Below are 46,180 nucleotides of genomic sequence, written 5' to 3'. Positions count from 1 at the left end.
GCCATGTACGACGCGGATTCTACGACCTGGCCAAGAAGAACACGGCGCCGATCGCGGCCGAGGCACTGGCCCGCATTGCCGCTCTCTACGCCGTCGAGGCCGACATCCGCGGCCAGTCACCCGAGGCACGGCAGGTCGCCCGGCAGGCCCGGAGCCGACCTCTGGTCGAAGACCTGTTTGCCTGGCTCGAGCAGCAGCTGGTGCGCCTGCCCGGCGGCAGCCCGACGGCAGAGGCCATTCGCTATGCCCTGAACCACCGCGGCGGTCTCGAGCGGTTCCTGACCGACGGCCGGATCGAGGTCGATAACAACGCCGTCGAGCGCGCCATCCGCCCTCTCTGCCTCAGCCGCAAGAATGCGCTGTTCGCCAGCGGCAATGACGGGGGGCGCCGCTGGGCCGACCTCGCCTCCCTGGTCGAGACATGCAAGTTGAACGGCGTCGACCCGCAGCGCTACTTCACCGACCTGCTGACCCGCCTTGTCGATGGCTGGCCCAACAGCCGTATCGACGAACTCATGCCATGGCACTGGGCCGAAGCGAAACCAACCTGATCGTCAGCAAGCCTAACGGGTGTGAAAGCCTCGCTTACGATGCACCTGTTTAGTACGTGTCGGGCGCGGCCTCGCGCCGGGGACGCGGCTTGTTGCCGCATACCAGCAGCACCGATGCCGCGCCTCACGCTATAGCCTTCGAGAAGTTCTCAAACGGCGCCGATCTGCGCCGGAGGGTGGAGGCGCGGCAGGAACATTGCGTTCCGTGCCGCGCCTTCCCGTCTTCAGCCGCCGACGAGGCGCCCAAAGGCCAACGCCCGCACAATCGGCGTAAGGAACTTACCGATCTCATAGACAGGCGCATTGGTGACATAGATCGCATCGTCCGGCAGCAGGCCGACCCGTTGCGCCACGAACATGGACTCGGCCTTTGCCAGATCCAGCCGCAGCACGAGCGGCCGCGGGGTACCGTCAAGGCCCGGACGCAGGCGGAACAGGAAGACGTTGCCGGGGCTGGCCGAGTTGTCGTCCAACCCGCCCGCCACGCCCAGCCCGTCGAGCATGCTCATCCGGCCTGACACCATCTCGTGCAGGCCTGGTCTGCTCACGGCACCCGCCACGGTGAAGCGCTTCGCATTCGTCTCCACGATCACTGTGTCGCCACGGCTCAGATAGATTGGCGGCTGCTCAAGCAGGCGTGCATAGGGCATGCGCTGCGTCGAGCCGGCCGTGTACACCGTGACGTCCACGGACCGGGCCGGAGCTGTGGGTCCGCCGGACCGGGCGACGGCATCCACGACGCTGAGCGGCCCCTCCGCGGTCGTGACCCGGCCGGGCGTCTTGACCTCGCCGGAGACCAGCACCGACTGCCCGGGGCTGGAAACCAGCTCGACATGCACCTGGGGATCGACCACACGCCCCGCCAGCGCCCCACGGATCGCCTCAGAGGCGCGCTGCAAATCTCCACCAGCAACCCGCACACGGCCGGCATAGGGCAGCGTGACGGTGCCGCGGTCATCCACCCGCACAGCTTGGAACGCGGTGCCGCCAGTGGCGGTGGTGCCGAAGGTGCCGCCGTCGCTCCGCTCGAATATGACAACCCGCAAGGTGTCGCCCGGCCCGATAGAGAAGCCGCTGCTGGGTGCCCTTGCACGGCCGAAGCCGGCCCCAGTCCTGGGCGCCGTCGTATCGCTGACCAGGAAGGCCCCCAGCGTGGCGGGCGTCAGCTCCACCAGCTCGTAGGACGCCTCATCCGCCGAAGGCGACGTGATGGCAGATGCGGTCGGGCCGCTTCGGGGCGTGATGCTGCAGCCCCCGACCGACAGCAGAATGGCCGCAAGCATCGCGGACCGGGGGAAGGTCTCAAGCAACGTAGGTCTCCATCGTTTGCTCGACCATGCGAGCGAGTGAGAATCGATCCAAGACGAAGCGGCGCGCGCAATCCGAGCGCTCCCGCGGGTTCGCGTCATTGGCAAGGGCGACGAGCCGCGCGGCAGCCTCATCGAGGTCCGGTGCAACGGCGCTGCCCAATACCCATCCCGTCTGGCCCTGCAAAAGTGTCTCAGCTGCGCCACCAGCCGGAGTCGTGACCACTGGCACCCCTGCACCTTGCGCCTCGATGAGCACGTTGGGCAGTCCTTCAGAGCGCGAGAGCAACAAGAAGGCATCGAACTGTTGCATCCAGAACCCCACATTGCGCCTGCGACCTGTGAACAGGACGCGTTCGGCGATGCCGAGCGCCCTCGCCCGGGCCTCCGCCGCCTCCCGCAACTCCCCTTCGCCCACCAGGATAAATCGCGAATCGGGACGCAGCGCCAACACCTTCGCAGCGCAATCGATCCATGCCAGAGGACGCTTGTTGTCCACGAACCGCATCACGCCGCCCACGGTAAACCCTGGACCGTTGCGCGTCATAAAGCCGTCCAGCAAGGCAAGGCTGCTGTCCGATGCGTCCGCTGCAGGCATGGAAAGTCCGTTCGGCACCACCCGCACGCGCTCGCGCGGCAGGCCGATCCAATCCGCGTATCGCGCTGCAGCAAAGCGGGAATTCGAAACCAGCACCACGCCAGGCGCCCGCATCAGCAAAGGATAGAGCACCGCGTATTCGGGCCGGTCGCGTTCCGGCCGATCCGGGGGCGGCGCACCACGGACGGAAAGGACGATCCGCGGCACACCCGCGAGCAACGCTGCGAGCGCACCGTCGAGAATATTGCCGTCCTGCCACAGATGCACGACGGAAGGTGCGCGCGCGCGGATCGCATCGGCGAGCTTGGCCGTTCCTTCGAGCACCCGGGTTGGAAGCAGGTGCAGCAAATGGCGCCACTCGGCCAGCAGGGATCCGGCGGGATCGCCGCCGAAGGCCGGAAAGCGGTCGTAGCGCGCCACCGGCACCTCGTGTTCTCTCAAGATGGGCAGAAAGAAGTCGGCGCCGGGCCGGCCATCCAGGGAGCGGCAGACAACTTCGACGGGCCCTTCGATCCGGTGCCCCGCAACAGCGATCCCAGTGCGCCGCACGAGCTGCAGCCCAACAGCGGTGTTGACGAACTGCCGCTCCGCGCCGCCGGCCGACAGACAGGCATTGACCAACATCACCGGGCCCAGCGCGTCGCGGGGGGGCTGAGGCGTGCCACGCCGCCGGATCGCCTCCGTCAGCAGATGTGCAAGAAGCCGGCTACTGATATCGGCCGGCATGCCGGGAGCAGCCGGCGGAACGGCCTTGAGGTTCTCGATGTCCGCGTCCAGCCGCGCGATCTCGGGCAAAAGCCGCATCGCGGGCGCGCCACGCCGCAGCGCATCCGCCAAAACCTGTTGGGCGCCGACCCGATCGCCACGCCGCTCGAGCATCCGTGCCTGCAGCACAGGCGCCATTTCATGCGCAGGATCCAGCAGCGTCAGCCTGGCGAAATCGGCCGCAGCACCTTCGGCATCGCCCAGGGCCTCCCAGGCCCGCGCACGGAGCAGCAGGTCTTCAGCCGTCACGGATGCCGCAGGGAAGCGCGTCGCGATAACTTCACGCGCCGCCGCATCACCTTGCATGCGCAGAGTCCAGCGTAGCGTCAGCAGGAAGGCCTCGTGGCAACTCGGGAAGCGGTCACGCAAGGCGGCCCAGGCGGGGATCGCCTGCGCGCGTCCACATGCGCGGTCCAGCAGCCGTGCCGAGAGCAGTTGTAACCGCTCGCAGTCGGGGTGACGGCGTACCAGCTCCAGCATGGCCTCGAGCCCTGCCGCCGCCGTCCCGCCAGAAAGATGGCTGGCGCAGAGCGCCTCGGCAGCTTCCAGCGCTTCTGGCTCGGGCATCATGCCCGCGCCTGCCTGCGCCACGGCTTGCGAGATAGGATCTACATACCCTGCGGGAGCGCCAGCATGCAGATGAGCGTCGAGGGGCACGTCGTCAGACCTGGTGGTAGGAACGATACCAGTCGACGAAATGCGCGACTCCGACCGAGACCGGTGTGTTCGGGCGGAATCCGGTAATGGCCTCGAGCACGGTGGTATCAGCCCAGGTGGCCGGCACGTCGCCGGTCTGCATGTCGAGGTAATTGCGGATCGTCTCCCGACCCGTTGCGCGCTCGATAGCTTCGATGAAGGAGATAAGGTTTACCGGCTCGCTGTTGCCGATGTTGACGACCCGGTAAGGGCCGGCTGGGCTGGACCCGACGGCATCCTCATCCGCCTGCTTCGGCGGAAGGCCAGCAAGCCGCACGATAGCCTCCACCAGGTCGTCAACATAGGTGAAGTCACGCTGCATCTGCCCGTGGTTGTAGACGTCGATCGGCAGCCCCCGGAACGCGTTCTCCGTGAAGCGGAACAGAGCCATGTCGGGCCGGCCCCAGGGCCCATAGACGGTGAAGAAGCGGAAGGCCGTCGTCGGGATAGACCAGAGATGCGCGTAGCAATGCGCCATCCCCTCAGTTGCCTTCTTCGTGGCGGCGTAGAGAGTCAGCGGATGGTCGGCGCGATGCCCCTCGCTGAAGGGCATCGCGGCATTGGCGCCATAGACCGAGGAGGTGGAGGCCAGCATCAGATGGCCCACGCGGCACCGACGCGCCTGCTCCATCACGTTGAAGGTGCCGACAAGGTTGGAGTCAATGTAAGCGCGCGGGTTCTCGATGCTGTAGCGGACGCCGGCCTGCGCGGCGAGGTGGATCAACACCTCGGGCTCGCAGGCATCGACGACACGGGTCAGCGCCTCCGTATCCTCGAGCATGAACTCATGCCCGTGGAACCGCGGATACTCCCGCAGCATCGCATGACGGCGGCGCTTCAGCTCGACATCGTAGTAGCTCGTCATGCCATCGACGCCGGTGACGTCATGCCCGTCGGCAAGCAGGCGGCGTGCGACATGGAAGCCGATGAAGCCTGCTGTGCCTGTGACGAGATACTGCATGGGGTCTCCGAAAGTGTTGCGACAGACGTGGCGGGGCTCAGGCGTGGTCCCGCACCGCGTAGTAGAGGAGGACGGACATCGCCCAGGCGAGGACCGCGCAACCGGCGACGATCAGGGGCGACAGCCAAGGACGCGGATAGGCCGCCTCGACCGCCGTCACGGGCCGCACGAAGGGCAGCAGGTAAGTGCCCTGGCGCACCGCGTTATTACGGGCGATCTGCAGGTTCTCCGTCGCGGTGGTGTAGCGGCTCTCGGCCCGGCGCAACTCCGCCTGGAGCGCCTCGTGCCGGTCGATAACCGACGCCCAACCGGAGCCCTGCTGATCCAGAGCGTTGCGGCTCACCTGCCGCTCCAGCTGGGAAAGCTGCTGCCTCATGGCGCGGATGCGGGTGTTCAGGGCCGCGAAGGCAGGGCTGTTCTGGCCGCCAGAGGCGCGAAGGCTATCCGCCTGGCTCTCAGCCTGCATCAGATCCTGCCTCAGCCGGCCCTCCAGCTCGACATTGTTGGCAGTCGAACGGGTGGGATCGAGCACGCCGCTGGTCGTCCGCAGCGCCTGCAGCCTGGCACGTACCGAGGCCAGCTGCTGCTCGGCGTTCTGCACCTCGCCTTCGGCAAACTTCAGCGCATCCGTATGGGCCCGGGACGAGACCTGGTTGATCATGCCCTCGCTCGAGGCAAGGATCGCGCTGGTGAGAGCAAAGGAGTCCTCAGGCGTATAGGCGTAGGTCTTCAGCGTGACCACGCCGCTGGTGATCTCGAATTCTGCCCGCACCATCGAATGCCAGGCGCGCATGAGCCGCTCGAGCGGAGCATCTGGCGGAAGGCGGACAAGCGGGTCCGCAAGCGGATTGGACAGGATGCCGCGGACATCAACGCCCCTGCGGGTGATGTCCTCCACGGCGGGTGCCGAGGCGATGTAGCGTGCCAGGCCATAGGACTGCGTCACGGCCGCGCCGCTGGCGGGCCGAAGGCTCCGACCAGCGATCCCTCGCGGGCCGCCGTGTCGTCGCGTTCCTCGCCCACGCGCAGGGCGAAGATGGCCGTGGTCTCATACTGCTTCGCGGCGATGAAGTTGAAGTAGACGACGCTGAGCAGCGTCGGCACCACCACCATGAGGATGAAAACGAGCAGCCCGCTGCGCCGACGCCGGGGTGGCGGCGGCAGCTGCGGCAACGTGATCCCGGTTCGCGGAGCATGGTGCTCCGTGATCGCCGAGGACGCGTCGAGGCGTGCCCGAAGGGGTTTTTGGGTGGGCGTGATGACGTCAGACATGCAGCACCATCAGGTTGTTCTCATAGGCCTGGATTGCATCCGCCATGCTTTCGAAGACCCGCAGCTGGCCATCCTCAAGGACGGCGCCCTGCTGGCAGATGCGACCGATCGTGGTCACCGCCTGCGAAACCATGATGAGCTTCGCGGTCTTCCGGCGCTCGGCAAGGGCCTGGATGCATTTGCGTTTGAAGCCGACGTCGCCTACCGCCGTAACCTCGTCGACGAGATACACGTCGAACTCGATGGCCATGGACAAGGCAAAGGCCACGCGCGCCTTCATACTGTTGGAATAGGTCGTGACCGGGCGTTCAAAGTGATTGCCGATCTCCGAGAAGTCCCGGACGTAGCGGACCACCCCGGCTTCGTCGGCCCCGTAGAGGCGCGCGATGAAGCGGACATTCTCCCGGGCCGAAAGATTGGGATGGAAGGCGCCACCGTAGCTGATCGGAAAGGAGACACGGACACTGCGTCGAACATGCCCGTAATCCGGCTTGTCCATCCCCGCGATGATCCGCAGCAGCGTGGACTTGCCCGAGCCGTTGCCACCCAGGATGCCGACATCGGTCGAGCAGTCGAACAGAGCCGAGATGTCCGACAGCACCGTCTGCCGGCCCATGGGGCCACGATGGGCCTTGGTAACGCGATGAAGCTCGATCATGCCGACTGCACCTGACGCTGCGTCACCCGCTCCAGGCAGAGGCCGAGCAGGATGGACGCGATGGCCCATTTCAGCAGGTAATCGGGATCCAGCGTGACCGAGGCGTATTCGGTGATGTAGCCCTGCCGGAACCACTGCACCGAATGCATCATGGGGTTCCAGGAAAGCCAGTACCGCAAGTCGGCTGGAATCCGGTCGATAAAGAAAAAAATGGCCGAGAAGTGGTAAAGCGGCTTGGTGATCATCGGATAGATCATCACCCAGGACTTCCACATGGTCATGAGCACGGCGTTGACCAGTCCAATGCCAAAGCCCAGCCCAAAGGTGGCGACCGCCGCGGCGGCGCAGATCAGCGGGTGGTCCGGCATATGCGCCCGGCCGCTGACGACCATGAACCCGAGGATGATAAACGTGACACAAACCCAGGTCACGGCTTCCAAGAGCGCGCGCGCCATCACCAGGTCCATGCCGTTGACCAGCGGCAGCCGGAGCAGCGTCTGCCCGCCGCGCAACGCTCCACCAAGGTTTCGTGCAGTCTTCTGGAAAAGGAAGAAGGGCAGCACGCCGGTGATGAAGAACAGAATCACATTGTCGCCCACAGGTGCGCGACGATTGATCGCCCAATACACGATCGACATCACCATCACATGCGAGATCGGCTCGGCCAGCGCCCACAAGTAACCAAGGCGCGTACGGCCGAACCGCGTGCGGGATTCACGCAGCAGGACTGCGCCGACGATACGGCGCTGGTTGGCAATCGCCGTCCAGATCACAGCCGGAAACCACACGCGCCACGAGATCGGGCGGCGCTGCTGAACGTGTCCAGTGAGGTTGAAAGCCGCATGGGAGTAACCCGGTGTTGTTCCTGCTGATCCGTAGCCCCGACCGCGCATTCCTGCATGTGTTGTCTGGTTCAGAATGCGACCGGAATTGGCTCGCGGTTGTGAGATTTCGGCCATTTCCGAGCCCTTGGCCGGCGCTGGGCCATCGCCCTCCCTGGCTAGCCTGCGCCTTTTGCCGCGCCGGCGACGCTCGCGTTTTCGGCATCGGCGGGACCGACCTGCGGTTGTAGCGCGCGACTGGGGCGGCAGCTATTGCGTAGCCGATCAAGCCGAGAATCAACCTCCGTCGCTTAACTTGCCCGGAGAATACAGTTCAAGTTGCATTACTACGCAACACCGGTCTGAACCTGTCTTTTCTTGCCCCTGCAGATTCTTGCTTGTACCGAAGACGTGCGGATCAAATTCCGGGCGAAACTGTTGCGCATCCGGCTTGTCTGCTCCGATGGCAGGACAAACAATTCCCATGGACCCCTTCGTGGTTTCTGGTCGCACCTTTGTTGCGCTCCGAAAGGCAGGGCGCCCTCGGCACGGTCGCGCACCGGTCTTCCATGCCGTCACCCCGCATCTCCGCATGTCCCTCTGTGGTGATGAGCCCGGTCCCGGATCCGCCTGGGCTGAGCCACCTGCTGAACAGGTCACTTGCCCAGAATGCCTGAGGCGCCTCGCGCGACTTCGCAGTGTTTAGAAGGCATTATGCCGCAGGGGGCGAACGGAGCCAAGTAACCACAACCTAGCGATCCGGTCCAAAGGTGCTCGCGCGCCACAATCCGTCAGCCGTGCCGCTGCTCCGAGCTTCGCCGTCCAATGTAGTTACCGCGCGATGGACCACGGCGGCCCCGCATTCTGCGCCCGCTGACCCGCCGGTGCGCTGGAACACTGACCTGTGCACCCAACTGCGACCGGTGTGTCCACAGCCACACCCGCGGGGCGAACCTAAGACCGAAATCCTATATCTTTACGGATAATCGGTTAACGTTAGTGAATCAGCGCCAACCCTCACTGTTTCGTGCGATTCCGGGTTGCTGTGCAGCGGGGCAGGCTGATAGCCAAGAACCCGCCTAACCGACACCAACGGCGGAAGAATAGAACCGATTCACGCTGCGAATCTCTAGTTCCTCCCCCCCAAAGTCAAAGTATTGTTCCTCCGCAATACTATTGATTCATTTAATACATAGATGAACGCAGGCCGTCAGGGACCTGTCTTGGGAACCGCGCGGGCTCGCCCGTGCGAAACGGGGATTTCAGATCATGACCGATCGAGCTCATGGCTTCGCGTCCATGAAGGGCGGCACCACGGGGGGTGCCGGCGGAGCCACTGTTACGGTCACCACCGGCAAGGAATTGCTGGCCGCAATCGACAAGGCGGGGACCAAGCCGCTGACGATCAGCGTCAGGGGCGAGATTACCACCGGTAACACCGGCGCCGACGTCATTGATATCGCTGACGTACACAACCTTTCGATCATCGGTGCCGGCAAGGGTGCGGAGTTCGACGGTATCGGCTTCCGGGTGAAGGACGGCTCGTCCAACCTGATCTTCCGGAACCTCGAGATCCACGACGTGCGCAGCGGCCCGAAGGATGCCATTGGCATCGAGGGCGGATCCCACAACATCTGGATCGACCACAATGAGATGTACAGCAGCATGTCCGTCGGAAAGGACTATTACGACGGCCTGATCGATATGAAGCGCGGCGTGGAATATGTCACCGTCTCAAACAACTACTTTCACGACCATCACAAGGTGTCGCTGACCGGCTTCTCCGATGACGACAGCGGCGGCCGCTATATCACCTACGATCACAACATGTTCGAGAATATCGGCTCGCGTGCACCAAGCGTCCGCGACGGCTATGTCCATGTGTACGGGAACTACTACACGGATATCGAGACCTCCGCGATCAACATGCGCATGGGTGCGGTGGGGCTGATCGAGAACAATGTCTTCGAGAACGCACATAACCCGATCGTCAGTCTCGACAGCGACAAGATCGGCTTCTGGCAGCTGAGCGGCAACGAATTCGACAGTGTCACCTGGGCAAAGGTTGGCAAGGGCGAGGCGAGCGGGGCCGATGGAAAGTCCACCGGGCACTTCAGCGCTCCTTATGACTACACGCTCGATCCTGTCTCCAAAGTGAAAGCTTATGTCCTGAGCCATGCCGGCCTCGGTAAGTTCGACCTGTCGGGCGACACGGATGGTTCAACCAAGCCTGGCAAGGCCACCCAACCTTCGGATGCGAAGGGAACCGAATCGTCAGATCGGCTGGCGGGCACCTCCGGAAACGACACGATTGACGGCAAGGGTGGTAACGATACGCTGTCCGGGGGGAGAGGCGACGATAGGCTATCTGGCAGTAACGGCAACGACCAGCTCGATGGCGGCGTGGGCCGGGACACGCTCCTGGGCGGTGCAGGAAACGACGTCCTCCTTGGTGGCGCGGGCGATGATTCGCTCAACGGGGAAGCGGGCAATGACCGTCTCACCGGAGGTTCCGGTAAGGATACGCTGCGCGGCGGGACAGGCGAGGATCGCTTCATCTTCACCCAAATCCTCGACTCAAAGGGCGGCAGCCACCGCGATCTCATTCTCGACTTCGGCGACGGGGATGTGATCGACCTGTCGCAAATTGATGCGCGTAGCAACTCCGGTAGCGACCAGGGCTTCACCTGGATCGGCGACCGAGACTTCACCGGAAAGGCGGGGGAGCTGCGAGCGGTCAAGGTCTATGACGACACACGGATCGACGCCGATATTGATGGCGACCGAAGGGCTGATTTCCAGATCGAGATGGCCGGCTACCATTCGCTTTCGGCGAGCGACTTCATCCTCTGACCGCCGGCGGAGCCCGGTACGGCCCCCGGCCCAGATCCTGCCAGAATGAACTGGATTGGCTTGGCGGAGCTGCCCCGCCTGGAGCAGTTTGCGCCCCATGGCCATGACCGGCGACACGGCGGGAGGATTGGTGCGAGGCCCCTTCGAGGCCCCGCACCCCTTTGCGCGCCTGCTCGAGAGCCGGGTGACGGCTCAGCCGTCGCAGCCGGCGCCGTCCCTGGAGGAGATCGCGGAGCGGCACCGCGCCCTCTACGACCGCATCCCGGGCTTCGAATGCGAGCCGGGCTGCACCGCCTGCTGCGGGGCGATCGCAATGACGCGCTGGGAATGGGACCAGGTGGCGGAGAAGCGCCATGCCACAGCAAGCTGCCTCACCTGCCCGTATTCGCTGGATGGAAGCTGCGCGATCCATGAAGATCGCCCGCTCATCTGCCGCCTGTTCGGCGCGGTGGACCACCCGCGCCTGACCTGCCCGAAAGGGCGCGGCCCCGCCCGCAAGCTCACAGCGGGGGAGGCACAAACCATCATGGACGCGCATCAGCAACTGCTGCTGGACAGCGCGGCCGCACAGACCACTCCCGGCTAAGGCACCGTTCCGCCCGATCAAGAGCAAGGGCGCACATCGCAGGACCTGCGAAAGCGGCCATCTCGCGCGACGTGACGCTGCAGAAGACGATGGAAGGACGTCTGGCGCAGATTGTCGCGACGAACGGGCTGACGGGCCTCGCCAGCTGGCGTCGTTTCGACGAGGCGCTGACGGCGGAATGGTGCCGCGCGGCCCGGAAAGGCACCTGGCTTTCGCTGCGGCTGCGCAATCGCGACCGGTTCAGGAAGTTCAACAAACACTGCGGCCACGCGGCGGGAGACGCCGCCCTGCGCACCCTGCGCGATATGCTGGAGGCCACGATTCGCCGGCCGGCGACCCGGCCTGCCGCTATGGCGGGGACAAAATCGGCGTGATCCTGCCCGATACCGATCTGCGCGGCGCATGGGAGGTAGCGGAGTGCGTCCGGCTGACCATTGGCGCCACCGGCATCCAGCATGGGGCGAATCCGGCCCTCGGCGTCACAGTCAGCATCAGCCTCGTCGGCGTGCAGCCACGGGCCGTTGATCTGCCAGAGCTGCGCTTGCTGCTCGCGGCTGCCGATGCGGCAACGCCTGCGGCGGAGCAGGCCGGAGGGAAGCAGGTGGTTGCCGCACCACCAAGTTCTGGCGGTAGCGCTCCGGCAGCCTCCGGAAGGTCTCGAAGTTTTTCCCAGCACTGTGCGAGCTGATAGGCCCTCAGGCACTCCCGCGCCGGACCAGCTCAAAGCCGAGATCACGTTTCAGCGCCGCCTCAGCCTCGCCCGCCAGCCGCTGCAGCACCATCTCCGCCGCCACCCGGCCGATTCCGCAAGGATCGACCCGGATGGTCGTAATGCCCGGAGGAATCTCGGCAGCGATATCGAAGTTGCCAAAACCGGTAACGGCGATTCGGCCGGGTACGTCCCATCCGCGGGCCTGGCACTCGAGCACGGCGCCGGCCGCAAAGACGTCGGTCGCGCAGAATAGCGCGTCCATCGCCGCCTCCCGTGCCAGGAGTACCCGCACGGCCTCTCGCCCGCGCGCGAAGCCGGACGGCCCGTCATCCGGCTCGAAGACGAGATTCGCCGAGAGGCCGGACTGATCCATCACCTCGCGGAAGCCCAGCTGGCGATCGACGAAGCGATGCGTGGTCAGGCGCGGGAAGTCCACATAGCCGATCCTGCGCCGGCCGAGGCCGACCAGATGTTCCGCCATTCGCCGCGCCGCGCCGCGATTGGAGAAACCAGCCGCCATGTCCATTGGCGATTGGTCGAGATTCCAGGTCTCCACCACGGGAATGCCGGCACCCCGGATCATCGCACGTGACTTCGGTCCGTGATCGACGCCAATGACGACCAGCGCATCGGGACGATAGCCGAGAACGGTGGAAACGGCGCGCCGCTCCTCCTCCGGTGTCGGGCCGCATTCGGCAATGAGAAGCTGGTAGCCCGCCTGGCGCAGCGGCTCCGACAGGCCTTCGAGCGTGTTGCCGAATTGCACCTCTGAAAGGGACGGGATGGTCGCGGCGACCACGCGGCTTCGGCTGGAGGACAGCTGTGCCGCGGCACGGTTGGGAACGTAGCCCAGCGTCGATGCGGCTTCGGCGATGCGAAGGCGGGCATCGGCCGACACACGCCCCGCGTCCTGAAAGGCACGGGAGACTGTCATCATGGAGACACCGGCCAGCCGGGCTACGTCCGCCATGCGAACCCAGCCACTGCCACGTTTCGCCATCCGCTCCTTGACGATGGAGGCCTCCCTCGGCGCGGCCAGTGCCGCAACATCATGATGACGAAGTTTGCTCACCCGGCAACCGGATCCACAACAAGGCCGGCGCAGGCCTGCTAGTGCGGACCTGCGTTGTGCGACCACCCAGCCCTTCAGCCTGTCAGGCCAGGGCGCGCGCTGTGCCGGATGGAAGGTGGGGCGGCAAAGCTAAGGTCCCCTGCCCCGCCGCACGCCGCGCCACACTGCAGATGTAGTCGACCTGGGTCGCCGTCATGTCCCGCCAGAAGGGCAGACCGATGGCGCGTGATGCGATGGATTCCGTCACCGGCAGTGGATCGCGCGGACAATCAGCGTAGGCAGGCTGCCGATGGCACCCATCACCCCACCAGCGCAGCGTGCCGATCCCCTCGCGCGCGAGTTCGGCCATGGCATCCGGCCTGTCCTGCGGCAGGGTGACGGAAAGAGTGGCGCTGATCCAGTCCTCGGCAAAGCCGGGACTCGGCGCGAGGAGACGGTCGCCGGAAAGTGCCTCCGCGTAATGGCGCGTGAGCGCTTGCCAAGTTGCGCGGGTTTCTGGCCAGGCATCCAGCGTGGCGAGCCCGACCGCCGCAGCGTATTCTGACATCTTGGCATTGGTGCCGGCCAGAACCGCCTCACGCGAGCCGAGGAAGCCAAAGTTGGAGAGTCGCCGCAGCCGCTCCAGCCATGCCGGGTTGCGGCTGAGCACCGCGCCGCCCTCCCCGATCCCGAAGGCCTTGGTAGCATGCAGGCTGACGATCACAGGCGCATTGCCCAACGCCATGGGACCGCCGGAACGCAGCGCATCGAAGGCGGCCGCGGCGCCGATGATCACCGGAATGCCGGTTTGCGCCGAGAGAGCATCCCAGCGCGCTGTGTCGATCGGGCAACCGAAAGGCGCGACGACGAGGATGGCGCCCATCTCGCGCAGATCGGACCGCGCCTCCAAGGCATCGGGGTTCAGCGCCCAAGTGGCGGGATCGATATCGGCGAAATGCGGCACGAGCCCAGCCTCCCGCACCGCGCCCGCACCGGCGACAAAGGTCCAGGATGGCATGAGGCACTTCCGCCCAGGCGTCACGCCGCTGGCCCGCAAGGCGAGTGCGAGTGCGAGGGTGGCATTGGCGGTGAGCGCGACACCGTCCGGCTCAAGCCCCCAATGCGTTGCCAGGCGAGATTGCAGGCGCAGCCAAAGCAGGCCGTGATTTGCATACCAGTGGTTTGCGTCAATCTCCTGCAGATAAGGCAGGATCGCGCGCGCGTCCGGCAGGCGCGGCCGCGCCACCGGGATGGTAGGGGCGACGAAGCCACGCGCCAGGATCAGATTCGGCGCGGCGATGCCCATCCTGCGGGCGGCTTCGGACGGGTCGCGTCGAGAGGCATGCTGGCGCTCCTGATCGTCCTGATCGGGAGCCGTCCACGGGAGCGGACGGCCTGCACGAACGCTACTGCGGAAATCTTTCCAATCGGTTTGCGCCCCGCACCAGCGCCACGGCGACGCCACTAGCAGGCCGCAGCCCGTTCCCCGGCCCGAACGGCGGCAATCCGTTCAGAAGGTCGGGCGCGGCCTAGCCCGCCCAAGAAGGGCGGGAGCGCGGATTCGTCCTATCCGTTCAGCGCCAGGTCGGGCCAGGCGCCTTGCGCACGCGGCTCTGCACCTCCTCGGCCGAGACGATGCTGCCTTCCCAGAACTCATCGATCAGGTCGCGATTGGCCATCACCCAGGCGGAGACGCGATCAAAGTCGCCCTGGGGCAGGCCGCCGCTCACCTGCATGACGATGGGCTCCACCATCAGGATGGTCAGCCGGTCCGTATCCAGCCGCGTGCCCGGGGTGACGCCGACGAGGATGTTCTCGTCGCCATTGCCACGCCGCAGCCAGACCACCTGCGGCAGGCCGGTCAGGTGCGAGCGAATGCGGATCATGTCGTCCACGATCTGGTCCACCGGACCTTGGCCGGTCTCGCCAGGCTCGTCCCGGCGATGGCGACGGTCCTCGCGAGGCCGCTCATCCCGATAGCGCTCGTCCCGCTGCCGGGGCTCAGGCCCGCGCGGCCCGGCCTGCTGCGGCGCAGGACGCGACGCTGGGCGCGGCGGCTCCACCGGTTCCGGGGCGTCCCGGCGCGGCGCCTCCACCACGGGAAGTGCAGGCTGCACCGGGGCGGGCTGCGGCGCGGCCGTTACAGCCACGGGGGCAGGCGCAGGCTCTGCCAGCGGCGCAGCAGGCTCGGCCTGAGCATGGCGTACGCTCACCCCGTCATCATCAACCGCCAGCTCGATGGAGAGGTCGGCCTCGAAGACAAGACGCAGTGCGGATTCGAAGGCCTCGCGGAAGGTGACGGCATCGACACCGGGCGTGCCGAAACGCTCCGCCAACTCGGGCCAGGGGGCGGTGACGGTGGCCTTGTCGCCGGCGCGAGCCAGGACCTCCCGGGTCCAGGCATGGGCGTCCATCGCCTCGGCGGACGCGGACAGAGCCCGGAGGATGCTACGGTCGAGCGGCACCGCATGCTCGGCTAGGCTCGCAAGGAAGCGCGCATTCAGCTTCACCGAGCCGGGCCAGCCACCCCCACGCGGGCGGCTACGGGCATCGAGCACGCTCAACTCCGGACCGTCATCGACCGAAACAACAATGCGCGCGGCCAACAGCCGCTCCACCTGCTCGGCAAGCGGCGCCACGGCCCCCTCGCCCAGGCCAATTTTCGCGACCAGGGCGGCAGCGTCGGCGCCCATCGGCACGGTCGGGCTGCCGGCACGCAGCGCGGAGTCGCAAAGATAAGCCAGCAGCAGCCGCAGGCCGGGACCGTCCGGCAGGGCCTCGCCGGCCGTGCCGGGCGCGATGCGCAGCGCGGCATCCACGCCGTCGCGCCGCCAGGCTGACGTGCTCGGTGCGACCGGCAGGCCAAGGCGGCAGAATGCTGTGTGGTACCACAGCACGGACTCGGGTGCGGACGCCCGATCGGGCTCCGCCGTGACGGCTGGATCGGTGCTGGACGTCATGGACAGTTGGGATTCGAACTCGATCGGGATGGCGATGATGGCCGCGAGGCAGGCACCGGAAGCGGGGTGCTGGTAGCGGGGCGACCGGAATACCAGCCAGATAGATGTCGCGCTCGCCCGCGGCAAGCCCAGAGCAGCACCGGACATGGCTTTGCGTGCCATCGCAGCCTGCAAAAACTCAGGCTTGGCTCGTGCGGAACGGTTCTTGAAGAGCATCTTCCGGGCTCAGTTGCCCGGGGCAGCCAAGTCGGCCGCTGAACGATCCGTGAAGCGAATCTGTGAGATGGCCGCCGAGACAGCACGGAACGTGGCTGTCGGATCATGGTCCTCGGCCGTGGAACCAAAGCTCCTCGCCGGGTTGGCCCGGCGAGGAAGGCTGGCCCACCCCCAGATAGGGCGGACCGGGCGACGGCGCCCCGCGAAGCGCCGTCAGGGACCGTCAGACGGCCTCCTTCAGCTCCTTAGCGGGGCGGAAGGCGATCTTCTTGCTCGCCGCGATCTGGATCTGCTCGCCGGTGGCCGGGTTCCGGCCCATGCGGGCGGGGCGGGACTTCACTTCAAGGATGCCCAGACCGCTGATGCGAATCTTGGCGCCAGCCTTGAGGTGCTCCGTGAGAGAGGTGACGAACTCACCCACCAGGGCCTCGGCCTGACGCTTCGGCATCTCCTGGCTTTCCGCCAGGCTCGCCGCGAGTTGCTTGAGGCTCACCACCGCCGGGGCCGCGGCCTTCGCCGCGCCCTTCGCGGGGGCCTTTGCCGCCGGAGCCTTCGCCGCGGGCTTCGTGGGTGCCGCTGCCTTTGCCATGTGATCCGCCTGTCTGTTGCGCTTGGTCGCCGAAATCACCACGAAGCGCGGCCGTCAACAATAGGGATGGCGCTTTTGCCCAATGAAAACGGGCCCAATCGGCATCTGCGCCACAGTCGACCGACTCACGACTCGGGAACGTTACGCCGCAACTCGGTCAGCCAGGCAGTGGCGGTGCTGTCCGAAGGCGCGCGCCAGTCCCCGCGCGGCGAGAGGGAGCCCCCCGCCGACACCTTCGGCCCATTGGGCAGCGCCGAACGCTTGAATTGCGAAAAGCCGAAGAAGCGGGAGAGGAATACCTCCATCCAGCGGCGGATGGTCGGAAGATCATAGGCGGCACGCCGCGAATCGGGGAAATGCGGCGGCCAGTCCCCGCGCAACGCATCCGCCCAGGCCCGATGCGCCAGGAAGGCGATCTTCGAGGGGCGATAGCCATGGCGCAGCACATAGAAAAGGTTGAAATCTTGCAACCCATAGGGGCCGATCTTCGCCTCGGTGCTCTGGATGGCGCCGGAGGCATCCGCCGGCACCAGCTCGGGCGAGATTTCGGTGTTCAGGATGTCCACCAACACCGCTGAAACCTCCGCGTCGAACAGCCCTTCCTCGGCCACCCAGCGGATGAGGTGCTGGATCAGCGTCTTCGGCACGCCGCCATTCACGTTGTAGTGCGACATCTGGTCGCCGACGCCATAGGTGCACCAGCCGAGGGCCAGCTCCGACAGGTCGCCGGTGCCGAGCACGATGCCACCCTCGTTATTGGCCGCGCGGAACAGGTAGTCGGTCCGCAACCCCGCCTGCACATTCTCGAAGGTCACGTCATAGACCGGCTCGCCTTCCGCAAAGCGGTGGCCGAGATCGGCAAGCATTTGCCGCGCCGCAGGTCGGATATCGAGTTCCCGCGCCGTGATGCCCAGCGCCGCCATCAGCCTGTATGCGCTGGATTTGGTGCCTGCGCTCGTGCCGAAGCCGGGCATGGTGTAGCCGATGATGTCGGTGCGGGGCCGCCCCATCCGGTCCATGGCGCGCGCCGCCACGATCAGCGCCTGGGTCGAATCCAGCCCGCCCGACACGCCGATCACGATCTTCGGATCGCCGATCGCCTGCAGCCGCTGCATCAGCCCCGAGACCTGGATGGCATAGGCCTCGTAGCAATCCTGGTGCAGTCGCGCCGGATCCGCGGGCACGAAGGGGAAGCGCTCCACGCGCCGCTCGAAGCCGATATCGTCCATCGGCGGATCGAGTCGGAAGGAGATGCGGCGGAAGGGCCGTCCATGCAGGTGGCGGTTGTCGTCAAACGTGCCCTGGCGTGCGCGTTCCTGTCGCAGCAGGTCGAGATCCGTGTCGGCGAAGACGATCTGCTGCCCGTGTGGGAAACGCTCGCTCTCCGCGAGGGTCGCGCCATTCTCGAAGATTGAGACTTGGCCGTCCCAGGCGAGGTCCGTCGTAGATTCGCCCGCCCCCGCCGCGGCATAGACATAAGTAGCAAGGCAGCGCGCCGACTGCGACGCGCAGAGCAGCCGCCGCGTCTCCGCCTTTCCGATGGTGATGTTGCTGGCGGACAGATTCGCCAGCACCACCGCCCCCGCCAGCGCGCCATCATTGCTGGGCGGGCTGGGAACCCAGAGGTCTTCGCAGATCTCCGCATGGATCGTCAGCCCGCGCAGATCCTCCGAATCAAAGATGAGGTCGGGGCCGAAGGGCGCCTCCAGCACGCCGATGCGAATCGTCCCACCTTCCGTGCCAGTGCCGGAGGCGAAGTGGCGGCGTTCGTAGAACTCGCGGTAGTTCGGCAGATGGATCTTCGGCACCACACCGAGCAGCCGGCCGCGATGGATGGCAACCGCCGTGTTGTAGATCCGCCCGCCATGGCGCAGCGGTGCACCGATCAGCAGCACAGGCAGCAGGCCGGCGGAATCCGCGACGATGCGGGCGATCGCCGCCTCCACCGCATCCAGCAGCACATCCTGCAGCAAGAGGTCATCGATCGCATAGCCGGAGAGACCGAGCTCCGGAAAGACGGCCAGCGCCGCGCCGCGCACGTGGCAATCTCGGGCGGCGGCCATGATCGCCGAGGCATTCGCGTCCGGATCGGCCAGCGTGCAGCGGGTGGTGCAGGCGGCCAGCCTTGCGAAGCCGTGGCGGTAAAGGGAATGAAAGCTGTTCACGAGGGGATGAACGATCCAGGACGGGCTGCGTTGGGGGCCTTGAGCATCGCCGCCCCACCACCTGGGGCGCAAGCCGTCTCCTTGAAAGCGGCCCCCCCTCCGCAAGCTGTCCATACACCGCATGCCGCGTTACGGGACGGTCGCGCCTCCTGCCGCACGGACCACGCCGCATGACCCAGAGCAGCGCCCCTCAGAGGGCCGAGCTTCCGCCCACCCGCATTGCGCCGCGCCGGACCGCCCTTTCAGGGGCGATGCTCTGCATTCTTCTCGCCTCGCTCGATCAGAACATCGTCAATACGGCGCTGCCGCGCATGGTCTCGGATCTCGGGGGGATGGCGCATCTTTCCTGGGTGGTGACGGCCTTCATGCTCTCCTCCACCGTCACCACGCCCCTCTATGGCAAGCTTTCGGACACCTATGGCCGGAGGCGGCTCTTCCTGGTGGCCATCATCATCTTCCTGGCGGGTTCGCTGCTCTGCGGCACGGCGGGATCCATGACCCAGCTGATCCTGTTCCGGGCGCTGCAGGGGCTGGGCGCCGGCGGGCTGCTGGTGCTGGCCCAGTCCTCCATCGGCGATGTGGTGCCACCACGCGAGCGCCCCCGCTACCAGGGGCTTTTCACCGGCACCTTCGCCTTGGCTAGCGTGGCGGGTCCCCTGCTCGGGGGCATCATCACCTCGGCCCTCTCCTGGCGCTGGGTATTCTACGTAAACCTGCCGCTGGGAGCGGTGGCGCTGCTTCTCATCGGGCTGGGGTTGCGCACTCCGCCCTCCGGCCGAGCGCGTCCACTGGACGTGGCTGGCCTGCTGCTGATGGCGTCCGGCACGGCGGCATTGCTCCTGCTGCTGGCTTGGGGCGGGCAGGAATTTCCCTGGGCTTCAGCGGCGAGCGCCGGGATGGTGGCGCTGGTGCTGGCCCTCTTCCTGGCTTTCATCTGGCGGGAGAGGCGGGCGGCGGATCCGCTGATCCGGCTCGGCCTGTTCCGCAACCCGGTCTTCGCGCGCGGCGTCAGCGTCAGCGGGATGATGACCTTCGCCATGCTGGGCTCCACCGTCTTCCTGCCCCTCTATTTCCAGCTCGTCCTGGGGATGAGTCCGGCCTGGGCGGGGGCGATGATGCTGCCGCAGGTGGCGGGAATGGTGCTCACCTCCGTCCTCGGCGGGCGGGCGGCATCCCGCCTGGGCCGGAACAAGGTCTTCCTGCTCTGGGGGCTGGGGCTGGAGGCGGTGGCGCTGGTCGCACTGGCGGCGCTGGCTTGGTTCGCTGCGCCCCCCTCCGTGTTCCTGGTGGCGCTTGGAACGCTGGGGCTCGGCATGGGCATGGGCATGCCGAATCTGACCACCGCCGTGCAGAATGCAGTGGATTACAAGGAACTGGGGGCGGCAACCGGGGCTATGACCTTCGTGCGCTCGCTTGGCGGCGCCGTGGGGGTGGCTACCTCCGGTGCGCTGCTGGCCGCGCGGCTCGCCGGCCCCGTGGATGTTGAGGCCATGACGCGCGGCGGCGCCGCCGCGCTGGCGGCGCTGACGCCGGAACAGCACGCGCTGCTCTCCGAAGCCTACCGGACAGCCCTGACCGGCTGCTTCACCCTCAGCGGCCTGGTGATGAGCGCAGCCTTCCTGCTGGTGCTCGGCCTGCCCGAACAGAAGCTGCGCGGCACATTGGAGCAACGGGCGGAGGAGCGGCCCGCCTGAGGCCCGATACCTTCCCGACCTCCAGGCGTTGCCTGGAGAGGAGGACCCGGCGATGAGCGATCGGAGCGGCGAGGAATCGGAGGAGGAGCGCGCGCAGCGCCTGGAGCGCCAGCGCGTCGGGCCCGAGGATGAGGTGCGGAAGTCGCCGGAGGAGGCGGAATCCCGCATGGAGGAGGACCAGGAGCCTCCCCCGGGGCCGGGCCGGGCGCCCGGCCCAGGTCCGGCGGTAACGGAGCGCCCCGCCGGGCGCCATTAGCCTCGGCTGTCAATCGGGGGGCCTCGGCTTCTCCATCCTAGCCGGCGAGATCCACGCCCGGCGGCCCGCCGGCGCTAAACCTGATGCGCTTCGGCTGCTGCATGGCCGCGAAGCGCCCTTGCCCGTCGCCGCCCCGCGCGGCGCGTGGTAACGGCGGGCCATGGCCATCCCCTCCCTCGCCGCCGCGCGGCGCATCGTCGTGAAGATCGGCTCCGCCCTGGTCGTGGACCCGGAGACGGCGGCGCCGCGCGCGGAATGGCTGGCCTCGGTCGCGGCGGATGCGGCGCGGCTGCGGGCGGGTGGCGCGGAGGTGGTGATCGTCTCCTCCGGGGCCGTGGCCCTGGCCCGGCACGCGCTGGGACTGACCCGGCGGGCCCTGCGGCTGGAGGAGAAGCAGGCCGCCGCCGCTGTCGGGCAGATCCGGCTGGCCGGCGCCTGGCAGGCCGCGCTGGCCGGGCATGGCATGACCGCGGCGCAGGTCCTGCTCACCCTGGAGGACAGCGAGGACCGCCGCCGCTACCTCAATGCCCGGGAGACGCTGAAAACCCTTCTGCATCTCGGCTGCGTGCCGGTGATCAACGAGAACGACACCGTCGCCACCGCCGAAATCCGTTTTGGCGACAACGACCGCCTGGCTGCCCGCGTCGCGGAGATGATCGAGGCCGATGCGCTGGTGCTGCTGTCGGATATCGATGGCCTCTACACCGCCGATCCCCGCCGCGACCCGGAGGCCCGCCACCTGCCGGTGGTGGAACGGCTGACCGAGGAGGTGATGGCCATGGGGGGCGATCCACCGCCCGGCTATTCCTCCGGCGGCATGCGCACGAAGCTGATTGCGGCCCGGATTGCGACCGGCGCCGGCTGCGCCATGGCCATTGCCCTGGGCAAGGAGCAGAACCCGCTGGCCGCCATGCTCGATGGTGCCCGCTCCACTTGGTTCCTGCCGGCGCCTGAGGGACGCTCCGCTCGCAAGAGCTGGATCGCCGGATCGCTGGCGCCGCTCGGGCGGCTGGTGGTGGACGACGGCGCGGCGAAGGCCCTCGCCGAGGGGCGCTCCCTTCTGCCCGCCGGCGTGCGCGAGGTGGAGGGCAGCTTCGACCGTGGCGATCCGGTCAGCGTGCGCGACGCTACGGGGCGGGAGCTCGCGCGCGGCTTGTGTTCCTATGATTCCGAAAGCGCGCGCCGCATCGCCGGACGGCGCAGCGCGGAGATAGAGGCCATCCTCGGCTGGCGCGGCCGGGACGTGATCATCCACCGGGACGACATGGTCCTGGTGTGAGGGCCATCCTTGACCCAGTCGGTTGATATCAACAATATTGGTCCGTGAACGAGGTCTCCTTCCAGACGACGCTGCATGTGCGCGACACCTGCCTCTGCCTGCATGTGCAGCGGGCGGCGCGGGCCCTGGCGCGCCGCTTCGATGAGGCGCTGCGGCCGCTGAACCTCACCAACGGCCAGTTCTCCCTCCTTATGTCGCTGAACCGGCCGGAGCCGGCGCGAATGGCGCCGGTGGCGCAGCTTCTGGCTATGGACCGCACCACCCTGATCGCAGCGCTGAAGCCGCTTGAGCGGCGCGGGCTGGTCTCGATCGGGGTTGATCCGAATGACCGCCGAGGACGGCTGCTGACGCTCACTGAGGCAGGACGTGCCTTGCTCGCCGAGGCGATGCCGGTCTGGACGCGCACCCACGCGGATGTGGACGCGCTATTGGGCGTGGATGGGCCCGACCGGCTGCGCTCCGACCTGCGGGCGGTGTCGTAAGCCCGCAGGGGCTTGCGCATAAGCCGTCCTAGTGAAGGCGGTGGGAGCCTGAAGCCCGCGCCGTTCAGGTCGCCAACAGCTTCACCCGTGCCGCATCCAGCGCGACCGCCGCGCGGCTGCCCACGGGAAGATGTCCCTCCCCGCCCATATGCGGGGCATCCACCAGAACCTCCGCGCCCGCCACCCGCACGCCGTAGCGGATGCTGGGGCCGAGGAACTCGCGATGGACAATCTCGCCTTCCAGGAGGCGGCGCCCAGGCGCTTCCGTGCCGGCGGGCAGCAGTGCCACATCCTGCGGCCGGAACATCAACCGCGCGCCGGCGGGCGCCTCAAGGCCGGGCGGCAGCGGGATGCGCGTGCCGCCGTCGATCTCAAAGGCTTGCGCCGCCCCGTCCTGCAGCACGGTCCCTGGCATGATGTTGGCCGTGCCGAGGAAGCCCGCAACGAAGAGGTTCGCCGGATGGTCGTACAACTCCATTGGCGTGCCCACCTGTTGCACCATGCCATCGCTCATCACGGCAATGCGGTCGCAGACCGTGTTCGCCTCTTCCTGGTCATGGGTGACGAAGATGGTGGTCAGGCGCAGGGCCTGCTGCATCTCCCGCAGCTCCCGCCGCACCTGCACGCGCAGCCGGGCGTCGAGATTGGACAGCGGCTCGTCCAGCAGCAGCACCTTCGGGCGCACCGCCACGGTGCGGGCCAGCGCCACGCGCTGCTGCTGGCCGCCCGAAAGCTGCGCGGGGCGGCGGTCTCCCATCCCTTCCAGCCCCACCAGGGCGAGGGCCGCCTCCACGCGGGTGGCGATCTCCGCGCGGGGGACGCGCCGCTCCTCCAACCCGAAGGCGACGTTGCGGCGCACCGTCATATGCGGCCACAGCGCATAGGATTGGAATACCATCCCCACATCGCGCTTCCAGGGCGGTAGATTGGAAATGTCCTGCCCGCCCACCAGCACACGCCCTCGCTGGGCGGTATTGAAGCCTGCAATCAGCCGCAGCAGCGTCGTCTTGCCGCAGCCGGAGGGGCCGAGGAAGGCGAAGAACTCGCCGGGGCGGATTTCGAGGTTCACATCCTTCAGAATGCGGGTGGAACCGTAGGAGAGATCCACACCTTCCACCCGGATACCCGCAGGCTCCCGCGCCAGAATTTCACTCATGCGGATTTGCTCCCACCGCCGCGTTCGGCGACCAGATGCGACAGCCAAGTGGAAAGGCCCACGATCACCACGGCGATGATGCCCAGCGCCGCCCCCGCGCCGCGCCCGGCCGGGGATTGCATGAAGACATAGAGGCCATAGGCCAGCGGCGCGTCGTCGCTGGATTGCACCAGCATCAGCGTCGCCGAAAGCTCCACCGCCGCGGTTGCGAAGGAGGTGACGAATCCCGCCGCCAGCCCGCCCGCCATCAGCGGCAGCACGATCCGCCGCACCACGCGGAGACGGCGTGCACCGAGATTCTCGGCCGCCTCTTCCAGGCTCACGGAGATCTGCTGCAACGCCGCCGTACAGGCCCGCAGCGCATAGGGCAGGCGCCGGATCGCCAGCGCCAGCACGATGATCCCCCAGAAGGCCGCCAGCGACGTGCCATCCGGCAGAGTGACGCCGAAGAAGGTACGCAGGTAGCCGATGCCCAGCACCAATCCCGGCACGGCAAGAGCCGACATGGCGATGTAGTCCAACCATCGTGCTCCCACCATGCGCGAGCGCAGCACGAGATAGGCGATGGTCGTGCCGATGATCACGTCGATCAGCCCGGCCAGCCCGGCATAGATCAGCGTATTGGTGATATATTGCGAGCTTTCCGCGAAGACCCGCGCGTAATGCGCGAGGGTGTAGCCATCCGGCAGCGGCGCGAAGGACCAGATGGTGGCGATGGAGAGGAGGAACAGCCCGAAATGTGGCGCCAGCACCAGCAGGAGGATGAAGATTATCAACGCATAGGTCACGACGGCTTGCCCGCGCGACATGCGGCGCCTGGCTAGCCCGCCCCCGCCCCGTTGTACCGTCGCGTAATCCTTCCCGCGCAGCGCGAGGGAGGAGATCCAGAGCGACAGGACGGAAAACAAGATCAGCACGACGGAGATGACGTAGCCGATCGGATCCTCCAGCCCTACGGAGGTGATCCGCAGATAGGCCTGGGGCGCCAGCATCTCCCGCACATTCAGCAGCAGCGGCGTGGCCAGATCATCGAACACCTTGATGAAGACAAGGCTGGCACCGGCGACATAGCCCGGCATCGCCAGCGGCAGCACGATCCGCCGGAACAGGCGGAAGCCATGCGAGCCGAGGTTCTGCGCCGATTCCTCCATCGCCCGGTCGATGTTCCGCAGGCTGGCGACGAGGTTGAGCAGGATGAAGGGGAAGTAGTGGACAGACTGGACGAAGATCACCCCGTTCAGCCCCTCCATGAATGGGATGTTGATGCCGAGGTATTCGTCCAGCACCAGGTTCAAGCTTCCGCTGCGCCCGAACAGCAGCCCCATCGCGACCGCGCCTGCGAAGGGCGGCATGATCAGCGGCAGCACGCCCAGGGTCTGCACCAGGATGGCGCCGCGGAACTCGAAGCGGGTGGTGAAATAGGCCAGCGGCAAGGCGATCAGGCTCGCCACCACCACCGACATCAGCGAGACATAGAGGGAGTTGAAGAAGCTCCGCATGAACAGGTCGTTGGACAAGAAGTCCCCGACATGGGCCAGGGTGAAGCCGCCCGTCTCGCGGTCCTGGAAGGCGACGGTGACGACGGTGAGCACCGGCACCACCAGGAAGGCGAGCAGAAAGAGCGCGACCAGCCCGAAGGCCACCGCCTCCCCTGGCCGCGCCGACCAGCGGCGCGCGCGCGGCAGGGGCGTTGCGCTGGCGGTGGCCTCTATCGCGGCCGTGGCCGGGGTGGTCGGCAAGCTCAGCCCGCCGCCTTCGCTGCCTCGGCGACCTTGGCGGCGGCCTCCGTGTACTTCTCCCGCGCGAAGCCGGCCCAGCGCTGCTCCAACTCCGCCTGGCGCGGCCCGGGGCCGCCACGGCCGGAGAAGGCACCCGCCACCTCGTCGGAGGCCGCTTCCTCCGCCGTAACCGGCATGGCGGAGATCAGCGCGCGCGCCTCCGCCAGGAGGGCGCGCGCTTGGGCATTGTCGCGCCGGGCAAGCCGCGTCTCGACATCGCCGATCGCCTTGGTGGCGCGCTTCAGCCCTTCGAGGTTTGTGCCGACGGTCTGGTCATAGAGCGCATCGACCACGCGGTAGCGCTTCTCCGAGACGGTGACGTCGAAGACCAGGCTCGGCATGCCGATGGAGCCGGTGAAGGGATTCGGATAGCCGGCCGGGGCCTTGGCATAGATGGCGGGGTTCACCGGCAGACGGCGGATCGTCGGCTCCAGCAAAATCTCCTGCCCGCGCGTGGAGAGCAGGAAGTCGATGAAGGCCCTCGCCCCCGCCACGTTCGGAGCGTTCTTCACAATACCGATATTCGCCGGCACCACCGTGGTCACGGAAGGATAGGCGAACTTCACCGGAAAGCCCGCGCCCTGCGCCGAGAAGGCGAAGAAATCGATCACGATGCCGATGCCGACCTGCCCCGAATTCACCGCATCCGGCACGCCGAAGCTGCGCTCGGTGATCTGGCGGAGATTGCCGGAGAAGCCCTTGATCGTGGCCCAGCCCTTCTCCCATCCCTCGCCCTGCAGGATCGTCTCGATCGTCAGATGGGTGGTGCCGGAACGCGACGGCGCCGTCATGATGACGTGGTCGTGGTAGGCAGGATTTGCCAGATCCGACCACTCCTTCGGCTCGGGCAGGCGGTTCGCGCGCATGTAGCGCTCGTTCCACATGATGCCGTAGCCCGAGGCCGCGAAGCCGGTGACGTAACCCTCGGGATCATTGATCGTATAGGGACCGATCCGCTCCGGGATGCCCTCGGCACGGGGCTTGTACACGTCCAGCAGCCCGGCGCGCTTGAGCACCTCGAAGGCATCCGGGGCGGAGGCCCAGAACAGGTCTACGGCGTTATTGGACCGCGTCTCCTGCACGAAGCGCACGCCGGCCGTGGTGTTGCGGTTCTGGATGTCCAGCGTGATGCCGGGATGCGCCTGCTCGAAGGCGCGCTTGAAGGGCCCGGTGACGTCGTTGGAGAAGGAGGTGACCACCGTCACCTTCCCGGAAACACCCTGCGCGCGGGCGGCCCCGGCAACCGAGGCGGCGGCCATCGCCCCCAGGGCGCGGCGGCCCAGGACCGGTTGGGTGAATCGCATCTTCCCCTCCATTGCTTTCTTGTGACGTTCTTCGGTTCTCGGTCAGCCGCCCGGCTATGACAAGCCTCCTCCGCAGGTCAGATGCGTGCCCCGGGACCGATCGCCGCGCTTCCCCTTCCCGCGCCGCGGCGCTACCGATGCGCCATGAACGCGATCGCCGATCCCGCGACGAATTCCGCCGCCATCGCCCGCGCCGCGCTGGAGGAGGCCGCGAAGGCCGCCCGCGCCGCCGCAACGACCCTGGCCCGCGCACCGCGACCGGCGAAGGATCGCGCTCTCACGGCCGCCGCCGCCGCCCTCCGCGCCCGTGAAGCCGAGATCCTGGCCGCCAACGCCGCCGATCTGGCCGCCGCGCCGGAGCTGACCGACGCCTTCCGCGACCGCCTGACCCTGACTCCCGCCCGCATCGAGGCAATGGCCCGCGGCCTGGAGGAGGTCGCCGCCCTCCCCGATCCCGTTGGCCGCGTGCTGGCTGAATGGACCCGCCCCAATGGCCTCGTGATCCGCCGGGTGGCCCAGGCCATTGGCGTGGTTGGCATGATCTATGAAAGCCGCCCGAATGTCGGCGTGGACGCCGCCGCGCTATGCCTGAAGGCCGGCAGCCCCGTCATCCTGCGCGGCGGGCGGGAAAGCCTGCACAGCGCCGCCGCCCTGCATGGCTGCATCCTGGAGGGCTTGCACGCCGCCGGCCTCCCCGAGGCCTGCGTGCAGATTGCCCCCAACACGGACCGCGCCTTCGTCGGCGCGATGCTGGCAGCCGCCGGAATGATCGACCTGATCATCCCCCGCGGCGGCAAGGGGCTGGTGACGCGGGTGCTGGAGGAGGCGCGGGTGCCTGTGCTCGCCCATGCCGAAGGCCTTTGCCACAGCTACGTCCACGCCGCCGCAGATCCGGAGATGGCGCGGGCCATCCTGGCCAATGCCAAGATGCGCCGCACGGGTGTCTGCGGCGCCACCGAGACACTGCTGATCGACCGCGCGATCGCTCCCTCTCTGCTCCCCCTGCTGGTGCAGGACCTGCGCGCCCTGGGCTGCGACTTCCGCGCCGATGCGGAGGCCCGCGCCATCGTGCAGGAGCTTAAGCCGGCCACGGAGGCGGATTTCTCGACCGAATGGCTGGACGCTATCCTCAACGTCGCGGTGGTTGATGGCGTGGAAAGCGCGCTGGACCATATCCGCCGCCATGGCAGCGAGCACACCGAGGCCATCATCACGCAGGATGAGGCGACGGCGCGCGCCTTCCTCAACGGCCTCGGTTCGGCGGTGGGCATCTGGAACGCCTCCACCCAGTTCTGCGACGGCGGCGAGTTCGGCTTCGGCGCCGAGATCGGCATCGCCACCGGCCGCCTGCATGCGCGCGGGCCTGTCGGCTTGGAGCAGCTTTGCACCTGGCGCTACCATGTGATCGGGACCGGACAGACTCGTCCCTGATCCGGCCCGCCACGGGCAAATCCCGGGCTTCGGGAGGAGATCACCGCTTGCGCCGCATCGCGATCCTGGCCGTTACGGCCCTCGCCATTCCCTTCGCCGCCGCGCAGGCGGCCTGCCCCGAGGATGCGGAGGTCGCCCGTCTGGCGGCCGATATCCTCGCCAACCGCCCGGCCCAGGGCTACGGCCCGTCCCTGACGATGGAGGACGCCGCCTGCGCCCGGGACAAGCTCGTGGCGCTGCTGGCGAAGCAGCATGGCGCGCCGGTGGGCTACAAGGTCGGGCTCACCAACGCCGCCGCGCAGCAGCGCTTCGGCGTGCCCAGCCCGGTGCGCGGCACCATCTACCAAGCCACCATCCGCGCCCGCGGCACGGCCGGGGCGCCGGCCGAGGTCCCCGCCGCCTTTGCCGCGCTGCCGAACGTCGAGAGCGACCTGCTGGTCCGCGTACGGGACGAGGGCATCAACGAGGCGGGCTCCGACCACCTCGCCATCCTGCGCCACCTTGACCAGGTGATTCCCTTCATCGAGATGCCGGACCTGGTGCTGGCCCCGGGCCAGATGAGCGGGCCGAATCTCGTTGCCATCAATGTCGGCGCGCGGCTCGGCGTGCTCGGCGAGCCCATCCCGGTGCAGGCCACGCCGGATTTCGCCGCCCGGCTCGGCAGCATGACGGTCATTCTCGCCACCGAGCAGAAGGAGCTGTCCCGCGCCCCGGGCACGGCGCTGCTCGGCCATCCGCTGAACGTGATCCCCTGGCTGGTGGAGGACCTGAAGCGGGATGGCAAGCGGCTGCGGGCGGGGGACATCGTCTCCCTTGGCGGCTTCTCCCCCGCTCTGCCCACCGAGGCCGGGCGCGTCGTCACCGCCACCTATGAGGGCTTGGCCGACCGGCCCCTGACCGTTTCGGTGCGAACGCCCTGAGCCCCAAGCCACTCCTCTGGACGGGGCACTGACCGCCCCGTGCCGCTCCCCGCCCGCCTCGCCGGCCACAGGCCGCCGACATCCGCCCGCCCGCTGCCTACGCACCGCCAGCCCGGCCCGTGGGGCGATTCGCGGCGCGTGCGGATCGGCCTGCTCGGCGGCTCCTTCAACCCGGCGCATGAGGGACATCGCCATGTGGCCGAGATAGCGCGCCGCGCCCTGCGGCTGGACGAGGTCTGGCTGCTCGTATCCCCCGGCAACCCGTTGAAGCCGCGCGCGGGAATGGCCCGCTTTGCCGAGCGCCTGGAATCGGCCCGCCGCATCGCGGATGGCCGCCGCATTCTGGCGACGGACATCGAGGCCCGGCTTGGCCTGCGGGAGACGGAGCGCACCCTCGCCCGCCTCCGCCGGCGCTTCCCCCGCGCCCGCTTTGTCTGGATCATGGGGGCGGACAATCTGAGCCAGTTGCCGCGCTGGCGCCGCTGGCGCCGCCTGGCCCGGCGCACGCCGATCGCGGTGCTGCCACGGCCCGGATGGACCCGCCGGGCCATGCACGGATCGGCGGCCACCGTGCTCCGGCGGCATCGGCGCCCTTGCGGTGCGCTGCTGTCCGGTGCATCCGGCATCCACGCCCCTTGGTGCATGATTCCGGCACGCGAACACCCGGCTAGCGCGACGGCGATCCGTGCGCGGCTCAGCCAGCGCGCAACCGCTGGCGGCGATTCCCATTCACCCCTCATCCTTCCCGCGGCGCCCGCCGAGGCCCGCTGAACCCCTCGCGCCCCATGGCGCAACGATACAGGAGCCGAAAACATGGCCCGCACCCCGAAGGCACCGCCCCGCCCCGCCGCCCGTGGTGGCGCAACCCGCACCACCGGCGCCAGCAAGACTCCGGCCAGCCGCGCCGCCGCGCCGAAGGCGGCCAAGCCCGCCAAGGCCCCCGCACGCACTGCCAAGCCGGCAGCTCCAAGCCGCGCGAAGGCCGCGCCCGCCGCCTCCCGCGCCAAGGCGCCCGCGCCGCAGCGCCTGACGAAGACCCCGGCACGCGCCACCAAGCCGGCGGCCCCGAGCCGCGCGAAGGCGACGGCCACGCGCACGCCGGCCAAGGCGCCCGCGAAGGCCGCTGCCCCGGCGCGCGGCAAGGCGGCGGCACCCAGCCGCACGACCCGTACCCCCGCCGCGGCCTCGCGGACGAGCAAGGCCGCGACGCCGGCCCGCAGCCGGACCAGCACCGCCGGCACCGGAACGCGCGCCAGCGCCGCACCGGCGTCTCGCACGAAGACCACGGCGGCGCGGACGACGAGGGCCGCGCCGGCCAAGCGCGCCGCTGCCCCGACCACGCGTTCCTCCACCGGGGCTTCCGGCAGCCGCACGGCCAAGCCCGCGGCTCGCAGCAGCGCCACCGCCTCGCGCAGCACGGCCACGGCCGCCCCGCGCAGCGCCTCGGCAACCTCGCGCAGCACCGCCAAGGCGAAGGCTCCGCGTGCAGCCGCCTCTCGCCCGACCAAGCCGGCCGCCAGCCGCACCGCGAAGGCCACCACCCCGCGCGCGGCAAGCCCGTCGCGCGCCCGCGCCGCCGATCCGGCGCCGCGTGCCCCCCGTGCGGCGCCCGAGCGCGCCCCGCGCCGTGTCGCTGAGACGCCCGACCCCAATGCGGCCCGTATTGCGGAGCTGGAGGCCGATTCCTCTCCGACCCAGCGCAAGCGTGACGTCGTCGCCGGGCCGAAGAAGCGCGGCCGCGCCGCCCCCCGACCCGCGCCGAGCCCCGACCGGCTGGAGGAGCTGGTCCGCGCCGCGGTCGCCAGCCTGGAGGACGACAAGGCCGAGGACGTGGTGGTGCTGGACGTCGCCACCCGCTCCGCCTTCGCCGACCGTATGATCGTCGCGACCGGCCTCGCCGAGCGCCAGATCGAGGCGATGGCGCGGCATGTGGAGGAGGCGCTGGCCGAGCACGGCATCCGCCGCATCCGCACCGAGGCCTCGCCTGACTGGGTGCTGCTCGATGCCGGCGACGTGGTGATTCACCTCTTCAAGCCGGAGGCGCGCGGAAACTACGGTCTCGAGCGCATGTGGGGCCCCGAAAGCCCGGCGCCCGAGGATGCCAGCATGCCCGAGCCCCGCACCCACCTCGCCGATCACGAGGAGGACGCCATGCCGGATGAGGACGGAATGGCCGACGATGCGGAAGCCATGGCGCATGAGGATGCCGTGGCCAGCGACGAGGAGGACGCCGAGCCCGCCCCGGAGGAAAGCGAGGCGGTGGAAAGCGACGCGGGAGAGGGAGACGCTGAGGAAGGTGAAGGCGACCCGGAGGAAGGGGATGCCGGCGCCGCGGACCACGCCTCCGAGCCGGATGTGGTGACGCGCGAGATCCTGCCGCGCAACGAGGTGCTGGACGGTCCCGCCGGCGCCGCCTTCGGCCGCAACCCGCGCGACGAGGAGGGGCAGGCCGAATAGGCCGGGCCCTCCCTGAATGGCGCCGCCTCTCCTCCTCGCCGTGGGTCGGGCCCGCGGCGGGCCCGAGGCGGCGCTGTTCGAGCACCATAACACTCGCCTGCGCCCACCCCTCGTGCTGCGGGAACTGGCGGAGGCGCGCGGATCCCCTGCCGAGATCCGGCGCCGCGAAGGCGCCGCCATCCTGGCGGCGATCCCGGAAGGCGCCCTGGCCATCGCCCTCGACCTCGGCGGCGAGATGCCTGACAGCGAAAGGCTGGCGGCACTGACCGGGCGCTGGGCCGAGGCGGCGCGACCGATCGTTTTCGTCATCGGCGGCGCTGAAGGGCTCGACGAAGCCGTCCTGGCCCGCGCCGATCACCGGCTCTCGCTGGGTAAGCTCACTTGGCCGCACATGCTGGTGCGCGGGCTGCTGGCCGAGGCGCTGTTCCGCGCCCAATGCATTCGCGCCAACCACCCCTACCACCGGGCCTGGCGCCCGAGCTGAGGCCAGCCGCGGCCCCGTTGCCTCCTTGCCGGAGGCCGGGGCAGGCTCGCGGCATGATTCCCCTCATCCTTGCGGCGCTTCTCTGGATCGGACTGCATGTCGGCATCGCCGGCACGCGCGCCCGGGCGAGTCTGGTGGCGAAGCTGGGCGAGCGCGGCTTCCGCGGCGCCTTCTCCCTCGCCTCGGCGGTCGCGATCACGCTGCTGGTGCTGGCTTGGCGGAACGCCGCCACTGCGCCGCTCTGGGTGGTGCCACCCGCGCTGGCCTGGGTGCTGGTGGCGGTAATGCTGCTGGCCTTCATCCTCTTCGCCGGCAGCCTGATGGCGCGCAACGCCACCTCGCTCGGCCAGGGCTCAGCCCTCTCGGCCGAGCCGCGCGGCGCGCTCCGCATCACGCGGCACCCCATGCTCTGGGCCTTCGCGCTCTGGGGCGCAGCGCATGTCGTGGGGAACGGGGACAGCGCCTCAATGATCTTCTTCGGCGCGTTCCTGCTGACGGCAGCCTTCGGCATGCCCTCGCTGGATGCCAAGGTGGCGGCGCGCAATCCTTCCGCCTGGGCGGGCTTCGCCGCCCGCACCTCCGTGCTGCCCTTCAGGGCGGTGGCGGCAGGCCGGAACCGTATCGTGTGGCGGGAACTGGCCTGGCCGGCGCTGGTCGGGCTGCTGGCCTGGGCGGCGATGCTGAATCTGCATCCGATGGTCTTCGGGGTTTCGCCGATCCCCCGCTGATGCGGCTCTTGCGCCCTGCGCCCCGCCTTGCGATGCGTGGATCCCGGGCCCACCGGAGGGGCCCCCGCATGACGCAGACCGCAAGCGACGCCCCGTCCGGCAGCGCGCCCCATCCCGTTCTCGCCCATCGCTACACGCACCCCGAGGAGCGGGAAGGCTTCGTCCGCGCCCTCTTCGACCAGACGGCGCCGCATTACGACCGGATCGACCGCATCTTCTCCCTCGGCACCGGTCCGGGCTACCGCCGCCGGGCGCTGCGCGAGGCCGGGCTGCGGCCAGGCATGCGGGTGCTGGACGTGGCAGTCGGCACTGGTCTGGTCGCGCGCCAGGCGGTGGCCATCACCGGCGATCCGTCACTCGTCACCGGCCTCGATCCCAGCGAGGGCATGCTGGCTGAGGCCCGCCGCGCCCTTTCCGGCGTCACCCTCATCCAGGGCAAGGCGGAGCGAATCCCGCTGCCGGATGCCAGCGTCGATTTCCTCTCCATGGGCTATGCGCTGCGCCACGTCGCGGATCTCGGCGCCGCCTTCGCCGAATACCGCCGCGTGCTGAAGCCCGGCGGCACGGTCCTCATCCTGGAGATCGGCCGGCCGGAAAGCCGCCTCGCCCATTGGATCGAGCGCTTCTACATGGGCGTCGTGATCCCCGCCCTGTGCTGGGTCGCGGCCCCCCGCCATCGTTCCGGCGAGCTGATGAAATATTACTGGGAGACGATCGAGGCCTGCGTTCCGGCCGAGACGATCCTCGGCGCCATGCGGAATGCCGGCTTCACCGGCGCCGCCTGCGCGACGGAACTGGAGGTGTTCCGGGCCTATACCGCGAAGGCCTGACGCGGAGGCTTGAACCCGCCCGGCGTGGACCGACGGCCCGGCTCGCGTTAAGCCGCCCGGAGCCAGTCTGCGTGAGGTTGCCCATGCCCCGTCCGAAGCCCGTCATGCTTGCGATCCTCGATGGATGGGGTTGGCGGGAAGACCAGTCGGACAACGCCGTGGCCCAGGCGAACACCCCCGTCTTCGACAGCCTCTGGGCCTCCTGCCCCCGCGCCTTCCTGCGCACCTGCGGCCCGGATGTCGGGCTGCCCGACGGCCAGATGGGCAATTCCGAAGTCGGCCACCTGAACATCGGCGCCGGCCGGATCGTGATGCAGGACCTGCCCCGCATTGGCGGCGCCATTGCGGACGGCTCCATCGCCGGCCTGCCGCCGGTGGTGGAACTCGGCGAGAAGCTGCACGCCACGGGCGGCACGCTGCATCTCTGTGGCCTCACCTCGCCCGGCGGGGTGCATGCGCATCAGGACCATGCCCTGGCCCTCGCCCGCATCTTCACAATCAAGGGCATCCCCGTGGCCGTGCATGCCTGGACCGATGGCCGCGACACCCCTCCCGAGGCCGCAGCCCAGACCCTGCCTGCCTTCGAGGCCGCCTTGCCCGAGGGCGCCCGCATTGCCACCGTCACCGGCCGCTACTTCGCCATGGACCGCGACAATCGCTGGGAGCGCGTCTCCCAGGCTTGGAAGGCAATGGTGCTGGCGGAGGGTACGTCGGCCGCGAGCGCGACGGAGGCCGTGGCGGCCTCCCATGCCGCCGGCAAGACCGACGAGTTCATCCCCGCCACCGTCCTGCCCGGCTACACCGGCATGCAGGACGGCGATGCCGTGCTCTGCTTCAACTTCCGCGCCGACCGGGTGCGCCAGATCCTGGCCGCCCTGCTCGACCCGGATTTCACCGGCTTCGAGCGCCCGCGCGACCCCGCTCTCTGCGGCGCCGTGGGCATGACCGAATATTCCGAGGCGCTGAACCCCTTCCTCGACACGATCTTCCCACCGCAATCCATGGCGGACCTTCTGGGCCCGACCGTCTCGGCCGCCGGGATGACGCAGCTGCGCATGGCGGAGACGGAGAAGTACCCGCATGTCACCTACTTCCTGAACGGCGGCGAGGAGACGCCGTCCCCAGGCGAGGAGCGGATCATGGTCCCCTCCCCCAAGGTCGCGACCTATGACCTGCAGCCTGAGATGTCGGCGCCCGAGCTGGCCGCGAAGGCGGACGCGGCCATCCGCTCCGGCCAATACGACATGATCATCCTGAACTTCGCCAACGCCGACATGGTGGGCCACACCGGCAGCCTGGCGGCCGCCATCGAGGCCTGCGAGGCAGTGGATGACGGGCTGGGCCGCATACTCGCCGCGATCCGCGACATGGGCGGCGCGCTGCTGGTCACGGCCGACCACGGCAATGCGGAGATGATGAAGGACCCTGTCTCCGGCGGGCCGCACACGGCGCATACGCTGAACCGGGTGCCGGTCCTGCTGTTCGGCGGGCCAAATGTCACGGACCTGCATGACGGGCGGCTGGCCGACCTGGCGCCGACCATGCTCGCCCTGCTGGGCCTGCCGCAGCCGGCGGCCATGACCGGGCGGAACCTGATGGAAGCCCCTCAGGGGTGATGCCGCGCGGGCGCCGCGCCGCGCCCCCTCGCCCGCCCGGCCGCCCGGTGCGGGCCGTCTTCCTGTCGCGGGCGGCGCTGGCCCTGGTCCTGCTGCCAGGCCTTGCCCTGGCACAACCCGACCGCCGGGCGCTGAGCGAGGCGGAGCGCGAGGCCCGCGGCGCGCAGGGGGAAGCCGCCGCCATTGCCCGGGATGCGCGCGAAGCCGAGGCCGCCGAGGCAGCCCTGGCCCGCCGTCGCGCCGAGGCCGGGCGCCGGGCCGTGGCCGCCGAGGAGGAGCTGGCCCAGGCACAAGCCAGCCTGGACGAAGCGCAGGCGGCGCGGGACGCCGCCGAGGCGGACCTCGCGCGCCGTGCCGAAGCGATCGCGCCGCTGATCCCCGCCATGCGCCGCCTGGGCCTGTGGCCGGCCGAGACGCTGCTCGTCGTCCCCGCCCCGCCGGAGGAGGCGCTGCGCGGCGCGCTGGTGCTGCGCGGCCTTGCCCGCCGCCTGGCCCGGGAGGCCGCGGAATACCGCGAGGCACGGGAGGAGGCCGCCCGTGCGGCCGCCGCGCTGGAGAAGGAGCGTACCCGCCTCGCCGATGCCCGCCAGGCCGCGCGAGAGGCGGAGGTGGCAGTCGAGGCTGCTCTTGCCGAGGCCCGCGAGCGTCGCGAGGCCGCCCGCGACGCCGAGACCGCCGCCATGCGCCGCGCCGCTACCGCCGCGGCCAATGCCCGCGACCTGCGCAGCGCCATCGAGCGGCTGGAACGGGAGGCCCAGGCGCGCGAGGCACGGGAACGCGCCGCGGCGGCCGAGCGCGCCCGCGAGGAAGAGGCCAGGGAGCGTGCTGCAGAGGCCCGGCGGCGAGAGGCCGAAGGCCGCGCCCGCGAGGCCGAGGCACGCGAGGCCGCGCGCGAGGCCCTGGGCCGGAACCGCGAGGCGCAGGAACAGGCCGCCCGGGACCGTGCCGCGCGGGAGGAGGCTGCCCGGGACGCAAGGGAGGCCGCGCGTGAGGCGGAAACCGCCCGCCGGAGCGCCGAGGATGCGCGGGAGCGCACCCGTGAAGCCGCCGCCAGCCAGCCCCGCCCCGCGCGCGGTGCGCCGGTGGCCGGCGCGGTCCGGCGCGATTTCGGCGATGGCGGCGCGACCGGCCAGACCTGGTCGGCCTCCCCGGGCGCCCGGGTGGTCAGCCCGTGCGGCGGACGGATCGTCTTCGCCGGACCATTCCGATCCTTCGGGCGAATGTTGATTGTGGACTGCGGCGGCGGATACCATTTCGTTCTGGCCGGTCTCGACCGGCTGGACGCGGAGACGGGACAGCGCGTCGCGCCCGGCGAAGCGGTGGGAACACTTGGTAACGCCGACGGGTCTGGTGGTGGTCGCGCAACGCTCTACCTTGAACTGAGGCGCGGCGGCCGGGCAGTGGACCCGGGGAGCTGGACGGCACGGGGCTAGGTTCTGGCAGCCCGAATGCCGTAAAGGTTCTGGTCCTGGCTGCCTTGGCCGGACCGGCCGGAGGTGGCTCGGGGCGTGGCCCCGGGGCCATCGAGACTTCCGGTCGGGGCGATCATGGTCCAGGCTTCGGATCGTTCCGCCGGACGCGCCCGGCGGAGGGGCCGGCCGGATTGCGTAACCGTTGGGCAAGATGCCCTGCGGCAATATGGACAGGCGCTGCGGCAGGACCGCGGCGGAAGGGGTGTCTGACGGATGCGTGCTCCTGCTGGACGGTCTCCCAAGCCCCGTTTCCGGGCTCGGATGATGGCTTCGGTCGCGGCGGCCTTCGTGGCCGGAGCGGTGGCGGGGCCCGTGGTCACCGCCTGGGCGCAGGAGGGGTCGCGCGCGGAAACCTACCGGCTGCTGAACCTGTTCGGCGACGTGTTCGAGCGGGTGCGCGCCGAATACGTCGAGCCCGTGAACGACCGCGAGGTGATCGAGAACGCGATCAACGGGATGCTTCAGGGGCTCGACCCCCATTCCTCCTACATGAACCTCCGCAATTTCCGCGACATGCAGGTCCAGACGCGGGGTGAGTTCGGCGGCCTGGGCATCGAGGTGTCGCAGGAGGCCGGCTATGTGAAGGTCATCTCCCCGATCGACGAAACGCCCGCCGCCCGCGCCGGGGTGAAGCCGGGCGACCTAATCACGCACATCAACGACAAGACCACCCAGGGCCTGACCCTGCAGGAAGCCGTGGACCAGATGCGCGGCGAACGCGGCAGCTCCATCCGCCTGACCATCCGGCGCGAGGGTAGCGCCACCCCGATCGAGATCTCCCTGACCCGCGAGACGATCCGCCCGCAGGTGGTGCGCGCGCGGATGGAGGGGGGCGACATCGCCTATATCCGCCTCACCTCCTTCAACGAGCAGACCGAGGTCGGCCTGCGCCGGGCGCTCACCACCCTCCGCTCCCAGGCGCGGGACGGGCTGAAGGGCATCGTGCTGGATCTGCGGAACAATCCGGGCGGGCTGCTGGACCAGGCGATCCAAGTCTCGGATGACCTCCTCGACCAGGGCGAGATCGTCTCCACCCGCGCCCGCCGCACCGAGGATGCGCAGCGCTGGAACGCGCGCTCCGGGGATATCGCACAAGGACTGCCCATCATCGTGCTGGTGAATGCCGGCTCCGCCTCGGCCTCCGAAATCGTGGCCGGCGCGCTGCAGGACCATCGCCGCGCGATCGTCATGGGGGTCAAGAGTTTCGGCAAGGGCTCGGTGCAGACCGTGATGCCCCTGCCGGGCAACGGCGCCATCCGCCTGACCACGGCGCGCTACTACACCCCCTCTGGCCGTTCCATCCAGGCGACCGGAATCGAGCCTGACATCGAGGTGCTGGCCCAGCGCCAGGATGCGCAGCAGAACCGGGAGCGCGACCGCGAGGCCGATCTGCGCCGCGCCCTGCGGAACGACAGCAGCGCCACGGGCGTCAATGCCCGCCCGCCGGCGCCCCTGCCCCCGCTGAACCTGCCGGCCGGGCTGGTGGAGCGCGTGCAGCGCATGCCAGCTGAGGATGCGCCCGCCTTCGACCCGACCAAGCCGGAGACGGACCACCAGCTCCAGCAGGCCGTGGGGCTGCTGCGGAGCATCGCGGCGACTCCCGTCCAGCGCCGCGCCAGCCGCTGATCCAGACCAGTCGCCGATGCCAGGGATGAAGGCACTCGGCGTCTTCTGGCTGCTGGTCCTGGCCGTCCTCGGCGGCGGCATCCTGGCGCTGAGCCGCCTGGGGCCGCCGGAGGATGGGGTGCCCGCCTCCCTGGCCCGCGCGCCGGCACCCGCACCGGCGGGTGGCGATGCGAGGGTGGCGAGCTTGGCGCCACCCGCGCCAGCAGAACCACCTGCCCCGATACCGGCGCCGCCGGTGCCTGTCAGGGACCGGGCGACGACCGCCCCAAGGCCTGTCGCCGAAACGCCTGCACCCTTCTCCGCCCAGGTTCCGCTCGCCCCCGAACCAACCCCACCCGCGCCGCCAGCGCCGGACGTGGCCGAGATGCTTCCGGCCACCGAGTCATCCTCCGTTGCGGCCCTGCCGCCGGACACTCCGGCCATTCCGGTGGCACCCCCGGTCGTCGCCGCTCCCGCGCCGCCCCCGGCACCGGTGGCCGCCCTGGCCCTGCCCAGCGCGCCGGAGCCTCCGCCCCTCGCCGCCCTGGCCCCGCGTCCCGAGCCGCCGGCCCACCGCCCCATCCTGCCGCCCGATCCGGCCCTGCAGGAACCCTCCCGCCACGGCCTGTTGCCGCGTCTGGGCGAAGGTGGGCGGAGTTCTATTCGAGCCTATGCCCATCCCTTCGACCGGACGGAGACGCGGCCGAAAGTAGCCTTGGTGGTGGGCAATCTGGGCCTGTCCGCGGCCCTTTCGGAAGAGGCGATTCAGCGCCTGCCGACGGCAACCGGCCTTGCCTTCTCCCCCTATGCCAGCCGGCCCGACCCGCTCCTCGAGCGCGCCCGCGCCCGCGGTATGGAGATGCTGAGTGCGCTGCCGCTGGAACCTGCCAATTACCCGGTGAACGATCCGGGTGATCGCGCCCTGCTCACCTCCTTGCCGGCGGCCGAGAACGAGGACCGCCTCTCCTGGGTGCTGTCACGGATTGGCGGGCAGGTGGGAGCCCTGGGAGCGCTGGGCCCGATGCGGGGCGAGCGTTTCGCGGCCCTGCCGGAGTCCCTCGGCGCCGTGCAGGATATTCTGCGGGAGCGCGGGCTGCTTTATGTCGATCCTCGCCCGGGAGCTCCCTCCCCGGCGCGTGCCTGGGGCCGCTCCGTGGACTTGGTGGTGGACGAGCCGGCGACGCGAAGCGAGATCGACCGCCGCCTCGCGGAGCTGGAGCGGATCGCGCGGGAACGCGGCTCCGCCCTGGGGCTGGCGGCCGATGTCTCGCCCGTGCTGGTGGATCGCGTGGCAGCTTGGGCAGCGGGACTGGGAGAGCGAGGGCTGGTGATGGTGCCCGTTACCGCCCTCATCCGGCGTCCCGAAGACCTGCCCCGGAACTAGCCCGGCCCGGCCATCCCTCCCGGCCGCTCCGGCTTGCGTCTGCGGGCCCGCCCCGGCATCACCCGCGGACCGGGTCCGCGAGGGCCGCCGCAGCACAGGCCTTCCATGACCCTCCTGCCTCTCCGCCCGAATGTTGGCGCCTGCCTGTTCAACCGTCAGGGCCAGGTGCTGATCGCCCGCCGCGCGGACCAGCCAGCCGGGGAAGCGATCTCGGGCGCCTGGCAGCTTCCGCAAGGCGGGCTGGATCCTGGGGAGGACCCGGAGGCGGCCGTCCTGCGCGAGCTTTCGGAGGAGATCGGCACGCGCAACGCCACGGTGATTGGGCGGTTGGCCGAATGGCTGAATTACGACTTGCCCGCACATCTCGTCGGCAAGGCGCTAGGCGGGAAGTTCCGGGGCCAGACGCAGCTCTGGTTCGCCCTGCGCTTCCTCGGGGAGGATTCGGAAATCCGGCTGGATGCCGACGCCCACCAGGAATTCGACGCCTGGCGCTGGGCAGAGCTGTCCAGCCTACCCGGCATTGCCGTGCCCTTCCGCCGGCCAATTTATGAACGCCTTGCACGGGACTTCGCACGCTACGCGGTGCCCGGCTGAGCCACCTAGGCTGAGGCGAAGGCCCGGGCCATGGCGCGCCACATCTCCTTGCGATTGTACTCCCAGTCCAGGGGCAGGCCGCGATGCAACTTGCCGTCGCGCCGCCCGACGGCAGGTTCGAGCACCAACCAGGAGTAGCGATCCACCAGGCCCCAGGTCAGAAAGGTCTTCACCCCGGCTTCGAGTGCGGATGAGATGAAGGCGCCGGCGCGCTCGGCGATGAGACGGTCCCGTGCGACAAAGTCATCCGGCACACTGCTGGCCTCGCGGATGTCCAGCTCTGTCACCAGCACGGACAACCCCTCGGCACGCAGGGCGCGGACGAAATCGCCGAAGACCTGCGGACGGAAAGGGCGGTCCATCTGGAGATGCGCCTGGATGCCCACGGCGTCGATCGGCACCCGCGCCCGGACCAGGCTACGCACGAGGTTCAGCAGGCGGCGGCGCTTCTCGGCGGCCCAGGGCGTATCCTCCTCCAGCCCATAGTCATTCAGCACAAGGCGGAGCGTCGGGTCCTGCTCCCGCGCCAGGCGGAAGGCCGTCTCGATGTAGGAGGGGCCGAGGGCGCGGAGAAAGGGGCTGTTGCGCAACTCTCCCTCGGCCTGGGGGGTGTCGCTGCCGGGCGGGTCGGCGATGACCTCGTTCACCACGTCCCAGTCCCGGATGCGCAGGCGGGTGGTGGAGAGGACGCGGGCGATATGCGCCGCCATGACGGCGCGGGCGCGTGGCGCGCCTTCTGATAGAGCGTTCACCGCCCATTCCGGGAAGGCCTCGTGCCAGACCAGGGCGTGGCCGCGGGTGGTGCGGCCTCGGGCCTGGCCCCATTGCACGATGGCCTCCAGCAGCCGGAAATCGAACTCCCCTTCCTTCGGCTGCAGAACGGACCACTTGCCCTCGAACTCCGGCACCAGCACGCCGGCCTCGCGGGCGTAGGCCTGCTCATAGGCCGGGTCCGTCGCGAGGAGCTGCGCCTGGACGGCGGCGCCGAAGGCGATGCCGCGGCCCCGGGCGATCTCCCACAGTCCCGGGCCAGGATTGCCCCCAAGGTCCCGCGCGGGGGCGACCACCGGCTGGGCCTGAGCGCAGCCGCCGGCGCCCGCCGCAAGCCCGCCGCCGAGGACAACACGGCGCGACACCCCCCCCGGCGAATTCGAGGGAGAGCGGAGCATGCTCAGGCGGCGGCCTTGGCGGGTGCGTTCTCGTTGGCGGCCCGGGTCAGCGCCTGGCGATACTTTTCCCGCCGCCATTGCAGCAGCTTCCAGGCACCCTTGGCCGCAATCCCGGAAAGGCGGCCGCGCGGCTCCAGCCCGATCGACTTGAAGACCATTCCCATGCCCCGCTCGATATGGCGGAAGCGATAGTAGGCCATGGCGCGGCCCATGTAGCCGGTGATGCAGCGATCATGGCTGTAGGGCGTGTCCGCGGTCTCGTTGCCGCAATGATAGGCATAGGCCAGCTCATCGTCCTCGGACTCGCCGATGCGGCCCGCAGCGACGTGCAGGCGCTTGGGGAAGGAGAGCTTCTCGCGCGCCAAGTAGCGCTTCATGTGGTCGTAGAAGAGTTTGAAGTGCCGGTACTCGTCCGCCGCAATCAGCTTGCAGACTTGCTTCAGCACCACCTCATCCGTGCTCTCGCCAAGGGCGGTGTAGTAAGAGGAGGTCCCGGTCTCGACCATGCAGCGGGCAATCAACTCGCCAGTGCGCGAGCCGCGTATCGAGGCATCGGCCTTCACGTCGATCTTGTAGCCGGCGCGGTAGCGGGCAAAGGCATCGTCGAAGGACCATCCGGGATCGGCGATCTCGGCCCAGCGGCCTAGGGCATCGCCATGCTGGACCTCCTCCACCGCCCAGTTGTCGGCGGCTTGGCTGAAGTCAGGGTCACCCACGAAGACGTTGTTCAGATAGACGGCGTAATCGACGCCGTTCTTCTCCACCAGCGCCGCCGCCTTGACCAGCGGCACGATCTCGGGATCGACCTTCGCCGGATCGAACTTGTCCCAGGCGATCTGGTCGAGGGTCCAGTGCTTCATGCGCTTCCCGGTAGTCCGTGGCGATTCGCGGCACCCATCATAGCGCGACGGGGCGGCCTGGAGTCAGGCCGCCCCGCCGGGCATGACAGGCTCGTGACATCTCGCGGCCGGGGCGAGCGGTTTCAACCCGCCACCCCGGCCCAAGCTGTTGATTCAGGCGGCCTGGGCGGCTTCCTGCATGGCGCGGGCGGCCATCAGTCGGTCGCTTGCGCGGTCACGCACCTCCGGCGTTTCGTCGGCGGCCGCGGCCAGCGCCGCTTCCGCCTCGGTAACGCGCTGGGCGGCGGCGGCCCGGGAGAGGGTGGCGACCGGGGTGACCTCATCGGCCAGCACGGTCACACGGGTCGGGGTGATCTCCGCAAAGCCGCCCATGATGAAGAGCTGCTCGGTCTCCTGCCCGCCCTCCGTCACGCGGATGACGCCGCCCCTGAGGGCGACGATCATCGGTGCATGGTTGGGCAGCACGCCCATCTCGCCCTCATAGGCCGGGATGACCGCCATCTCGACGGGGCGCGAGAGGAGCAGGCGCTCCGGGCTCACCAGCTCGAGGTCGAAGGTTGCCATGGGGTCAGGCCGAAACCTTCAGGGTCTCAGCCTTCTTCACGGCCTCATCGATGGTGCCGACCATGTAGAAGGCGGCCTCGGGGAGGTGGTCGTACTCGCCGGCGACGATGCCAGCAAAGCTGCGGATCGTGTCCTCCAGCTTCACGAAGACGCCCGGCGTGCCGGTGAAGACCTCGGCAACATGGAAAGGCTGGGAGAGGAAGCGCTGGATCTTGCGCGCGCGCGCCACGACCAGCTTGTCCTCTTCCGAGAGCTCATCCATGCCCAGGATCGCGATGATGTCCTGCAGCGACTTGTAGGTCTGCAGGACGCGCTGCACCTCGCGGGCCACGCGGTAGTGCTCCTCGCCCACCACACGCGGGTCGAGCGCGCGGGAGGTGGAGTCCAGCGGGTCCACGGCCGGGAAGATGCCCAGCTCGGCGATGGAGCGGTTCAGCACCGTCGTCGCGTCAAGGTGAGCGAAGGAGGTCGCAGGCGCCGGGTCGGTCAGGTCGTCGGCGGGCACGTAGATGGCCTGCACCGAGGTGATCGAGCCCTTCTTCGTGGAGGTGATGCGCTCCTGCAGCGCGCCCATGTCGGTCGACAGGGTCGGCTGGTAGCCCACCGCGGAGGGGATGCGGCCGAGCAGCGCCGACACCTCGGCGCCCGCCTGGGTGAAGCGGAAGATGTTGTCGATAAAGAAGAGCACGTCCTGGCCCTGCTCATCGCGGAAGTATTCCGCCATGGACAGGCCCGAGAGGGCCACGCGCGCACGCGCGCCCGGCGGCTCGTTCATCTGGCCGTAGACGAGCGCCACCTTGGAGCCCTCGGTGCCGCCATTCTCGCCGAGCTTGATGACGCCGGCGTCGATCATCTCGTGATAGAGGTCGTTGCCCTCGCGGGTGCGCTCACCCACGCCGGCGAAGACCGACACGCCGCCATGACCCTTGGCGATGTTGTTGATCAGCTCCTGGATGGTCACCGTCTTGCCGACACCGGCGCCGCCGAAGAGGCCGATCTTGCCGCCCTTGGAATAGGGCGCCAGCAGGTCCACCACCTTGATGCCGGTGACCAGGATCTCGGTGCTGGTCGCCTGGTCCTCGAAGGCCGGGGCCTCGCGGTGGATGGTGTAGGTCTTGTCGTGCGGTACCGGGCCGCGCTCGTCGATCGGCTCGCCGATGACGTTCACGATGCGGCCGAGCGTGCCCTCGCCCACCGGCACGGAGATGCCCTTGCCCGTGTCCACCACCTCGGTGCCGCGGACGAGGCCGTCCGTGGTGTCCATGGCAATGGCGCGGACGGTGCGCTCGCCTAGATGCGACGCAACCTCGAGGACGAGGGTGCGGCCGGAAACGTCGGTCGTCAGCGCGTTGAGGATGTTCGGCAGCTCGGAGGGGAACTGCACATCCACGACGGGGCCAAGGACCTGGGTGACCTTGCCAACATTGTTCTTCATCGGATGGCTCCTGTCAGACCGCTTCAGCACCGGAGATGATCTCGATCAGCTCCTTGGTGATGTTGGCCTGTCGCGTGCGGTTGTAGTTGAGCGTCAGCCTGTTGATCATGTCGCCCGCGTTGCGCGTGGCGTTGTCCATCGCGGTCATCTGACTTCCGAAGAAGCCGGCCGCGTTCTCCAGCAGGGCGCGATAGATCTGGATAGCGAGGTTCTTCGGCAGCAGCGCCGCCAAGAGCTCTTCCTCGCCGGGTTCGTACTCATACAGTGCCGGCAACTCGCCCGCGGGGGCCGCAGCCGCGTCATTGGCGGGCAGCGGCGCCGGGATCAGGCGCTGCTCGCTGGCAATCTGGCTGATCACGCTCTGGAAGCGGTTGTAGATCAGCGTGCAGACGTCGAACTCGCCGGCCTCCAGCATCGCAGTGATGCGGGTGGCGATCTCATCCGCCTGCTCGAAGCCGAGGCGCTTGACGTTGTGGTAGCTGATCTCACCCACGACGCGGCTGGCGAACTCACGCTTCAGGTAGGTCGCGCCCTTGCGACCCACCGTCAGCAGCTTCACCGTCTTGCCCTCGGCCTCCAGTGCACGAATGCGGGCGCGCGCGAAGCGGCCAGCATTGGTGTTGAAGGCGCCGGAGAGACCGCGCTCGGCGGTCACCACGACCAACAGGTGGACCTGATCGCGCCCCGTGCCGATCAGCATTTTCGGCGCGTCGGGGCTGTCCGCCACCGCCGCACCGAGGGAGGCAAGCATGCGCTCCATTCGCTGGGCATAGGGCCGCGCCGCCTCGGCCTGCGCCTGGGCACGGCGCAGCTTGGCGGCGGCGACCATCTTCATCGCCTGCGTGATCTTGCGCGTGGACTTCACGCTGTTGATGCGACCGCGCAGGTCCTTGAGACTGGCCATGAGGGCTTCTCCGCGTCCCCCGCGTCAGCCGAAGGACTTGGCGAAGCTGTCGAGGAAGGCCGCGAGTGCCTTATCGGTGTCGCCGGAGATGGCACCCTCCTTGCGGATGGCCTCCAGGATCTCGGGCTTCGCCGCCTTCAGCTCACCGAGCATCCGCTTCTCGAACTCGCCGACCTGGTTCACAGGCACCTTGTCCAGGTAGCCGCGGGTGCCGGCGAAGATCGCCACCACCTGCTCCTCGACCGGCACGGGCGCGTACTGGGGCTGCTTCAGCAGCTCGGTCAGGCGCGCGCCACGGGCCAGCAGGGCCTGGGTGGAGGCATCGAGATCCGAGGCGAATTGGGCGAAGGCCGCCATCTCGCGATACTGCGCCAGGTCCAGCTTGATCTTGCCGGCCACCTGCTTCATCGCCTTGATCTGCGCCGCCGAGCCCACGCGGGACACCGACAGACCCACATTCACGGCCGGGCGGATGCCGCGGAAGAACAGTTCGGTCTCGAGGAAGATCTGGCCGTCCGTGATCGAGATCACGTTGGTCGGGATGTAAGCGGACACGTCGCCCGCCTGCGTCTCGATCACCGGCAGCGCGGTCAGCGAGCCGAGGCCAGCGGCCTCGCCCATCTTCGCCGCGCGCTCGAGCAGGCGGGAGTGCAGGTAGAACACGTCGCCCGGATAGGCCTCGCGGCCCGGCGGACGGCGCAGCAGCAGCGACATCTGGCGATAGGCGACGGCCTGCTTCGACAGGTCGTCATAGAAGATGACGGCATGCATGCCGTTGTCGCGGAAGTACTCGCCCATCGTGCAGCCCGTGTAGGGCGCCAGGAACTGCATGGGGGCCGGGTCGGAGGCCGTGGCGGCCACGACGATCGAGTATTCCATCGCGCCACGCTCCTCGAGGGTGCGGACGAGCTGGGCGACAGTGGAGCGCTTCTGGCCGATGGCGACGTAGATGCAGTAGAGCTTCTTGCTCTCGTCGGTGCCGGAGTTGATCGTCTTCTGGTTCAGGATCGTGTCGAT

41 protein-coding genes and 1 pseudogene (1 of these 42 running past the window's edge) are annotated in these 46,180 nt (G+C 68.9%); 21 read left to right on the top strand and 21 right to left on the bottom strand.

The window, feature by feature from the left end; translation table 11 throughout:
- A partial coding sequence (gene tnpC / locus GSE44_RS16370) for an IS66 family transposase (protein WP_159349903.1) occupies nucleotides 1-551 on the top strand: 551 nt, incomplete at its 5' end.
- Between the two features lie 224 nt (nucleotides 552-775).
- On the opposite strand, the gene GSE44_RS16365 is transcribed toward tnpC, so the two are convergent.
- From GSE44_RS16365 to GSE44_RS16335, 7 genes are all read right to left on the bottom strand, one after another.
- Nucleotides 776-1,861: a polysaccharide biosynthesis/export family protein gene (locus tag GSE44_RS16365; RefSeq protein ID WP_159349902.1), complete on the bottom strand. Its 1,086-nt coding sequence runs from the start codon at nucleotides 1,859-1,861 to the stop codon at nucleotides 776-778.
- Nucleotides 1,854-3,791 carry a glycosyltransferase gene (locus GSE44_RS16360; protein WP_159349901.1) on the bottom strand — a complete coding sequence of 646 codons (1,938 nt, stop codon included), beginning with the start codon at nucleotides 3,789-3,791 and terminating at the stop codon, nucleotides 1,854-1,856. The genes GSE44_RS16365 and GSE44_RS16360 overlap by 8 nt, the downstream gene beginning before the upstream one ends.
- Nucleotides 3,792-3,882: 91 nt before the next feature.
- Nucleotides 3,883-4,878, bottom strand: coding sequence for an NAD-dependent epimerase/dehydratase family protein (locus tag GSE44_RS16355; RefSeq protein ID WP_159349900.1), 996 nt, complete (start codon nucleotides 4,876-4,878; stop codon nucleotides 3,883-3,885).
- A gap of 37 nt (nucleotides 4,879-4,915) precedes the next feature.
- Complete coding sequence (locus GSE44_RS16350; RefSeq protein ID WP_159349899.1) at nucleotides 4,916-5,824, bottom strand: hypothetical protein; 909 nt, start codon at nucleotides 5,822-5,824, stop codon at nucleotides 4,916-4,918.
- Nucleotides 5,821-6,150 carry a hypothetical protein gene (locus GSE44_RS16345; RefSeq protein ID WP_159349898.1) on the bottom strand — a complete coding sequence of 110 codons (330 nt, stop codon included), beginning with the start codon at nucleotides 6,148-6,150 and terminating at the stop codon, nucleotides 5,821-5,823. The genes GSE44_RS16350 and GSE44_RS16345 overlap by 4 nt, the downstream gene beginning before the upstream one ends.
- Nucleotides 6,143-6,808, bottom strand: a complete 666-nt coding sequence (locus tag GSE44_RS16340; protein ID WP_159349897.1) for an ABC transporter ATP-binding protein — start codon at nucleotides 6,806-6,808, stop codon at nucleotides 6,143-6,145. Before GSE44_RS16340 ends, GSE44_RS16345 begins: the two co-directional genes overlap by 8 nt.
- On the bottom strand, nucleotides 6,805-7,767 hold the full coding sequence (locus tag GSE44_RS16335; protein ID WP_159349896.1) for an ABC transporter permease: 963 nt from the start codon (nucleotides 7,765-7,767) through the stop codon (nucleotides 6,805-6,807). Before GSE44_RS16335 ends, GSE44_RS16340 begins: the two co-directional genes overlap by 4 nt.
- Before the next feature lie 1,131 nt (nucleotides 7,768-8,898).
- On the opposite strand from GSE44_RS16335, the gene GSE44_RS16330 reads away from it, so the two are divergent.
- The 4 genes from GSE44_RS16330 (at nucleotide 8,899) to GSE44_RS26280 (ending at nucleotide 11,756) form a co-directional block, all read left to right on the top strand.
- Complete coding sequence (locus GSE44_RS16330; protein WP_159349895.1) at nucleotides 8,899-10,482, top strand: pectate lyase family protein; 1,584 nt, start codon at nucleotides 8,899-8,901, stop codon at nucleotides 10,480-10,482.
- A gap of 97 nt (nucleotides 10,483-10,579) precedes the next feature.
- Nucleotides 10,580-11,068 (top strand): YkgJ family cysteine cluster protein, encoded by a 489-nt coding sequence (locus GSE44_RS16325; protein WP_159349894.1) that lies wholly within the window; start codon nucleotides 10,580-10,582, stop codon nucleotides 11,066-11,068.
- A 71-nt stretch (nucleotides 11,069-11,139) separates the two neighbouring features.
- A complete protein-coding gene (locus GSE44_RS26285; RefSeq protein ID WP_159349893.1) occupies nucleotides 11,140-11,442 on the top strand; it encodes a diguanylate cyclase domain-containing protein in 303 nt (100 codons plus the stop codon).
- Nucleotides 11,439-11,756: a hypothetical protein gene (locus tag GSE44_RS26280; protein WP_159349892.1), complete on the top strand. Its 318-nt coding sequence runs from the start codon at nucleotides 11,439-11,441 to the stop codon at nucleotides 11,754-11,756. Before GSE44_RS26285 ends, GSE44_RS26280 begins: the two co-directional genes overlap by 4 nt.
- 7 nt (nucleotides 11,757-11,763) lie before the next feature.
- On the opposite strand, the gene GSE44_RS16310 is transcribed toward GSE44_RS26280, so the two are convergent.
- The 5 genes from GSE44_RS16310 to GSE44_RS16290 form a co-directional block, all read right to left on the bottom strand.
- The gene (locus tag GSE44_RS16310; protein ID WP_159349891.1) at nucleotides 11,764-12,750 is read right to left on the bottom strand and encodes a LacI family DNA-binding transcriptional regulator; all 987 of its coding nucleotides are present in this window, start codon (nucleotides 12,748-12,750) and stop codon (nucleotides 11,764-11,766) included.
- Between the two features lie 184 nt (nucleotides 12,751-12,934).
- A complete protein-coding gene (locus tag GSE44_RS16305) occupies nucleotides 12,935-14,137 on the bottom strand; it encodes a DegT/DnrJ/EryC1/StrS family aminotransferase (RefSeq protein WP_159349890.1) in 1,203 nt (400 codons plus the stop codon).
- A 268-nt stretch (nucleotides 14,138-14,405) separates the two neighbouring features.
- Nucleotides 14,406-15,953, bottom strand: a complete 1,548-nt coding sequence (locus GSE44_RS16300) for a replication protein RepA (protein ID WP_159349889.1) — start codon at nucleotides 15,951-15,953, stop codon at nucleotides 14,406-14,408.
- A gap of 277 nt (nucleotides 15,954-16,230) precedes the next feature.
- Nucleotides 16,231-16,596 (bottom strand): HU family DNA-binding protein, encoded by a 366-nt coding sequence (locus GSE44_RS16295; protein ID WP_159349888.1) that lies wholly within the window; start codon nucleotides 16,594-16,596, stop codon nucleotides 16,231-16,233.
- A gap of 125 nt (nucleotides 16,597-16,721) precedes the next feature.
- A complete protein-coding gene (locus tag GSE44_RS16290) occupies nucleotides 16,722-18,761 on the bottom strand; it encodes an NAD(+) synthase (protein WP_235924884.1) in 2,040 nt (679 codons plus the stop codon).
- Between the two features lie 170 nt (nucleotides 18,762-18,931).
- On the opposite strand from GSE44_RS16290, the gene GSE44_RS16285 reads away from it, so the two are divergent.
- From GSE44_RS16285 to GSE44_RS16270, 4 genes are all read left to right on the top strand, one after another.
- Entirely contained in the window at nucleotides 18,932-20,455 is a 1,524-nt protein-coding gene (locus tag GSE44_RS16285) for an MDR family MFS transporter (RefSeq protein WP_159349886.1), read from the top strand.
- Between the two features lie 52 nt (nucleotides 20,456-20,507).
- Nucleotides 20,508-20,711 (top strand): hypothetical protein, encoded by a 204-nt coding sequence (locus GSE44_RS16280; protein ID WP_159349885.1) that lies wholly within the window; start codon nucleotides 20,508-20,510, stop codon nucleotides 20,709-20,711.
- 160 nt (nucleotides 20,712-20,871) lie between these two features.
- Nucleotides 20,872-21,990: a glutamate 5-kinase gene (gene proB / locus GSE44_RS16275; protein WP_159349884.1), complete on the top strand. Its 1,119-nt coding sequence runs from the start codon at nucleotides 20,872-20,874 to the stop codon at nucleotides 21,988-21,990.
- A gap of 44 nt (nucleotides 21,991-22,034) precedes the next feature.
- Complete coding sequence (locus tag GSE44_RS16270) at nucleotides 22,035-22,472, top strand: MarR family winged helix-turn-helix transcriptional regulator (RefSeq protein WP_159349883.1); 438 nt, start codon at nucleotides 22,035-22,037, stop codon at nucleotides 22,470-22,472.
- Nucleotides 22,473-22,536: 64 nt separating this feature from the next.
- Here GSE44_RS16270 and GSE44_RS26275 read toward each other — a convergent pair whose 3' ends face one another.
- From GSE44_RS26275 to GSE44_RS16255, 3 genes are read right to left on the bottom strand one after another with little or no spacing between them, the layout of a single operon-like run.
- Nucleotides 22,537-23,628, bottom strand: coding sequence for an ABC transporter ATP-binding protein (locus GSE44_RS26275; RefSeq protein ID WP_159349882.1), 1,092 nt, complete (start codon nucleotides 23,626-23,628; stop codon nucleotides 22,537-22,539).
- Nucleotides 23,625-25,367, bottom strand: a complete 1,743-nt coding sequence (locus tag GSE44_RS16260) for an ABC transporter permease (protein WP_235924882.1) — start codon at nucleotides 25,365-25,367, stop codon at nucleotides 23,625-23,627. The genes GSE44_RS26275 and GSE44_RS16260 overlap by 4 nt, the downstream gene beginning before the upstream one ends.
- 2 nt (nucleotides 25,368-25,369) lie before the next feature.
- The gene (locus GSE44_RS16255; RefSeq protein WP_201306105.1) at nucleotides 25,370-26,710 is read right to left on the bottom strand and encodes an ABC transporter substrate-binding protein; all 1,341 of its coding nucleotides are present in this window, start codon (nucleotides 26,708-26,710) and stop codon (nucleotides 25,370-25,372) included.
- A gap of 144 nt (nucleotides 26,711-26,854) precedes the next feature.
- Between GSE44_RS16255 and GSE44_RS16250 the strand changes: the two genes are divergently transcribed.
- The 12 genes and pseudogenes from GSE44_RS16250 (at nucleotide 26,855) to GSE44_RS16195 (ending at nucleotide 40,231) form a co-directional block, all read left to right on the top strand.
- Nucleotides 26,855-28,141: a glutamate-5-semialdehyde dehydrogenase gene (locus GSE44_RS16250; protein ID WP_159349881.1), complete on the top strand. Its 1,287-nt coding sequence runs from the start codon at nucleotides 26,855-26,857 to the stop codon at nucleotides 28,139-28,141.
- 47 nt (nucleotides 28,142-28,188) lie between these two features.
- On the top strand, nucleotides 28,189-29,061 hold the full coding sequence (locus GSE44_RS16245; protein ID WP_159349880.1) for a 2-keto-4-pentenoate hydratase: 873 nt from the start codon (nucleotides 28,189-28,191) through the stop codon (nucleotides 29,059-29,061).
- Between the two features lie 138 nt (nucleotides 29,062-29,199).
- Nucleotides 29,200-29,832 (top strand): nicotinate-nucleotide adenylyltransferase, encoded by a 633-nt coding sequence (locus tag GSE44_RS16240; protein ID WP_235924881.1) that lies wholly within the window; start codon nucleotides 29,200-29,202, stop codon nucleotides 29,830-29,832.
- 891 nt (nucleotides 29,833-30,723) lie between these two features.
- Nucleotides 30,724-31,158: pseudogene (gene rsfS / locus GSE44_RS25740) on the top strand (ribosome silencing factor); the annotation flags it as partial.
- A 376-nt stretch (nucleotides 31,159-31,534) separates the two neighbouring features.
- On the top strand, nucleotides 31,535-32,002 hold the full coding sequence (locus GSE44_RS16230; RefSeq protein ID WP_159349879.1) for a 23S rRNA (pseudouridine(1915)-N(3))-methyltransferase RlmH: 468 nt from the start codon (nucleotides 31,535-31,537) through the stop codon (nucleotides 32,000-32,002).
- Nucleotides 32,003-32,055: 53 nt separating this feature from the next.
- Nucleotides 32,056-32,730, top strand: a complete 675-nt coding sequence (locus tag GSE44_RS16225) for an NnrU family protein (protein WP_159349878.1) — start codon at nucleotides 32,056-32,058, stop codon at nucleotides 32,728-32,730.
- A 68-nt stretch (nucleotides 32,731-32,798) separates the two neighbouring features.
- Entirely contained in the window at nucleotides 32,799-33,560 is a 762-nt protein-coding gene (locus GSE44_RS16220; protein ID WP_235924880.1) for a class I SAM-dependent methyltransferase, read from the top strand.
- 83 nt (nucleotides 33,561-33,643) lie between these two features.
- On the top strand, nucleotides 33,644-35,176 hold the full coding sequence (gpmI, locus tag GSE44_RS16215) for a 2,3-bisphosphoglycerate-independent phosphoglycerate mutase (RefSeq protein WP_159349876.1): 1,533 nt from the start codon (nucleotides 33,644-33,646) through the stop codon (nucleotides 35,174-35,176).
- Nucleotides 35,176-36,609 (top strand): murein hydrolase activator EnvC family protein, encoded by a 1,434-nt coding sequence (locus tag GSE44_RS16210; RefSeq protein ID WP_159349875.1) that lies wholly within the window; start codon nucleotides 35,176-35,178, stop codon nucleotides 36,607-36,609. Before gpmI ends, GSE44_RS16210 begins: the two co-directional genes overlap by 1 nt.
- A gap of 303 nt (nucleotides 36,610-36,912) precedes the next feature.
- A complete protein-coding gene (locus GSE44_RS16205) occupies nucleotides 36,913-38,274 on the top strand; it encodes a S41 family peptidase (RefSeq protein ID WP_235924878.1) in 1,362 nt (453 codons plus the stop codon).
- Between the two features lie 16 nt (nucleotides 38,275-38,290).
- Nucleotides 38,291-39,637, top strand: coding sequence for a divergent polysaccharide deacetylase family protein (locus GSE44_RS16200; protein WP_159349873.1), 1,347 nt, complete (start codon nucleotides 38,291-38,293; stop codon nucleotides 39,635-39,637).
- Nucleotides 39,638-39,742: 105 nt separating this feature from the next.
- Nucleotides 39,743-40,231, top strand: coding sequence for an RNA pyrophosphohydrolase (locus GSE44_RS16195; RefSeq protein ID WP_159349872.1), 489 nt, complete (start codon nucleotides 39,743-39,745; stop codon nucleotides 40,229-40,231).
- Nucleotides 40,232-40,236: 5 nt separating this feature from the next.
- Here GSE44_RS16195 and GSE44_RS16190 read toward each other — a convergent pair whose 3' ends face one another.
- From GSE44_RS16190 to atpA, 6 genes are all read right to left on the bottom strand, one after another.
- Nucleotides 40,237-41,400, bottom strand: a complete 1,164-nt coding sequence (locus GSE44_RS16190; protein ID WP_159349871.1) for an endo-1,4-beta-xylanase — start codon at nucleotides 41,398-41,400, stop codon at nucleotides 40,237-40,239.
- A 2-nt stretch (nucleotides 41,401-41,402) separates the two neighbouring features.
- Complete coding sequence (locus tag GSE44_RS16185) at nucleotides 41,403-42,260, bottom strand: ferritin-like domain-containing protein (protein WP_159349870.1); 858 nt, start codon at nucleotides 42,258-42,260, stop codon at nucleotides 41,403-41,405.
- A 153-nt stretch (nucleotides 42,261-42,413) separates the two neighbouring features.
- On the bottom strand, nucleotides 42,414-42,824 hold the full coding sequence (gene atpC / locus GSE44_RS16180) for an ATP synthase F1 subunit epsilon (RefSeq protein WP_159349869.1): 411 nt from the start codon (nucleotides 42,822-42,824) through the stop codon (nucleotides 42,414-42,416).
- Between the two features lie 4 nt (nucleotides 42,825-42,828).
- Entirely contained in the window at nucleotides 42,829-44,259 is a 1,431-nt protein-coding gene (gene atpD / locus GSE44_RS16175; protein WP_159349868.1) for a F0F1 ATP synthase subunit beta, read from the bottom strand.
- 13 nt (nucleotides 44,260-44,272) lie between these two features.
- The gene (locus GSE44_RS16170) at nucleotides 44,273-45,163 is read right to left on the bottom strand and encodes a F0F1 ATP synthase subunit gamma (RefSeq protein WP_159349867.1); all 891 of its coding nucleotides are present in this window, start codon (nucleotides 45,161-45,163) and stop codon (nucleotides 44,273-44,275) included.
- A gap of 24 nt (nucleotides 45,164-45,187) precedes the next feature.
- A protein-coding gene (gene atpA / locus GSE44_RS16165) for a F0F1 ATP synthase subunit alpha (RefSeq protein ID WP_159349866.1) crosses the window boundary here: on the bottom strand, nucleotides 45,188-46,180 show its 3' portion. The gene runs 540 nt beyond the window's last position; only the last 993 of its 1,533 coding nucleotides appear in the window; its start codon lies off the right edge, out of view — the gene reads right to left on this strand; the stop codon is at nucleotides 45,188-45,190.

The sequence above is a fragment of the Muricoccus harenae genome (genome assembly GCF_009848505.1).
Lineage (GTDB): Bacteria > Pseudomonadota > Alphaproteobacteria > Acetobacterales > Acetobacteraceae > Roseomonas > Roseomonas harenae.
This window is presented reverse-complemented; position numbering and strand designations above follow the sequence as displayed.

Excerpts from the sequence above, each read along its gene's own strand:
- GSE44_RS16360 (WP_159349901.1), bottom strand. The coding sequence starts at position 3,791 with ATGATGCCCGAGCCAGAAGCGCTGGAAGCTGCCGAGGCGCTCTGCGCC.
- GSE44_RS16355 (WP_159349900.1), bottom strand. The coding sequence starts at position 4,878 with ATGCAGTATCTCGTCACAGGCACAGCAGGCTTCATCGGCTTCCATGTC.
- GSE44_RS16345 (WP_159349898.1), bottom strand. The coding sequence starts at position 6,150 with ATGTCTGACGTCATCACGCCCACCCAAAAACCCCTTCGGGCACGCCTC.
- GSE44_RS16340 (WP_159349897.1), bottom strand. The coding sequence starts at position 6,808 with ATGATCGAGCTTCATCGCGTTACCAAGGCCCATCGTGGCCCCATGGGC.
- GSE44_RS16335 (WP_159349896.1), bottom strand. The coding sequence starts at position 7,767 with ATGGCCGAAATCTCACAACCGCGAGCCAATTCCGGTCGCATTCTGAAC.
- GSE44_RS16330 (WP_159349895.1), top strand. The coding sequence starts at position 8,899 with ATGACCGATCGAGCTCATGGCTTCGCGTCCATGAAGGGCGGCACCACG.
- GSE44_RS16325 (WP_159349894.1), top strand. The coding sequence starts at position 10,580 with ATGGCCATGACCGGCGACACGGCGGGAGGATTGGTGCGAGGCCCCTTC.
- GSE44_RS16310 (WP_159349891.1), bottom strand. The coding sequence starts at position 12,750 with ATGGCGGACGTAGCCCGGCTGGCCGGTGTCTCCATGATGACAGTCTCC.
- GSE44_RS16305 (WP_159349890.1), bottom strand. The coding sequence starts at position 14,137 with ATGGGCATCGCCGCGCCGAATCTGATCCTGGCGCGTGGCTTCGTCGCC.
- GSE44_RS16300 (WP_159349889.1), bottom strand. The coding sequence starts at position 15,953 with ATGGCACGCAAAGCCATGTCCGGTGCTGCTCTGGGCTTGCCGCGGGCG.
- GSE44_RS16295 (WP_159349888.1), bottom strand. The coding sequence starts at position 16,596 with ATGGCAAAGGCAGCGGCACCCACGAAGCCCGCGGCGAAGGCTCCGGCG.
- GSE44_RS16285 (WP_159349886.1), top strand. The coding sequence starts at position 18,932 with ATGACCCAGAGCAGCGCCCCTCAGAGGGCCGAGCTTCCGCCCACCCGC.
- GSE44_RS16280 (WP_159349885.1), top strand. The coding sequence starts at position 20,508 with ATGAGCGATCGGAGCGGCGAGGAATCGGAGGAGGAGCGCGCGCAGCGC.
- proB (WP_159349884.1), top strand. The coding sequence starts at position 20,872 with ATGGCCATCCCCTCCCTCGCCGCCGCGCGGCGCATCGTCGTGAAGATC.
- GSE44_RS26275 (WP_159349882.1), bottom strand. The coding sequence starts at position 23,628 with ATGAGTGAAATTCTGGCGCGGGAGCCTGCGGGTATCCGGGTGGAAGGT.
- GSE44_RS16255 (WP_201306105.1), bottom strand. The coding sequence starts at position 26,710 with ATGCGATTCACCCAACCGGTCCTGGGCCGCCGCGCCCTGGGGGCGATG.
- GSE44_RS16250 (WP_159349881.1), top strand. The coding sequence starts at position 26,855 with ATGAACGCGATCGCCGATCCCGCGACGAATTCCGCCGCCATCGCCCGC.
- GSE44_RS16230 (WP_159349879.1), top strand. The coding sequence starts at position 31,535 with ATGGCGCCGCCTCTCCTCCTCGCCGTGGGTCGGGCCCGCGGCGGGCCC.
- GSE44_RS16225 (WP_159349878.1), top strand. The coding sequence starts at position 32,056 with ATGATTCCCCTCATCCTTGCGGCGCTTCTCTGGATCGGACTGCATGTC.
- GSE44_RS16220 (WP_235924880.1), top strand. The coding sequence starts at position 32,799 with ATGACGCAGACCGCAAGCGACGCCCCGTCCGGCAGCGCGCCCCATCCC.
- gpmI (WP_159349876.1), top strand. The coding sequence starts at position 33,644 with ATGCCCCGTCCGAAGCCCGTCATGCTTGCGATCCTCGATGGATGGGGT.
- GSE44_RS16210 (WP_159349875.1), top strand. The coding sequence starts at position 35,176 with ATGCCGCGCGGGCGCCGCGCCGCGCCCCCTCGCCCGCCCGGCCGCCCG.
- GSE44_RS16205 (WP_235924878.1), top strand. The coding sequence starts at position 36,913 with ATGGCTTCGGTCGCGGCGGCCTTCGTGGCCGGAGCGGTGGCGGGGCCC.
- GSE44_RS16200 (WP_159349873.1), top strand. The coding sequence starts at position 38,291 with ATGCCAGGGATGAAGGCACTCGGCGTCTTCTGGCTGCTGGTCCTGGCC.
- GSE44_RS16195 (WP_159349872.1), top strand. The coding sequence starts at position 39,743 with ATGACCCTCCTGCCTCTCCGCCCGAATGTTGGCGCCTGCCTGTTCAAC.
- GSE44_RS16190 (WP_159349871.1), bottom strand. The coding sequence starts at position 41,400 with ATGCTCCGCTCTCCCTCGAATTCGCCGGGGGGGGTGTCGCGCCGTGTT.
- GSE44_RS16185 (WP_159349870.1), bottom strand. The coding sequence starts at position 42,260 with ATGAAGCACTGGACCCTCGACCAGATCGCCTGGGACAAGTTCGATCCG.
- atpC (WP_159349869.1), bottom strand. The coding sequence starts at position 42,824 with ATGGCAACCTTCGACCTCGAGCTGGTGAGCCCGGAGCGCCTGCTCCTC.
- atpD (WP_159349868.1), bottom strand. The coding sequence starts at position 44,259 with ATGAAGAACAATGTTGGCAAGGTCACCCAGGTCCTTGGCCCCGTCGTG.
- GSE44_RS16170 (WP_159349867.1), bottom strand. The coding sequence starts at position 45,163 with ATGGCCAGTCTCAAGGACCTGCGCGGTCGCATCAACAGCGTGAAGTCC.